Raw genomic sequence first — 57,671 nt, 5'->3', positions numbered from 1 at the left:
TGAAGGTCGATCAATATCTTGGATCTTTTCTTTGAAACCTTTTTTTGCCGTCCCAGTTCTGTTTCTTGCAGCCTGCACACCTGCAATTGAGCCCCCAACTAACCTCACAAGCTTTAAAAACCATGGCCCTTCCATGGTCGGATGGAATACGAGCTATAGTGAGCTATGTTCTCGCTTTTATACTGGTGGCAACGAGGCGTACAAAATTGAAGCCATCAAAGAATGGTATGTGAATGATCGGTTTTTCGAAAGGGGCTACGCAGACGGCAATAGATATTGGGTTCAAATTAAAGCACCCGATTTAGACAAATGCGATAAAGCCGTGGCCATAGTAGAAGCTGAATTTGAGGGAAAAGGACTACTTCAATCTGACGATGCTGCAATTAGCAATTTTGAGGTAGAGGCAAATAACGGTAACGCCATAGCTCAGAACAATCTCGGACTCATTTATTCTCGCGGACGAAAAATCCCGAGGAATTACTCTGTCGCACGCAAATGGTTCACAATAGCAGCGGAGCAAGGGTTCGCATTAGCGCAAAATAACCTAGGCGATATGTATGCAAACAACCGCTTTGTCGCGGAAAACTATGAAGAAGGGTTAAAATGGTATCGGCTCGCCGCAAGTCAAGGAAACATCGATGCTCAATTCAGTCTTGGTCGGATGTACTATTATGGGCAGGCGGTTGATAAAGATTATGAACGATCTTTGATGTGGTATTCGATAGCTTCCAAACAAGGGCATTATGAAGCAGCTACCGTCAAACAGCGTCTAGAGAAAAAAATGACGAAAGAGGCAATAGAAAAAGCCAGAAAACTAGCCAACGATTGCACCGACAACAGCTACAAAAATTGCTAAATTAAATAGCCCTCACTTTCAGTTCATAGCAAGGATTACGATATAAACTATCTAACAAAAAGTTAAATCCACGCGGACTGAAAATCCGCGTGTCGGTGGTTCGAATCCGTTCCTGGGCATCATTTTTCAAACTCGCCCAAACTGAATGGCAACATGAATGATTCGCCGCGTAGTTTGCCAGACAATGATCTGCCTATGCACGAAGAAGACTTGGCTGGATAGTTCGTTGGCCTGCCTATGACCCTAAACCGACACCAAGTTGCTCCTGGCTAGGCGTCGGAAGCCCTCGAAGGATTAATTATTCTTTGATTTGGTTCTGTGGTTTTTTGCTTGTTTCTCAGTGTGTCGTTGATTGTATTCTGGGAATGCTCAGGATAATGTAACGGCTAATCAGACGAAGCCTATTTACCAACAGGAGTTAGAATGTTTAGTCATGTAATGGTTGGAGCAGACGATGTTGAGAAAGCAAAAGTCTTTTACGATGCAATCCTTGGGGCGCTAGGCCATGAACCAGGTGTGATTGACAGTAAAGGTCGCTGTTTTTACCGCACAAAAACGGGTGTGTTCTCGATCAGCAAACCTATCGACGGGGAGCCTGCCTGTCACGGCAATGGCAGTACGATCGGATTTGCGGCATCAGATCCGGAAATGGCTGACAAATGGCATGCAGCGGGTCTGGCAAACGGCGGCGTCACATGTGAAGATCCCCCGGGTGTTCGGGAAGGTAGCAATCTTTACCTTGCCTATCTGCGTGATCCATCGGGCAATAAAATTTGCGCTCTACACCGTATGGGGTAAATCTCTAAAGTACTTCTGTCCGCTATGGGGACTTTGTAGACCCTGCGTTACTGCTACCATAATTACAACATTCGCATCGCCTGCCGATGGGCTTTCAGTCCGTCGGTAGCTCGTTACCACCACTCGGCACCATTTCTGCAAATCTACTCCTCAAAAGAAGACAAAAGTGCCATTTGAGCTCTGGAGTAATTAATACCCTGCCCAACTGTGTCACTTCGCTCCTGGGCCAGATCTAAGCAGGAGATAAAGCAGGCGCATATCTTATACGCGCCTGCTCCTTCGTGATTGCGATGGACCATTATTACCCATTAACATCGGCTACCGATACATGTTGTATTTCCGGCCAATTCTCGGCTGCCTTTACAAGGGTTCCAGCCTTATCCTTTTCATATGCCCGATACACGTCCGCATTTAGAAAAAGATAGAGCTTTCCATCAACGATATCCGCAAATCGCGGGCTGCCATCGAGCTTTTTGCCCAACGCAACACCATAGGCGCAATATCCACCATATTGAGGCATATATTTTTCAGGGTCTTCTTCGAACTTGTTCATAGCTTCTACAGAAGCGAAATAATAGGCAACGCCATCATGTACGAAAGTATACTTGGCCTGGCCTGGCACCACACCCAAGCCAGAGGCAATAGCAACAACGTCATTGCCTCGGAAAGAGATACCGTGTCCATCGACCGTCGTCCCTTTTGTGACATTATACTCATCCACGGCGAAAGCCGTTTGTACAACAGAGAATATGCCAACAAATGCTGCAGCAGCAATCAATGTGTTCGTGGTTTTCATTTTAAAATTCCTTCTTAACTTATCGCCCATCCAGGCGGGTTGAGTAATATCCGCATGGCATCCAGCTTGCGGCGCGAACCAACAGATGTTGGCGGTTTTGCGGGCGCGGCCGTCTTTGAAGACCATAGTGATCACGCTACCGCACGTGGTGATCCGACATGTGCATTGAACGGTGATAAGCCGGATCAAATTTCTATTAGGATTTACGGGGCAGCGTCCTGGCGTGTTCGTAAGGAAAAGCCGCGACCGTTATGCTGGACGGTTGAATATCGAGCAGCTGCAATACGTCCGGCGCCTGGTATACTTGCCGCCTTTCTAAAACATGCTCTTGATATCTGAAGAGAAGGTTGGAAAGGCGAATATGTCGCTTTTAAGATCGCTCGCCGGTATCCCGTAGCGAATGGCCATGGCAAAATGATGAATCAAGTCTTCGCTGTGGTGTCCCACCATATGGGCTCCTATGATGCGATCCGTATCTTCATCAACAATGACCTTGGCATAAGCGACAGTTTCCGCATATGTCTTGCCCGAAAACCAGCCCGTCATGTCGCTGGTCGTCACTTTAACATTCAGCCCCTTTTCGGTTGCCGATTTTTCAGTCAACCCGACTGCACTAAGTGCAGGCACGGTATAAACGCCGCTCGGAATAGCCTTGTATTCAGGCTTGACGGACGGTCCGGATACGATGTTTTCACCGACGATACGCCCTTCGTAAGTGGCTATTGGTGAAAGTTGGGCAGAACCCACCAGGGCATCCCCGCACACCCATACCGAAGGGTTTGATGTCGACCGCAGATAACCGTCTACCTCAATCGCCAAACGATCATGCTTGACGTTGCCGGCATCCAGATTTAGCGCGTCGACATTGGCAATCCGGCCCGCACCATTGACCACCTGATCGGCGTCGACAAACTGATCCACGCCGTCAATCGCGTACGCAACACGGAGCCTTCCGTCAATTTTAACGATTTCCTTGACTTCAACACCTGTTTTCACGGTGATGCCGAGGCGTTCGCTCTCAGCCTGCAGTGCCGCAACGGCATCTTCATCCAATTGAGGTAACAGTCGCGGTGCGACTTCAAGTATTGTCACCTTCGTCCCGGCGCGGGCGTATACATGGCTGAACTCCATGGCAATGACGCCGCCACCGATGAATACAACTTCATCCGGTTGGTTTTCGTTGGAGAGTACATCATCTGAGGTGGCCAAATATTCCGCGCCAGGAATGGGGAGCGGCCGAGGTACAGAACCCGTCGCAATAACAATATTGGATCCTGTCAAAACCAAACCGTCGACGTCTATGGTATTTGGCCCTGTAAACCTGGCTGTGCCGCGATAAACGTCACCCCGCTTCATTGCGAGATCCGCCATCGCGTCCGGAATAAAACCGACCATCGACTTTTCCCGCTTGATGAGCGCGGCCCAGTCAAGCTTCGGCGCTCCGACCTTGATTGCGTGGACTTCCGCACGCTCGATTTCATGGAGGGTCTGGGCGGCAGCTACAAGAAACTTCTTTGGTGTACAGCCTCGATTTGGGCAGGTCCCTCCGAAATCCCAATTTTCAACGAATGCAATGCTTTTTCCGGCCGCGTGGGCCACCGCAGAGACACCGAAACCGGCATTTCCGCCGCCAATGATAATGACATCATACTGTTTAGACATGCTAATTCTCCTTGGTTTAAGCGGTGCGACCATTCCACGCGGCCTGGTCGCACTAGCTGTTGTTGGGCTGATCCATGGAGTCGGATCCCTCGGTTCTACAATGCCAAGTCAGAAAGACCTGGATGATCGTCAGGTCGACGCCCCAACGGCCAATGAAACTTGCGTTCAGATTCAGCGATGGGAAGGTCATTAATGCTCGCTATGCGCACCTGCATCAGCCCGTCGGCACCAAACTCCCAGTTTTCGTTCCCGTAAGACCGAAACCAGTTGTTACTGTCATCACGCCACTCATAAGCGAAACGCACTGCAATGCGGTTGTCGTGAAACGCCCAGAGTTCCTTGATAAGCCTGTATTCATGTTCACGTTGCCATTTGCGTGTGAGGAAGCGTTCGATTTCAGCGCGGCCTTGTACAAAATCTGACCGGTTTCGCCATCTGCTGTTTACGGTATAGGCTAATGCGACCTTTGCCGGATCGCGTGAATTCCAGCCGTCCTCGGCGGCACGCACCTTTTGTTTAGCGGTTTCTTCTGTATATGGGGGAAGCGGTGGGCGAGTCATTTGCATCTCCAATTAATTTAGCAAGACTTGATTGTGATGAGCGGTTGAAACAGATTGCCGATCAAGCTGAAAAGGGTCCGCATCAGAGTACGGACCCCGACAGTGGATTAAGCGGCATTCCTCTCCTTATCTGTCCAGGCATTCGGGACAAACGCGTCGTCGAGCTTGGTTTGGGCAATGTGGTTCGTGTAATTGGACATAACCTTAAGGCTGGTCCCAAGGATTATCTCCAAGACTGTCTGTTTTGTGTAGCCAGCTGCAAGAAAGGCTTCGATATCAGCGTCGTCAACCCAGGCGCGGTTTTCATTCACTTTTGCAACAAAAGTACGCAATGCCTCGAGCTTGGAATCTGCAAGCGGCGTATTGTTGCGCAGTCCGTCAATTACGTCAGCGGGAACTTTGGCCATCTGCGAAATGGTTGTATGGGCAGCCATACAATAGGTGCATCCATTCAATCGATTGTTGGTCATCAGAATAATCTGGCGCTCGGTCTCGGACAGGTTGGTTTTATTGAAAATGCCGGCCAGAGTTACGTAGCCTTCAAGCAATGCAGGCGAGATAGACATGTTGCCGAGAAGGTTGGGGACAAAAGAATAGGCTTCCTTTGCACCTTTCAGAAATGGCCGGGAATCTTCGGGTGCAGTTTCAATTGTATGGGTGGTGAACCTGGTCATATGTTTATTCCTTTTGGTGAGAACTTGAAGGGGTGTCTCCGGCCATGCCCTGGGGGAGGGGATATGGATGGCCGGAGACTGCTTCGCCTGTTGGCGAAGCGGGGGAAGTAAAACCTGATTACTTAACGCTTGAAGCTTCGATCGCGGCGACGGTCGCTTCAGTATCTGCAATGTGGCTGGCAATCATGCGGTAGTTCGTCACAGCCGCTGCGAAGCCGTCATAGCCCGGTACCTGCGCGGCGCCAGTTGCATCGGGAACAACCATTACCTCGAAACCCTGTTCAATAAGTTCCCGCATGTGAGACTCAGTGCACAGATTAGCGGACATACCTGCCAGGATGACTTTGTCGATCCCCTGCTTGCGCAGTTGCAAAACAAGATCATTTGTTTCCGGGCCGTATACTTTGTGTGGGCTGGTGACAACCGTATGACCGTCATTGATATACTTCTTGTATTGATCAAGCCAGTCAGCGCCAGACCCTCCAAAATTCTCGGTTGAGAGCGGCCCCTTGCGGTCGAACATGCCAATTTTGTGCATTAGGGCCTCCAAGGCGCCTTCAAATTTCCAGCCGTGATCATGCGGATAATAGTAATGCGGTGAAATGAAGACAGGCATCTCCGCTTTTTTGGCTGCAGCAAAGAGCTTATCAATATTTTCAACCGTACCATTGGCTTCGACATTCTTTCCCACAACACCCCAAGTGACGCCATCTGGGCTCAGGAAGTCGTTTTGGGGATCTGTTACCAGCAGGGCTGTTCTTCCCGGGACAATCTCGAAACCGGGGTCTGGCAGGCCGCTATTCTCTGCCTGAACGGCATTTCCAAGAACAGTGATTGTGAGCATTGCCGCTGTTGCGAGTGTGAAAATACGGGCACGAATTTGTTTTCCAAAAGTGAATTTCAATAAGGTTTTCATGTTTATCTCCATCTGGTTAAACGCGATGCGCATTGACGTGGTGATCTATGCTTACCGATCGGTACACCTATAAATGTACAGATCGGTTCACTTTGTCAAGAGATGTTTATGGAAAAACTCCCATTTCTAATGCGAAAACCTAATAAACCCACGTAATATATAGGAAAAAATATTGACATCAGGACATGAAGTACGCATATAATATGTACTGATCTGTCATTAAATAGGCACAACAAAATGAGACCAACCAAACGAGATGAGCTAGTACAGAAAGCGCTGCAAGTGTTCTATCAAAACGGATTCCATGCCACTGGCATGGACATGCTTGTAAAAGAGACCGGAATTTCAAAAACTTCGATGTACAAACATTTTCGCACGAAGGATGATCTGATCCTTGCCGTATTGCGGCTGCGGGATGAGTATTTCAGAAACTGGCTATATCGCCGTATTGAAGAGTTGGCAGACATTCCAATAGAGCAGCTGATAGCAATGTTTGACGCCCTGGAAGAATGGTTCGATGAACCCGGGTACAAAGGGTGCATGTTTATCAAAGCATCATCTGAATATCAGGACTCCAGCCATCCCATTCATAATCAGGCTGCTGATCACAAGCGAATGCTTGAAATTCATTTTACCGCCATTGCCATGAAGGCGGGCCTGCCGAACCCCAAATTGCTCACGCGTCAGTTATTGCTGTTAAAAGAAGGCGCGATCGTGACAGCACATCTTGGACATACCGAAAACCCGGCACAGGATGCCAAAAAGGCTGCGATAGCATTGATAGAGGCCAGTTCTCCCTAGACCCATTTAAACTCAAGCGCTGACGCACAATCCTCGCGCCGGCGATCCTAATTAGCCCCCAGACACCATTTCGCTAAGCGTCCCTTCTGGTTATATAGTCAATGGAAGGGACATAAGGGGCATCTTTGGACCGAATGAGCATTGGGATTGCCCAAGCCTGAGGTTCTTATTGTTCAAGAATTCCCAAGTCATAAGTCGCATACTGTGCCTACTGGATTCAATCGCCAGCTTACCTGATGACGGCCGTCTAGCTTGAATATTCCTTCTCTAAAGTGAATATTTACGGGTTCATGCAAAGACGCTGCATGTGGGATGCTGCTTTTAGTGTTTTAGATGCATATCGCTCTGCTGGACCCACATGATCATCCCTCCCATAATAAAGGAATAACTAATATTGGCTTCTAAGGTTAGTTCCAAGGAATATATCATCTCGGTGTCAAGAAGGGTCTAGCAAGGTACGAGCTAAGACACGACGGTATTGAACGACCCTGCCCTATAATGTTTGAAGGATTGTCGGCTTTCAATTGACCTTTGAATAATTTAATTGAAAAGACTTATTCAGGGCAGGTCATTATCCGTCGATTTGACTCAAATCCTGATCAGAATATCGTTTTCCAACAACTTTTCTCGATGAGATCGTATTTGAGAGATTCTCAATTTCTGCGTCGTTAAGATCTATGTCGAATGCTTTGGTATTTTCTTCCAGATGCTGAATTTTTCGCGAGCCAGGAATTGTGACGATATCGTTCCCTTGGTGAAGGACCCAGGCAAGGCTGATTTGTGCGGCCGTTACGTCTTTTCTGGATGCGATTTCGTTAAGGGATTTGATCAAATTCTCATTCGCCTTCATATTTTGGGGCTGAAACCGGGGTAGTGTTAACCGCCAGTCTTCTCTTGAAAGCATGCCGGATTGATCCATCTTTCCAGTCAACAACCCGCGGCCGAGAGGACTGTAGGCGACAAAACCTATGCCAAGTTCACGACACATAGGAATGACCTCTGACTCAGGCTCCCGGCTCCATAATGAATACTCGCTCTGAACAGCGGAGATCGGGTGCACAGCGTGTGCCCGACGAATAGTGGCCGCCGATGCCTCTGACAGGCCAATCGCCCGGACCTTACCTGCCTGCACAAGATCCGCCATTGCGCCGACAGTATCTTCTATCGGAACCGCAGGATCGACACGATGCTGATAGAAAAGATCGATGACGTCAATCTTGAGACGCTTAAGTGAAGCATCAGCGGCAGCCTTCACGTTGCCCGGACGACTATCAAGACCGAGCACACGATCAAAACCCTTGCCGTGATCAGAATATTTATACCCGAACTTCGTTGCAATGGTGACTTTATCCCGGCGGCCTTGGAATGCTTTACCTAGCAGTATCTCATTTTCAAAAGGCCCATAGAGCTCAGCGGTATCAAAGTGTGTAATGCCGATCTCGATCGCCCGGTGCAACGTGGCAATCGCATCCTTTTCTTCTTGGCCGCCATAAGAAAAGCTCATACCCATGCAGCCAAGACCAACAGAACTAACATTAAGCTCATTTCCAAGTTTGCGTAATTGCATGGAGAATCCTTTTACTCGGAATTACAGACAGCCGAATATGATTTCATTTCGGAAATGTCGAAGCAGGAGATCAAACTAAGTTGCAAAGGTCAGATGTTCGCGAACGACGTCATCTTCTGCGAGATCATCAATCGTTCCCGCGGCAACAATGCCGCCCTTTTCAATCACATATCCCCGTTCGGAAATTGACCTCGCGAATTTAAGATTTTGCTCTACCAACAGTAATGCCAGTCCTCTTTCTCGTTTGATCCGTTTCAAAATTTCAGCAATTTCCGCAACGATGCTCGGCTGTATTCCTTCTGACGGCTCATCCAGCAAAAGAAGCTTTGGCTTTCCGGACAAAACGCGCGCAAGAGCCAACATCTGCTGTTCCCCGCCACTTAATGTCCCTGCGGCCTGATTCAGGCGTTGTTTAAGGACAGGAAAATAGGAGAAAACTTCATCAGGATAGGATCCCAAACTATCCCCACCGATCATCGTTCCGCTTCGCAGGTTTTCCAATACAGTCATTTTTTGGAACACAAGCCGACCTTGCGGCACATAGCCAATACCCGCTCTCGCACGGTCGTAATCGGCGGCGGTCGTTATGTCCACTCCATTAAAAGTGATATTACCATTTGTCGCAGGGAGCATCCCGATAATGCCGCGAAGCAATGTTGTCTTCCCGACACCGTTTCGACCCAGAAGACAAACGAGTTCCCCATCATCCACATTCAACGTAATTGAGCGGCAAATTTTTGTCGTCCCATACCCAACGTCGAGATCCTTAATCTCGAGAATACTCATCAGGGATTCTCCCCAAGATAAATGCGCCTGACCTGTTCGTCCTCCGCGATCTCCTCAAAAGATCCCTCACGCATGACTTTTCCACGAAAGAGCACGGTGACAGGAGCCTCTAGCCGCCGGACAAATGCAATATCATGCTCAATGACCAGCGTCGTTTTCCCTTGCAGGACCTGGCGAATAAGGTCTGCTGTGCGCGCTGTCTCTGCCAGTGTCATTCCTGCTGTCGGTTCGTCGAGCAGAATAAGGTCTGGATCGTTCAGCAGAACCATTCCAATTTCAAGCCACTGACGCTGACCGTGAGATAAATCCCCGGAACGCTGATTGCGTAACTCACCAAATTCGAGCTTTTCCAGTATTTCTTCAATTCGGCTATCGGCGCCATGCCGACGGCTGAAAATCAAATCATTGAGTCTTCGCCGACCCATTGCGGCAATAATGAGATTATCTTCTACGCTGAGGTCACCAAATATTGTTGGGGATTGAAATTTTCGACTTACCCCAAGGCGCGCAATTTCATAAATCCGGCGAGACACAACATTGCGACCCCCAATGTTAATTTCGCCAGAATCTGGTTTTATCCTACCGGTAATTAAATTGAATAGCGTCGTCTTTCCCGTACCATTCGGGCCAATGATACAACGTGTCTCCCCTTTCGCTACATTCAGGTCCAAACCATCCATGACAGTCAATCCACCGAACTTTTTATGTAGATTTTCAATCTGAAGCATAAATTCTGCCACTTATGACCGTTTAAACAAAATTAGTGATTTGAAAGGGTGCGTCCTGGCAAAGCCGACAATTCCCGATGGCCAGATTAGAATAACGAGAATAGCGAGCATCCCAATGAACAACAGCCAAAGGACAACAAACTGATCGGAAAGGAAAGTTTGCAGATAGCTGACAACCAGTGTTCCGACAAATGCGCCTACGAGAGTTCCGCGCCCGCCCACTGCGACCCAGACCAGGACAACAGCAGATCGTTCAATACTTAGCAGGTCTGGTGAAATAAATCCGAGAGGGACATAAAGCGCCCCGCTGAAACCAGCCATGCCACAGGCAATCGCAAAAATAACAACCTTCATGAAAGGCACGTTATAGCCAAGAAATTCTACCCGGTCTTCATCTTCACGGATTGCCTGGATTACCCGGCCAAAATCGCTATTCACTATATATTTTGCCAGAAGGTAACAGCCGATAGCGGATACCAATACCGTATAATAGGCGACTGTAGGTGAATAGAGGTCAAACTCGAGAATTCCGGGAATACCAAGCTTCGGCGGTGGAAAATCAAACAGTCCGTTCATTCCCCCCGTCAGGTCCGAGCTCACAATGATAATTGACTGAACCACACCCGTAAGCGCAAGTGTCACCACCCCAAAAAATACGCCGCCGACCCGACCATAAAAAAGAAAATAGCCCAGCAATATGGCAATTATCATGGGCACAAGGATTGCGAATATAACTGCCAAATAGGTCGCACCGGCGAAAGGCAGATACTTTAGGGCAATACCCATTGCGTACGCGCCGGCGCCGAAGAAAATAGCGTGCCCGAAATTTACAATACCCGAGTATCCCCATATCAAATCAAGGCTCAACGCAAAGATGCCGAAGACCAGAAATTTGGCCAGCAATGACGTCTGGTATCCGCTGAACACTTGTGGAAATAGGCATAATGCCAACAGCAGGATACCCAAGGCCCAACTTTTAGGCTGTTTGTACAGAAGGTTATTACTCATCCGCCTGTAATTCCCTTCGGACGTACCCGGATAATCACGATAGCCAGAAGTACAATGATAATCTGGGCTACAACCGGCCTAAGCAAGAAAGAGATTGCCGCTTCCCCGCCGCCAATCACCACCCCTCCTGCGATGACGCCATAAAGGCTGCCGATACCGCCAACGATGACGACAATGAAGCCCTTGGCTAGAAACGTAAGGCCCATCTCCGGGTCGATTGTAACAAGCGGGCTCATGATTGCACCCGCCAGACCTCCTAATGCAGAAGCGATGCCGAAAGCCCACATATCGGTTTTACTGGTATTAATACCAAGCGCGCGAGCCATGCTCCGATTACTGATTACCAGCCTGATCTTGAGCCCGAAATTGGTTTTGAAGTAGAGGAGGAATGTAACAAGTACAATCACGACAGTAATTCCAATCAGGAACAATCGATAAATAGGGTATTCGTAGCCGAACACTGTCGTGCTGCCAACCATCAGGGATGTGGAAGACATATGCCCCGTACCATAAATAAGGCGAACTACTTGCCGAAGAACAATTGAAACACCCCAAGTAGCGAGCAAAGTGTCCAACGGTCTGTGATAGAGCCAACGAATAATAGTCCGCTCCATCAACATTCCGATAGCCCCAACCACAATTGGCGCCACCAATAATCCCCACCAGGGAGAGAGACCAAACATATTCATCGTCGCTACAGCATATGCCCCAAGCATAAACAGCTCGCCATGGGCAAGATTAACGACACCAAGCATACCGAAGATAACAGCCAGCCCAAGGGATGTCAGGACAAGAATAGAAGCTAAACTAACGCCATTCAGTGTTTGAATAACAATTGCTTCCATAACTTAGCTTCCCCCTTGTGCCGGCAATTTTCTAACTTTTATTGATGATTAAATTTTACAGTCTGTTACCGGCTCAACCTTGCCAAAATCCTTTAACACCTCGAAGCTGCCATCAGCGCGTACTTCCGCAATAATCTGATGCAAAGCGGCATGATTAGAGCTTGCCTGAATACTGATCTCACCCTGTGGGGCGTTAAAACTTATTCCGCCAAGAGCGTCGACGGTTTCCTCAACATCGAAGCTTCCAGCCTTTTCAGTCGCCAGTTTCCATAGATGCACACTATCGTAGAGTGCCTCACCCATGTTATTCAACACAGCATCTTCACCGTAGGCTTTCTTAAAGCCTGAGACAAAGGCATTGTTCACAGGATTATCTAGGTCCATTAGGTAGGATACGGAACACTGCATACCTTTGCGTAAATCAGGTGAAAACGCCGGAACAAACAACTCATCCATCAGGGTCGACGCAATTGCAGTATCGCCAAGGCCAAAATCATAATATTGCTTAATACAGTCGACAAGACCGCCGCCAATAAAGGGGAAGAATACGTCAGGCTTGGCGTCTTTGATACGCCGGATAACAGACGACCAGTCACTTTGGTCAAATGGGACGAATTCTTTTCCGACCAATTCTCCGCCATGCTTTTTCAGCAGGGTTTCGACAATTTCGATCGACTGGCGTGGCCAAATATAATCCTGGCCAACGCAATAGATACGAGGTCCAAATTTCTCGACGAGATATGGAATGAAATAATCAAGCTGCTGGTTTGGAACCGCACCCATTGAGACATAATAACGCCCGCAAGATGTACCGCCCTCCCAATACGTCGGATAAAAATATGGCACCCGGAACCGCGTTGCCACATTTGCCGCAACGGCCGCACGAACACTCGAATAGACCACACCAAACAGGGCTTTTGCACCATCCGCCTGGATCATCTTGGTTGATTTCTGAATACCCACGTCCGGACTGGTATTATCATCTTCTGCCAACATCGCTAATTGACGACCAAGAACGCCGCCTGACGAATTGATTTCATTAATGGCGTATTCCATGCATTGCTGCATGGACGGCCCCCAAACAGATCCGGCCCCTGTCATATGAAATAGGCCACCCAGTTTAACGGTTTCCTCGCCGCGAGCAGAGATAATCCATGGCGCCTGCAACACAGTTCCACCGACCGCCGCGCCAATCGCAAGCTTGCCAAATCTGCGGCGGCTTAGCGACGCCCCAGAGAGATGGTTTGGTTTCTCAGTTTTAGACATAACGTGCTACCTCCTGCATATTGACAAAAATTCGACATCAACGCGACACGCGCCTCGTCACCCGGTGATTGATGCGCACAAAAACAGCTTTAAACTCCACTAGATCCTTGATTCTCGAGCACCAAAAATAACAACGCCACGATGTGTTTTTTATCGTGGCGTTGGGTCGTTACAACATCTTAAAGAGTTCCTCGCTCGACATAACGTCGCCAAGACCAATCGAGATGTCTCTCAGGGCGGCAACATACTGCCCGGCCCCTCCTTCCTCAAAAAGCGGGTCATTTACCGCAGATGTACAATCGGCGATAACCGCAACGCGATAATTGCGGGCAAAAGCATCATTGGCGGTGTAGCGAACACAGAAACCCGTTGTCACACCGATCATGAGGATCGTGTCAACCTCTGGACGCTCTCGTAACGAGGTATCAAGAATAGTTCCGTCAAACGAACTATAACGGCTCTTCGCCAATACCAGTTCGCCTTCAGCGGGCTCCAATTCGCGAACAATATCTGTCGCATAAGAGTAATTGCGGAAACGCCCCGAAGACTCAGCACCTTCCGGTGGCCACGCAGGGCCTTCCGGCGTCCCAGCCTTCCAGGTTGGCCACTTATCAGCCCACCGGCCAACATCCCATCCATCACCACGCAGCCCCCATTTGGAGTACATGACAGTAATACCTTTTTCACGGCACCACTCGATAACCTTGGCACTTGGTGCAATGACCTCTTCTCCCGATGGCGCGCCATCACCACCCGGTAAATAGGCAGGCTGGCCCGGTTCAAGGAAAAACCGCTGCATATCTATAACGAGAAGAACCGTTTTTTTAGGGTCAATTTTCGTAACCACTTTATAGTCACGGTTACATAAAGAATCTAAATCCAGATTGGTCATTTTTGTTCCTACGCATAATTCTATTGTTTGATAACAATATATATACTTTATTAAAGTAGATTTATTACTTAAAATCTACACTGATAACTCTTATTTTAAAATGATATCCGTAGCCAAAACGTTTTGTCAAGTGCTTTGTTTTATTTTTCTTGATGTGTTATATCACAGCAGTTCTTTGGAAGTTTTCGATGGATTTGACAAAATGGTGAAGCGAACCACTATTCGCGATGTCGCTGCGGCAGCCGGCGTTTCCGTAACGACTGTTTCTCATACCCTTAATGGAAAAGGTCGCATTGACGCCGAAACGGCCAAGCGAGTTCGGGAGTTTGCGAACAAACTCGGATACAAAGCAAGCGCCGCAGCGCGCAGCTTACAAAGCAGCCGGACGGGACACATCGCGATTCAACATTCGCGTTCATCCGCACACCAAGTATCGCTGATTGAACTCGAATATTTTATCCAGATTGTCGCAGGCGCATCAAACGTCGCCGCCGCCAGAGGTTATCATTTGTCAATGTTGCTTACGGCAAACAATCACGAGTCCGATTGGGCGGGAACCGATGGCGTTATTCTTATCGATCCCATCAGCGGCGATCCACTCATTAAAGAATTAAAGAACAAGAATATCGTCGTTGTCACGACTGGCCGAGATACAAATCAGGAGGCCGAAGATGGCCTATGGGTGGATAATGACAACGTAAAGGCAATTTTGCTTGTTTTAGAACACCTTACAGAAAATGGCGCAAAACAGATTGCCCTCCTGACTACTCCTGGGGATTACTCTTATAGCCTTGAAACATTGCAAGCTTACAAAGAATGGTGCGTGCAGCGTGGTCAAATTCCAATGGACAGGCAACTTGAAGGCGGTATCAATGAAACAATTGCTTACCACGCGACACTTGACCTTTTCTCGGGATCAATGAAGCCCGATGCCATTCATTGCGTCACGGACCGATACGCAATGGGCGCCATGATGGCGGTCGAATCCCTTGGGCTGAAAGTACCGAATGACTGTCTGATTACAGCGGGAACCGATAGTGATGCAGCTCGCCTCGTCGTTCCACCCCTGACCGCACTGGATCTCCATCCGAATGAAGTCGGTGTAAACGCCGCCACTCTTTTGATTGATGAGATCGAAGGACTCAAACATAAGAACCATCATATTGTTCCTGTTGACCTGAATTTACGAGGTTCGTCCTCAATCAGAAAGTAACTCATTACGCTTGCCACACTCCCTTCGGGTTACCGATTTGATTGATCTCTTTTGAAGGGCATCTAATAAACGCCTATCGCCGAAAAATCACCCTAGTTATCCCTTTGATCAGAATAGTGCGACCGCCCTACTCACAAACTTCTTGACAAAACGTTTTGTCAATGGAACCATTATGTATAAAGCCGCATTTATCAAATAATAAAGTCCGGATTTATGAATTAATCCGGAATTTTTCACTCTTCCAAAATAATTATCATTATTTTGGAAATACAAATAGGTGACGCAAAATTCATGGCGAAGATACTGACATTTTCAATTAACGAGGAAAGAAAGGTCGGCTTGATTAGCGAAGACGGCCAATCTGTCTCACCATTTTCGGTACCATCAGAACTTGCCTCGACTGGACTACTTTCAATTCTGCGAGAAAATGCAATTGGGTTACCAGAGACGCTGGCGCCCATCCCCCTGACTGACGTTCAGATTGAGGCGCCTATTCCAGTCCCGCTTCGAAACATATTTTGTGTCGGCAAAAACTACCACGAACATGCGCATGAGTTTGCCAAAAGCGGGTTCGATTCAAGTGCCTCGGCTGGTGCCGTACCGAAAAATCCCATCATTTTTTCAAAACTGCCTCAAACAGTCGTCGCAAATGGCGAAGAGGTTATCATTAATAATGCCGTTTCGACAGCAATCGACTATGAAGCCGAGCTCGCCGTCATAATTGGCAAGGGCGGACAGGGAATTGCACCGGAAAATGCATTTGATCACGTCTGGGGTTATTCGATTATTAACGATGTAACGGCACGAGATCTACAAGGAAAGTATAGTCAATGGTTGATTGGAAAATCGCAGGATACTTTCTGCCCAATGGGCCCTTGGGCAGTTACGAAAGATGAAATCGATGTTGAAACGGCTTGCATCCGGTGTTTCGTGAATAACGAGCTGCGCCAGAACTCGAACACCGGACTTCTAATCTTCGACATTCCAACAATTATTTCGACGATTTCCGAAGGCATTACCTTGATGCCGGGCGATATCATCGCCACCGGAACACCCGCGGGCGTCGGAATTGGATTCGACCCGCCCAAATACCTTAAAGCTGGAGATACAGTCCGAATTGAGGTTGACGGAATCGGCACATTAGAAAACACCTTTCAGGAGATCAACTGATGGCAACAATTAAAGCAGGTGCCTGCGTTTGTGACGTAGAAGGCGATGGGTTTCCGGTTGTCATGATTCATGGACTTGGCGGCACATCAAACAGTTACCAGCCTCAAATGAAGGCACTTGAAGGCTATAAAGTTATACGTATCGATTTGCCAGGCGCCGGCCGGTCAGCCGTTCCATTATCGGCTCTTTCCATTGGATACCTTGCAACAGAAATCGTAAACGCCATCAATGAACTCGGCGTTACGTGCGCCCATTTTGTTGGGCATTCAATGGGGACCATCATGTGCCAACAGATAGCCTTGGAAAATAGTGCTTTGGTCGCGTCCCTGACACTATTCGGTGCAATCATAGAACCACCGGAAGCTGCCAGAGCTGGACTGAAAGCACGAGCAGAAGCAGCACGTCATAACGGAATGTCCGACATTGCAGACCAAATCATTGCAAATACTCTCTCACCACTAACACGTGAAACGAAACCAGAGGTATTGTCCTTTGTGCGAGAAAGTGTCATGCGACAAGACGCAGAAGGCTACGCACGGACGTGCGAAGCACTATCGGCCGCTCAAGCCATCGACGCGAAGCACATACAAACTCCTACCTTGTTGGTGACAGGGGATGGCGATCCTGTAGCTCCCGTCGCAATGGCGGAACAGTTGGCAGAAAACCTTCCCAATTCTGAACTGTCAATCATCAAAAATTGCGGCCACTGGGCGACTATGGAAAACGCTGGTGAGGTAAATACGCTGCTTACAAAGTTTCTCCTGAAAAGCTGAAATTAGATAGTCATTTACGAAACCAACAATAAGTCGAAAAGATCATATTGGGAGGGCGCTATGTCAGACAGCAAAAACTTACTATTCAAGAACGCGCAGATTTTGGATGCCACAGGAGCCGCGCCCTACGCAGGCGATGTATTAGTTCAAGGTAACCGGATTAAGGAAATAATCAAAGAAAGCGCTTCCTCTGATCAGCGGGCCTTCTCAAATGAGGGAGCCGAAGTCATCGATTGCAAAGGCGCGACACTGATGCCGGGAATGATAGATTCACATCTGCATCTTTCCTGGAATAATGCCCCAGGGATTGACCCAATACAATTTATGGAAGTTGAAGAACATATGCTGGTAACCATGGAGATGGCCAAGCTGGTGCTGGATTCAGGTTTTACTGCAGGACGTGGGGCGGCGGCAGCGAAGCCGAGGCTGGATGTTGTCGCCAAACGATTCATCAACGAAGGCCGTTATCCCGGCCCGCGCTATTTGTCTGCCGGTCCAGAGATCACGACGGTTGGCGGTCTTGGCGATTCCGCACCTTCCCATATTCCTCATGAAGGCTTGAATCTTGGTCTGGTCGTTTCAGGCCCGGAAGAAGTTCGGCGAACTGTGCGGACACTCATTAAGTATGGCGTTGACACGATCAAGCTCAATCTCTCTGGAGAGACCATTGCAGGTGTTGGGGCGGAAGAAACACCGATGTCAGAGGAAGAGATAGCAATGGCTGTTCAGGAAGCCCGCTGCCGGAACAAAACCCTTGCCGCACATGCCCGTTCTTCTGGTTCAATTAAGCAATGTGTTCGTCACGGTATCGAAAATATATACCATGCATCATTCGCAGATGAGGAAGCGCTCGACATGCTCGAGGCCGCGAAAGACAAACATTTCGTTGCACCCGGTATAGCCTGGCTAATCAACACATCACGGCATGCGGAAGAATGGGGTATTAAGCCTGGCTCTCCCCTTGCAATCGAGTATGAGCGAGAGCTTGAAAATTGCATTGAAACCATGAAAAAAATGCATAAACGCGGAATTCGCATCTGCATAGGGGGTGACTATGGCTTCGCATGGACACCTCAGGGCACCAACGCCAAGGATATAAAAACCTTTGTCGACATGCTTGACTTTTCCCCAATGGAGGCAATCCAGGCGGCAACAAAATATGGCGGCCAGATCATGGAAATGGGTGACGAGCTCGGCTTGATTAAAGAGGGCTACCTTGCCGATATTTTGTTGATTGACGGCGACCCAATTAGTGATGTCGGAATACTCGAAGAGCAAAACCGAATTTTAGCGATCGTAAAGGATGGCGAGTTTCATAAAGCGTATCGGCCTTAATGGTTAATCCCTTAATGGAGTAATTTCTAATCTCCAACAAGGCCACTATTACTATCCAATAGCAGCGGCAAGGGCGCAACGTTTGCAATAGAAACTGGATGAGACAAGATTGTTTCCACGTTTGCTATCGCGCCGGCAATTATTAAAAGCGAGGAAGAATCTCGCATTGCAGCGAGAGCAGCCGTCAGAGTATTGGCTAATCCTGACCCGAGGCCCACGAGTAAAACACCGAGCTTTGCTGCCAATCTTGCTGCCGCCTCCGCCATATGACTGGCGCATCGCTCATTCCGCGCAACAACAAACGCAGGAGCGTCAAACTGCCATATCGCGTCCATTGCAGGAAATGTCGTGATTCCGGCCAAGCAAAAATAGTCCAAATACTTAGATCGCTAATATTTTCCCATAAATATTCTGCGCCAGTTGACCCGTTCAAACCGGCTCTCCTCTAACGAATGTCCATGTCATTTTGAAACGCTCCAATAGGAACAACCAATCCTGGCGTTGTCACAATCGCGCGACAACAATCACCCAAGAACAGGATCAGTAACGACCCTGCGCTTTTGACGAAGTTGCGACATGAACAACAAAACTGCAAATGCTAATCCGATCAAAAACAGGACCAGTTCAGTTTCTGAGGATAAAATGTTGCGGCATAATGCGTACGCAATACTAGCTCCCACAGCGACAATACCAAACAGCCAATCCCGTCCTCTAAAACGAACGGCTCCGGTACCGTAAAGCAGCGCCGTACCGACCGCCAGAACAACAAAAATTGCGACAATAGACATTACCGCATTTAGCATATCTGTGCTTTGTAGGGTCATTGCCGGGTTGAAGACGATAAAAAATGGAATGACAAACCCGGCGAGTGAAAGTTTAAAAGCTTTTACCGCAGTGGAAAAGTAGTTCGCCCTAGCGATAGCCGAGGCGGCCAACGCCCCCATGGCAACCGGGGGCGTTACCGCGGAAATGATCGCGAAATAAAAGCAGAAAAAATGGGCGGCCATGACCGGCACTCCCATCTTAATGATAGTGGGAATCGCGACAAGGGCAACGAGACTATATGCTGCGACGGGCGGAACGCCACACCCTAGAACCAGCGAGACGATCATCGTCAGCAACAGACCAATAACAATATTACCTGCGCTAAAAACCTCAACGAGGCCAGCAATCTTACCGCCAAGACCCGTGGTTATCAGTGTCTGGGAAATTAAACCAACAATGCAAAGGGAAACTCCAATCTGTGCCCCAACGATTGCGCCTTCTGTAAGCACCTCGAGAAACTCCGGAGCAGTTGGCCGCCCGCCTGATCGAAAAAAGCTCAACACAATAACCGTACATATAGCCCAGAATGCTGCGTAGGCCGGGCTGAAACGAAACAGGAGCAAGCCCGTCAGAATACCGACTGGAATTACAAACATTGGGATACCGCGCCGAATTACTGACCAATCAGGCATCTCTCGCGGGGCCTTAATACCGGCGGCAGTGGAGGCAAACTGGACCGACAGCATCACACCGATATAGAACAATATTGCAGGAATCAGGCCTGCGATCATGATATCCGTGTAGGGGACCCCAACAAAGAAGGCCATCAAAAATGCCGCTGCGCCCATGACCGGGGGCATTAGCTGCCCGCCTGTCGATGCGGTCGCTTCGATCGCGCCAGCAAGGGGAGCAGAATAGCCCGCCCGCTTCATATAAGGGATTGTGAAGGCGCCGGTGATTGCAACATTTGCAACTGCCGCACCGGAAACCATGCCAATTAGTGAGCTGGAGACCACGGCAGTCTGGCCTGGCCCGCCTGCGACACGCCGCCCAACAAGCTTACCAAGTTCATACAGAAAATCATTTATCCGCAAAAGTCCCATCATGCTGCCAAACACAACAAACAGGAATATTTGGTTCGCTGAGATAGATAGAAACGTACCGTAAATGCCCGAAAACCCAATCGACAAATATGAAATTACATAACCCAAGGAGAATTGCCGGTGATAGAGGGGGCCACCGAGATAGTGGCCGAACAGGAAATACGCAACAAACACGAATGCAACTACCGGCAATATCCAGCCCCAAGCCTGCCGCGTTCCCTCAAATGTAAGGACAATCATTAGGATGCCAATCGCGATATCTGTCGGGGTAGGGAAACCTACATTCTGTTCCAAGGCATCCAGGTTGACATATACATATGCCGTGACAAACAGGCCGCCAGCAAGAAAGCCTAGGTAGATAAGGCGGCGAACTGGCCCGGCAGCAGAGCGAACAACAACAAGAAAGGTGAGTCCAAAAATAAAGGCCAAATGCACAGTTTGATGTTCAATGCTTCCGAGCAGAATTCCATATGCACTAAGCATATGATACGCCACCATCGCCAAGGCGACGATATAGACCGCTATTCTGATCACACGATCAAACTCTTTATCCATAAAGGATCCCCCAAATTATAGGCTGGTAATCCCGTCGGCAATGCTACCGACGGGAGGCACACTATGATTTTTGTATTATTTCAAGCCGGCTTCTTTGTAAGCGCGGAGCGCACCCGGATGTATCTTGGAAGGATCAACGCCATAAGCGAGAGACTCGCGCGACATTAATTTCCCTAAGGCATGATACTCCTTAAACATGCCGACATTTTCAATGATCATTTTTGTAATTTCATATGCAGTTTCATCAGGCATCTCCGGATAGGCACCCCATGCAATAGGGTCAAAAAAGCCGGGCATGTCTGCATTTACACCCGCGATTGCATCCTTCGGAATGGTAAGTTTATTAATTCCGACACCGGCAGCAATGGTCTTTGCAACCGCCTCTTCTCCCCATGGAATGTGGTAGAGCGTCTTTCCGCTACCGACAACCGTCAATGTTTGTGGGCTCGGGCTGAAAGTCTTGTTAATTGGGTCAGCATATCCGCCTATGATTGCAGCATCTACAGTGCCATCCAGCAATGCCTGCGCGGCCTGTTTTGTTCCGAGATATTCAATATCAATTTGTCCGTCGAGCCCCCAACCATGCTTGATGATCAGTTCAGGTTCAATTGTCCATAAGATTTGCGGAGGGCGGCCTAACCCAACGCGCTTCCCAATCAGATCCTTTGGCTCCTTGATATTCTCGTCCAAGGTAGCCAGCCAGACGGAGCCCAACAGGTAGGTCGCCAGAAGCTTCGGCGCAGGTGTTGGCTCGCTAAACGGTTTCAGGCCGTTCTCAGCAAGATAGGCAAGACCAAAAGTATAAGGTGTTAAGGTGTCCGGCTTGGTTCCCGGATCTGCCTTGAGTTGTTTCAGGTTGAAAACCAACCCCGGGGTTTCTGCCGCAACGAGTTGAATTTTTGCACCCGTCTTTTTTGAAATTTGCTCCATCGCTCCGCTTAGGGTGTTGCTACCCGTTCCAAAGGGACCTGACGGAATATTAACAGGATGGTCTTCTGCGAATGCCGAGGGCGCTGCGAGAGTAAGCAGCAATGTTGCACCCACAAACATCTCCCTAAAATTCCTCATGTTTTCCTCCTCCAAAATGCAGGCTTTGACCATATATAGTCTTGCCTTTTGTTTCATTATATGAAATGATATATCTTATATTGAAATAGTATCGCAAAGTGGTTATTCTAGTCAAGAACCATCAATCGGCATGACTTGCGCGATCATTTGATTGCACCAAAAATTTTTGAAGCAACATGCAGGAGAATTTATTGTGAAAACGGTACAGACTTACCCGACGCAATATCTGCAAACGGTCAGCCGTGCGGTAGCAGTATTGAGAGCCTTTAAGGGCGGCAGCAAAGACATGTCCCTTAAAGAACTGACCGAAGTGCTTGGCCTCAATAAGGTCACCACATTTCGTCTCGCCAGGACTTTGGCCCATGAGGGATTGCTAGTTCAGGACCCGTCGAACGATCGCTATTCACTCTCGTTTGGCTGTCTTGCGCTTGTTGATGCAATGCTCAACCGCGACGGCCTCGCCGAAATATCCAGAAAACATTTGCGCGAGGCCCGGGAAGAAACTGGCGAAACTGCAACTATTCTTGTTCGGGAAGGCTGGGATCGCGTTGTCATTGCAACCGAGGCCAGCCTCCAGCCAGTTCGCTACGTAATGGAAGTCGGACGACGTAATCGTGTCTACTTAAGCGGATCCGGCGCTTGTCTCGTTTCAGGGATGAATGAGGAAGAGCGAAAATCACTCTTTTCTTTCATCGAAACCGACCCTATTGCCAAAGAATATGACCTGACCAAAGAGGTTCTCATGAGCAGGCTCGATTTCATAAAGAAAAACGGATGGGGCACAGCGCAAGGGGAATGGGCCGAAGAGGCGTCCGGTGTCGCCGCCCCCGTATATAACAGGAAAGGTGACGTAATTGCGGCGATTGCGATCGCAATGCCCCGCAGTCGATACAATAAATCCTACCGAGACAAATGCGCCCCGGCCGCAATGAAGGCAGCAGAATTGATCGGCAAAGAATATGACTCCATCAACAGATAGGGAAAAAATGAACGATAAGCCACAACTTCTCTCCGGTCTTAAAATACTAGATCTCGCAACAATGCTGGCGGCACCCATGGCTGCAACCCTATTAGCCGATTTCGGCGCCGAAGTTGTCAAGGTGGAGCTTCCCGATAGGGAAGACCCCTTACGGGACCTGCCCCCGCACAAGGATGGCAAGCCCCTCTGGTGGAAAGTCACGAACCGCAATAAAAGAGGAATTACTCTCGATATTCGCAAACCCCAAGGTCGGGAACTGCTGCTCGACATAATCGGCAATTTCGATGTTCTGGTAGAAAACTTCCGACCCGGCACGCTGGAGAAATATGGCCTCTCTCCTGAAGTCCTGCAGGCACGCCATCCGGGCCTTATTATACTGCGTGTATCCGGCTATGGACAAACGGGCCCCAATGCGACAAGCCCGGGCTTTGCACGTGTCGCGGAAGCCTTTTCAGGATTCACTTATCTCTGCGGATACCCCGAGAGCGGACCGATGCATATCGGCTTTCCCGTTGCGGATGCAACCACCGGGATCTTTGGCGCACTCGGAATCATTATGGCATGCTGGCACAAGGCAAAACATCCGGAGGCTCCCGGGGAAATTATTGATTTATCCCTAGTAGAGTCCATGTTTCGTCTGCTGGAATTCCTCCCGATCGAGTATGATCAATTGGGGCACGTCAGAGAAAGGTCCGGAAATCGAAGCCAATATGCTGGCCCCAGCAACATATATCGCTCAAAAGACGGTAAATGGATTTCCTTAAGCGCGTCGGCCCAGTCAATCTTTGAAAATTTTGCCCGTCAAATGGGACAGCCTGAGTTGATTGCCGACCCTCGTTTCAAGACCAACAGCGATAGGGTGGCACATTCGGAAGAACTGGATGAAATCGTCGCGGCCTGGTTCGCAGATCGGACACAGAGCGAAGCCCTTGAGGAAATGAAAGCAGGAGGTGTAGCGGGCGGCCCGGTCTTCTCGATTGAAGACATATTCAATTCCGAGCAGTTTAAGGCCCGCGACGCCATTATTAAGGTCGATGATTCGGAACTTGGTCCAGTGGCCATGCAGGCCGTCACGCCGAAATATGCCAAAATGCCCGGCTCAGTGACCAGAACCGGCCCCCGACACGGTCAGGACACCGATGAAGTTTACAAATCCCTCGGTTTAAATGAAAACAAGATTGCTGAGCTTAGAAGTAAGGGAGTTATTTAAAAGGATATACTCTCCAATATTGCCGCATAAGCGCGATGGTGGGACCCAGGTGCTGACTTATTTACTGATGCTATCTTCAACGCTATACCAGTCTCTAATTATAATAGTCGCTAATACAAGGTAAGCGATGAAGGAAGGAATCCTGATTCCCTTTAAGTGATTGGGTTAGAAACCAGGCCTCGGTACGCAAACGCGCAACCAATCTTTCAGAAACTCACTACCGCCCTTGTCATCATTTTCACAAAACCATCAATTCCACGGATTAACTCTAGGCCGGGCGTTTGCCTTATTCATCCGGGAGCCCGGCTTTGATGAGGCCTTCCATATAATGCCGGAATACCTGCTCGTCTCGAAAGGGAATGCCCGCCCTACCGCTGGAAACAGTATAGTTCGGCGATACCGCGAGAAAGTCTTTTAGGGCGGCACGGGCCTCGTCCAAACGACCCAGTTGCGCCAGCGCATTGGGGCGCCCCCTGAGTGCCAGCGGATAATGCGGCGCAATCCGGATCGCCTGTTCTGCAAACTCCAGTGCTTCCTCATATTTTTCCGAAAGATAATAGCTTGCCGAGAGTGTTCCCAACCACATCGGCATCAAACTGTCGAACGGGCTTAAACGAACGGCCTTATTAATCGCCGTAATTGCCTCAGCTTGCTGACCCATGAACATATTAACTGCCCCCAAGGCGTGATAGGCCATGGCAAAACTCGGGTTAAGTTCAATGGCCCGCTGACAGCCGTTTATTGCCGCTGCATATTTGCGCTGATAAGCATACATGAAACCGGACAACGCATTTCCCATGGGATGCATTGGATCACTGGTAATGGCCGACATGGCCTGTGCGGTACCGTCTTGCAAGGCCTTCTGCGGATTGTCAGTCCATGAAAATAGCGCCAGGCACATGTTTGCAAAGGACGCGAGCGCCTGCGCCTGGGCAAAGTCAGGACTTTCTTCAAGAACGGGTTGCAGCATTCCAAGCGTGGCCTCAATGTCCTTCTTGGTGAATTTGTTGAAGTGCCACAATGCCCGTTGTGTCTTGTCCCAAGCCCCCAGATTGTCCACTGTCAGCCGATGTGCACGGTTCGCTTCCGCCTGACCGACAATCGGTTCAAGTGCCGCGACGATTTCCTCCGTGATTTGATCCTGCAGATCAAAGATATCGCCTATCTGCCCATCATAACGATTTGCCCAGAGATGGCGGCTGGTTTCCGCATCGATAAGCTGCCCGGTAATGCGGACCTTGGTTCCTCCCTTGCGGACGCTGCCTTCCAGCACGTATCGGGCGCCAAGCTTTTTTCCAACTTCTTGAATATCGACTTTCTGCCCTTTGAAGCTAAAACTGGAATTTCGGGCGATTACGGGCATCCAGCGCCACATCGCCAGCCGGGTCAGGATATCTTCGGCGATCCCGTCGGCAAAATACTCCTGATCCGGATCGTTGGACATGTTATCAAAGGGCAAGACAGCAATTGCCGGGCGGCCATCGAACCCTGAAACCGGGCTTGATACGTCCGTGACAATCTTAATATCCGCTTTCCCCTTGGCGGGCCAATGCCAGACAGTGACTGGTCGCGCGATATTCTTTAGCGCATGTTGATCCCCGCCACCAAAATTAAGAGCCGCCTTGCCATCCAGACTCTGATGGGCGGTATCAGAAATCAACACCTGTCCAGGTTCGGCCAGGGCTTCCAGGCGGGCGGCGACATTTATCCCGTCGCCATAGACATCATCGTCCTGAAACGTTACGTCGCCAATATGAACGCCAATGCGGAGCTGAATGACCGCATGATCCAAAAGCCCTTCCTGAACCTGAATAGCGCAGGCGGTCGCATCGGAAATATTCGGAAATTCGACGATCCAACCGTCGCCCATGCGCTTGATAATATTACCACCACGCGCAACGACAACCGGTTCAAATAATTTCTGGCGCAGTTCCACCAACGCGGCAAGCGTGCGGATCTCGTCCTCACCCATAAGGCGGGAATAATCGACCACATCTGCAATTAATATGGCGGTAAGACGACGCGGCAAAGATGAAATCTCCCGTTTCAGGCATAGTATCTGATTTGGGGAGGAATGATAGATACAAAGAATATCCATTAGTGAGACCATGACTGTTGTCATCGTTGATGATATATAAGTAAATTAGATTCCACTGAAGGATCATGCCATGACGAGCGCCGCACCAATAGAGAACCTGGGAGGACGTATTTTGGCCGCGCTCCCGGCCGCTCCCGCTGATTTCCCACCGGACTATGCGCGGTTTTATGTTATCGGCCAGCTTATATATCCGATTGGTTTTCTTGCTCATATCGGATTTTTTATACTGTTTAATCACCTGGACCTGAAAGTTTTGGCGGCGTTCAACATACTGAGCGTTACTGTATTCGCTTTTGCGATGTGGCAGCACAATAAAGGAAATATGAAAAGGGCTTACCTGACTTTAATTGAAGTTCCGGTTCATGCCGCTTTGGCGACGGTATATCTCGGTTTGTTCGCCGGATACTGGCTGCATATTTTAATCGTAGTTTCGATTACCTTGCTGGTACCGTTTATCAGCAGGCCAATCAGAATTGGCGCAGGAATCGTCCTTTCCCTTTTAATGGCATCAATTGCCGCTTATGCCGTCTTCAATGAGCCGTTAATTCCGGTTTCAAACGAAATTTATGCGTTCTTTCTGACGTCAAACATTCTGGTCATGGCTACGCTTATTATCAGCATCCTGGTCTCCTTCGATATTGCCGTGATCCGCGCGGAAAAAGCGATGCAGTTGGAATTTTCACGGGCAGAGTCACTTCTGCTCAATATCCTTCCCGCGGAAATCGCCACGCGGCTCAAGGCACAGGAAGAACCTCTGGCGGATAGCCATGACAATGTCTCGGTCTTGTTCGCTGACCTCGCTGGTTTTACGGACCTGTCGCGCAAAATGTCTGCCAGCGAACTCGTCAATTTGCTTAACGATCTTTTTTCGCGTTTTGACAAGCTGACGAAGCACCACGGCGCTGAAAAAATCAAGACCATCGGCGATGCCTATATGGTGGCAACGGGATTGAGTGGCAGCGTCGCGGATCACGCTGAGAAAATTGCCGATTTGGCATTGGGAATGCAACAAGCCTTTGGTGAGTTTCGCCGGGAAAACAATGTCGATTTGAAACTCAGGATTGGGGTGCATTCTGGCGCAGTCATCGCCGGTGTGATTGGCAAACAGAAATTCTCCTATGACCTCTGGGGCAATACAGTCAATGTTGCGAGCAGAATGGAATCGGAAGGAATTCCCGACCAGATCCAGATTTCAACGGAAACCCGTGAAAAACTGCCAGAGTGCTATAAGACTGCCCCGCGCGGCGAGATTAAGATAAAAGGACATCGCGTGAGAGCAACCTATTTACTTGAAGGCCGAAGATAGTAACTGAGTCCAAGAGCTCCGTGCCTGCCCCCTCGCAGATTTAAATCAGCGGCTGGAAATATACAAATACGCTAGAGGCAAGCCGTGCCGGCATATAATCGTCCTCTCGGTATTTCAACTCCACTCAGGGACGGGAATTTCCAACATAGCAACGAGATCGTCGGGCTCATTCAGAGCCGTGCTGTCTAAGTTTGTCATGCAATGACGCGTTTATCGCGCTGGAAGTCGCAGAATTGCCTAGTGAGCTAATTGGTCTGCTTATGATCCCACGCAGACAACATCGGAAACCACATCCCTACAATTGTGGGCACCCCTGTCACTTAATCTTCATTCGTTGGCTTACTAATTGGCGAGAAACTGGGTGACGTGCTCCAAAAGCTAAGTTTTCCAAGCGCGAAGTGTTAGAGATTTTAACTATACCCAATTTTGTCGTGTTTTTGCATAGGCTCGGCTTCTAAATTCGCCCGGACAATATTCTGAATAGTACCCGCATATCGCCTCCATTGCTTTATTTGACGGATAAATCAATTTCAACATCAAGTGCACCCGCAAGAGATCTTTGCAGGTGAAACAAAGTAAGCGGGTCGTCCGACATCTTGCCGACCAGGACTGCGAAAGCCTGACGCGCGCCCACATCACCAGCAGCCAACAGTTCATGCGCTTCGCAGTACGCCTGTAAATCCAAGGCCGATATTTGCGTGTCACTTAGAGGCTCATAAGCTGTAACGCTCCCCGACTTGCCGGCAAGCCTTAACTTACCGACGGGCCTGCCGCCGAAGTTATCAATCTGCTTTACCGTACTTTCGCTCACACAAATGCGGGTACCGAGAACCTTGTTCGCCGACTCAAGTCGCGCCGCAACATTTACCGCGTCCCCATAAGCCGTGTAGTCAAAGAATGAATCGCCTCCAAAATTGCCGATAATTGCTTCACCGGTATTAACCCCGATGCGCGTCGATCCCAGGTTGACGCCTTTTGATTTCCATTTGGCGCAATACTCTTCCGTGAACTGGTCAATCTCCAGGGCGCATGCCACCGCATCGGCAGCATGGGAAGGCTGATCGATCGGTGCGCCGAATGTTGCCTGCATTGCGTCGCCAATCACCTTCATGACCGTACCGTCATGGGCAAAGATGATCCGGGCCACGCCGTCAATATATGAATTGAGAAGCTCGACTATCACGTCCGGTTCAGTGTTTTCCACAAGATGCGTAAATCCGGTAAGGTCCGTGAAAAGGAATGTCGCCTCCCGTCTTTCTCCACCCGGCTTCAAACCCTCAGAAGTATCCGACAAAGCCTTCACGACATTTGGTGAAAAGTAACGCGACAATGCCGCGCGTGCCATTTCCGCTTCATTTCTTTGCCGTTGCAGCTCCTTGAACTCCTTTAGATATGCCAACGTCTTCTGGATTGTTGTCTCAAGATCGGAAAACTCAATTGGCTTAGTCACGAAATCGAAAGCCCCGCGGTTCATAGCCGTTCGAATATTGCCCAGATCACCATACGCAGAGACGACGACAGTCTTTAAATCCTGATGCAGCTCGTTGAGATGAGCAAGCAGTGACAAACCGTCCATCCTTGGCATATTAATGTCCGACAGCACCATTGCCACGCTGGCATCCTGGTCAAGCAGTTCCAGGGCCTCAACACCATCACAGGCGAAAACAAACTCCATTTCGCCCTTTCTGATGGAACGCCGGAACCTTTGAGTGATGAGGCCCTCAACGTCGGGCTCATCATCCACAACGAGTATTCGTATTGTTTCGCTCACACTGCGCCCATTCCGTAAGAAACCAGTGACGATTTAAGACGTTCAAAATTCACAGGCTTTGAAATTAACTGATCGGCCCCCTTGGACTTTGCTTCGATCTCCGTTTTCTCGTCACCGTAAGCCGTTATCATGATCACCGGCAGGGTCGGGCGTTGCAGTTTAACTTTGGTCAACAGCTCCATTCCACTCATGCCGGGCATATTAATGTCAGACAAGACCAGTAGCACTGATGGGGCGTTTTCGCCTAGCAACAGGTCAAGTGCTTCTTGGCCGGAATGTGCAAAATGAAATTCGATTTCCGACCGCCGTATTTCCCGCCTGAATTTTTGACGGAATAACGGTTCTGCATCGGGTTCATCGTCCACCATGAGTACAGAGATCGTCAATGCGCTTCTCCCGTCGATACGCCGACCGGCATACTGACCCGGAAGGTTGTTCCTTTTCCGGTTTCACTTTCAAGACTTAACTGTCCGCCATGTTGCTGAACGATGTCATAACTCATGGAAAGCCCCAAGCCCGTCCCCTCACCTGTTGGTTTCGTCGTGAAGAACGGTTGGAATATCTTGTCCCGTATTTCCTCGGGCACACCGCCTCCATTGTCACTGATTTCAATAACGATATTATCACCGTCTACTTTGCTGGCTACTCTCAGCATCGGTGTCTCGCCCTTCTCATTAGAGTGCTTCACGGCTTCATACATCCCGTTCGAGCAGAGATTGAGAAAGACCCGCTGCAGATCCTGTGGATGGCATTCCACCGATGGAAGATCTGCTGCCATCTCTGTTTTCATGTCAACATTGAAACTCGAATCCGACGCCCGCGCCCCATGATAGGCGAGGTTGAGCGCTTCCACTGCTAATGCCCCCAAATCCACATGCTGCTTCTCTCCCGGCCCTTCTCGTGAATGTAGCAGCATGTTTTTCACAATACTGTCCGCGCGCTTCCCATGTTCGTCGATCTTGAGAAGATTGCCGCGAACAGTTGACAGCAGGTCTTCCGCATCCTCTCTGTCATCTTCTTCCATAGCCGCAATCGGCGCTTCCAGAAGCTCCTTAAGCTCATCCAGCATTTCTGCGGAGAGTTTGGCAAAGTTATTCACAAAATTGAGCGGATTCTTGATCTCATGCGCTATCCCCGCCGTAAGCTGACCCAGGCTCGCCATCTTCTCGGCATGGATGAGGGAATTTTGGGTCGTTTTCAGTTCCGAAAGCATCGCCTCGGCCTCGTCCTTGGCAATTGCCAGATCCTGTTCCATACGCTTGCGGGCATCGATGACATAGATCGAATTCAGCCAGCAGTCCTTGCCGTCATATTTCAAGGGCCGCATGGATGCGACCGTCCAGAACTGATTGCCTTCCGCGTCACGCATCAGGACCTCATAATTATCCAGCCGGCCCTTCTCTTGAAGCAGTTCAATCATACGGTTTTGATCTTGCGGATTTACAAAAAAATCAGATAAGTGGACATCCTCCAAGGGGCCGTCTGATACGCGAAACTGCTCTCGTCCTGCGGGAGTTACCTCCAATGCATCATTGCCATGAGACAGTACCATGGGAAAGGCAATCGCGTTGATCATATTGCGCTGCATTTCACTGGCTTCTGCCTGTCGTTTCTGTTCCGCATGTGCGGCTTTCGATTCCGCCAGTCGGAGTTTCTCTTCAGCCTCAAGCCGTTCATTCAGCACCTGCGTATTCTCAAGTGTCAGCTTGATGTTGGTGATAGTTGTTCTTCTGGCCGCCAAGACAAACTGAATGATCGAGGTAGTCCCCAGACCAAACAAAAGCGACCCGACAACCCAGCTCATTACGTTAAACCACAGAACAGCGCCCCATGTGATTAACATAACCGGCATGCTGAAGCCTAAGGCAACGCGGACGGAATTAATGCCAATGGACGCAAATCCGGCGAGACAGGCAAAGATGATCACGATCGTTTGGTCGACGAAACTCCCTTGTGACAACAAAATAACGTTGAGCACGCCCCAACTCGCACCCAGAATTAGGGCCGATATAAGAAGGACGCGCATTCGTCTTTTCGAAACTTCCTTGGGGCGGGTTTTGTGGCGTAACTTAAAATAACTCTGCAAACCGAGACTACAAAGAACCACCATCAGCCCCAATGGGAATAAAGCTATTCCAAATAGCGGCTGAATTCCCATTTGAACGAAAATAGTTAGCAGCGCGGATAACATCGAGAGCACAACGAGCGGCGTCATAGCGCCCTCGACTGCATCATTGACGCGAAGTTCTTTTTTTACTTCCGATGTGAGAATTTCTGCAGCCATTTTAGACCGTCATTATTAGAATTGACAAAAACCTAAGCGCAAAATCTCTGCTAAACCCCCTTAATGCCAGCAAAGATTGTAATTTCTTCTACTAAATCCCTCAAACAAGCATTCCGCTATACTTATTTAAAACACTTCTTATTTAGAACTATACCATAAAATTGCTGTTGTCACGTTAACTAGTAGTTTGAATAGCTTCGCATTTCATAATAAGCAGAGTGAATTAGGAGAAAATATACTTCTGATCAGCATCCACTGAAGGCTCGGGCTGAATATTGGTTTGATGTCATAACTCGAAGTAATTTTAAGTCATTATCCGCAATTCAGGCATTTCCGCTATCTATTAATCGTCTGAATTATTGAATTACCGAGGAGGCTCCTGCCTATTGCAATAGTCATCGCATCAGTTAATCTGAACTATATTCTCTGATGAGGGTAATTTAGGCTACAGAATTGGGTACAGGATTTAATAGGATAGAAGCCACCAATGAAAACAACGAATTTATTTACGCCAATTTCTATTGGTGAGTTGCATTTATCGAACCGTGTTGTAATGGCGCCGCTTACACGCATGCGCGCGACAGTTCCCGGAAATACGCCAAACGAAATGATGGCACAGTATTATGCCCAACGTGCTGCTCGCGGAGGTTTGATCATTGCAGAGGCCTCTCAGGTTTCTGAGGATGGTCAGGGCGCCCCCTGTACGCCGGGCATTTATTCCCCAGCCCAAATAGCGGGCTGGAAATTGGTAACAGAGGCGGTTCATGCCAAGGGCGGCAAGATTTTTCTGCAGCTCTGGCACATGGGTAGGCTGTCACACCCCTCCTATCAACCTGACGGAGGGTTGCCGATCGCACCGTCGGCGGTCCCTGCGAATGTTGATGTCACCACGGCTGATTTTAAACGCGTTCCGTGCCCTACGCCACGGGCGTTGAATACCGAGGAGATTCCGGGTTTGGTCGATCGCTATGCCCACGCCGCCCGCTGCGCCATGGAGGCTGGTTTCGACGGTGTTGAAATCCATTCGGCCAATGGATACCTGTTAGAGCAATTCCTACAAACGCGCACCAACCTGCGCACCGATGTCTATGGTGGCTCGATAGAAAATCGCTGTCGGTTGGTGTTGGAAATTACCCAAGCTATTACAGCAATATGGGGATCAAACCGTGTTGGCATTCGCTTGTCCCCTTATGGTATTGCAAACGATAGTGGCGAGGATGAGCCGCTACCTCTCTATTCCCATCTCATAAGTGAACTCGATAAATTCAATTTGGCGTATTTGCACCTGATCGAACCGCGAGCAAGCGGGACAGGGCAACGCGATGTAGATCACAAGAATGTGCCCTCAGCTGCTCAGCTGTTCCGCCCAATGTGGCATGGACATCTGATTGCTGCCGGAAACTTCAATAAGGAAAGTGCCGAAATCATGTTGGCGAATGGCACGGCCGATGCGATTGCATTTGGCCGTTTCTTTATCTCTAACCCCGACCTACCAGAGCGGTTAAGGCTTGACGCTCCATTGACTCCCTATAACCGTGCAACCTTTTACAGTCGTGGGCCGGAAGGTTATGTCGACTATCCAACTTTGGCCGACGCTGCGACCGATTGACCGCAGAAAGCGGGTAACAAACTAAAGGTGCGCTTCGGTGATGTTTCCCTTCTTCCGAAGCCCCCTTCATCCTGCCTTAGGCCAAATGCTCGATCAATGCCTAAAAAAGTTTTCCTATGGCGCTTAACAGGAGCCCCTGCCCTATCCACTCTGAAATTTGCCTGTGGTAACGACAAGACTATACATTATGTATAATATAGCTACGGAGGTGAGATGCGCGACAAACAGCATATTGTCAGCAGCACGTTTGGCGGACTGACCGCAGTGGCTATGATATTGATGCTGGGGTTCTATTTTGGAGCCCTTCACAATGTAGCGTTGGCATATGAGGCCGGGAGCGACCTTGAACCCGCTGCAATTGATGAAATTTACGCGGATGTCGGGGAAGATTCTATTTGGTGGGAGCCCGCAATTGGCCTAACCCCGAGAGGAAAAATTCTTCTCAACTTCCTGAGCCAAGCAGACCGGGAGGGCCTCAGGCCGTCAGACTACCTCCCTTCAACTAATGTTATGACCGAACTTCCCGCATCCGAAGCGGCCCAGCCGGATTACGACCGCAGGCTTACGCTGGGTCTACTGCGCTACATTGCAGAGGTACGTGATGGACGCCTGGCCGCGCGATATGTAGATCCAGAGCTTTCTGACATTCCTACTCCGACGAATGCTGCCGATTTATTGAAGGCCGGCCTGCGAACAAGTGATTTTGGCGCCTGGCTGGAAGCGTTACCCCCTCAAACCCGAAATTATCAAAGCCTCAGGGAATATTTGCAACGATACCGCACCCTCGCAGGAATTGAATGGCCACGGTTGAACACTAATGAAAACCTGGAACTCGGATCTACCAACCCGGCTATTCCTAATATCCGGACGCGCTTGATGATATTGGGAGATTATCCAGCCGATGACGATGAGACAACGGATACCTTCGACGATGCGCTTCTCGCCGCTGTCCAGCGGTTTCAGGCCCGCAATGGCCTAACACCGGATGGTGTAATCGGACCTGAAACATATGCCGCGCTGAATGTATCACCAGCCGACATCGCCACAAAAATAGCAATCAATCTTGAACGTCTGCGGCAATTGCCCAAGAATCTCGGCTCCCGTTACGTTATTGTCAATATTCCGGGGTTTGACTTAAGAGCAATTTCCGACGGTACGGAAAGGCTGCGCATGCGGGTCATTGTTGGACAGAAAAAGCGCCGTACACCGATCCTAAATGATAAGATTACTGGCATTATATTTCGTCCAACCTGGACGGTACCGGTAAGGGTTGCTCGAGAGGACTTATTACCGAAAATAAAAGCGGACGTGAATTATCTCGCCACGCTGGATTTTCGTGTGCTCTCGTCCTGGAAGCAAGGAGCGCCCGAACTCGATCCTCACGCTGTCGATTGGCAGTCGATATTGCCAGAACGGCTGCCTTATAAATTTACCCAGAAATCAGGACCCAACAATGCTCTTGGCCTAGTCCGGTTTACATTAACCAACCCCTATGACATTTACCTCCACGATACGCCAAATAAAAATCTATTTGCGAAGACGGACCGGGCGTTTTCGTCAGGGTGCGTTCGCGTGGCAGATGTAGTGGCGCTGGCCAGCTTCGTCATGGAGTCCTCGCCCAAATGGACGGAAACATCAATACAGGAGGCGATGAACGCAAGCGAAAGGCAGGTAGCAAAATTGCCGGTCCCAGTTCCTGTTTATATCACTTACTTCACAGCAACAGTGAATGAGGTCGGCGATTTAAACCTCTCGAAGGACATCTATGGCCGAGATGCTGAATTGATGCGTGTTTTGGGACTTGGTCCAGGCGATTAATTTTCCACCGCCGTGACAAAAAATTAACACAATTAGATTAGCATATTAGAGCAGCTTAATCAGAACATGTTGGATTGTTGCCAATGAAGAATGCGGCGGAGAATAATTCAAAACAACAGGCACGACGTCTGTTTTTACGTAATGGAATTGCTACGTTATCAACCGGAATATTTCTTCCGTCAATTGCGCGGGCAACAGCACATCATAGGAAGCATGAAAAGAAACTGGTGTTGCGCAACCTACATACAGGTGAGCGTCTTCAATCCGTTTTTTGGGTAGAGGGCAAATTCATTCCCGAGAGCTTGCGGGAGATCAACTACCTTCTTCGAGATTTTCGCACTGACGAGGTTGCCGAAATCGACCCGAAACTGCTAGTGCTGATCCACCGGCTTCATCATAAAGTTGATGCCACCAGATCCGCGCAAATTATTTCCGGTTACAGGTCGCCGAAAACAAATGCCTCTCTTCGTCAAAACAGCAGTAAAGTAGCTAAAAAAAGTTACCATATGAAGGGAATGGCGATTGATCTTCGCATTGGCGGCATCGATCTCAAAACTCTCCAAAAAGCAGCGAAAAGTCTCAAAGGCGGCGGTGTGGGATACTATCCTAAATCCCAGTTTCTCCATCTTGATACTGGCCCTGTCCGCTATTGGACGTAATAACCTTTGGCCCTGGAAATGCAAGTCCTACTGCATAGAAAATAGTTGGTGCTCTCTGTCTCTAGAGGAAGAAAAGGTGACAATGCCTGGTGACCTTTAACCACACTTTCCACCGCCAAGTAAACGAGATACCATTCCTTCGAAAGTGCGAATCCGTCCCCGGCGCTCCAATTTTTCCATATTGGACCAAGATTCTCGGGCCCTTTCGAAACCGCACTATCCAAGTTAGCCATGCATGATAGATTGATTGTATTGTAAGCGGCAGACCTGCTGGCTTGCTAATTTGGCAAGGAACATGCCGATATGCCGCGCAAGTTATGGAACCTGAATTTGTCGTGTTAATAGTTTCGCCTATACCCACTTTTGTTGTGTTCTTGCATAGGGTCAGCTTCCAAATTCGCCCGGACAGCATCGGGAATAGCGACCGATTTACGTTCTATCGTTGAAAAGAACACATTCACGCTTTCAGAGGTTGCGACGCATTCATCACCGACGAAACACCCATATCCGGTTGTTATCGATTTGGTGCCTAGTTTGCTGACCCTTGTACCAACATGAACTGTATTCGGGTAATGTGTTTCTTTCAGGTAATCAATCACAACACGGGCAAGAATAAAATCAATTCCCACGTTCTCTTCAGCGTTCAGCAATCCGCCCAAAAACATGGTTCTAGCTGCCTCGAAATAGGCCGCATACGCGACGTTATTTACGTGCTGCAAAGGGTCCTGGTCTGAGAAACGGACTGTTACGGGGGTCCAATGCCTAAAACTATCTTTCTTCGTTAAATCAACTACTTCGCTCATTATACAACCTACTGAAATTAAAATGGTTTATGGAAGGGCCAAAATAGAACGGGTCCTATGGGCCGGAGGAATTTGTCGACGACAGTATATATGGCCTCTCCCGGTTTATACAGGATCAAAATACGAATTTCCCCTATTAACGGAAGCCATGGGTTCTGGCTTGAATGACCCTTAATCTCGGCGAAATTTCAAGAGACCTCTAATATCTGGCCAGTTCGCTTTGCCCTTGCGGAACCTTCTTTCACTTGGCAAGTTGTCCCGCCGCCAGTCTACCGACAACTCGAATCCGCCCCGGGCGCAATTCTCGCTCAAAATAAAGAGAATGATCGGTCAAATGAAGAGCAGCCATCTTCAAGCGGTCCTTAGAGGACGATTTGGGTTCCAATAAGTACCCAAGACCTACCGTAAAATTGCATCATGAAATTCTCACGTTAGCACTCCTTTCGAAGCGCGAGCTGATGCTAAATATTTGATATTGATAATTTAATGATTTGATTGGCGAATTATTTTCGTTTTTTATTATATATCGTTTATTGACTTTCACTTATTTTCGTATTTTATTGAATATGCTTAAAAATTAAAAGCAACTGCGGGTCAAAGTCCGCAGAAAATGTATGGGAGAAATATCAATGAATAAGTTGTTATTGGCTTCAGCAGCCGCATTGGCGCTGAGCCTTACAACCGTTAGTCCTGCTTTAGCAGGAGAGGCGGAGGCAATGAAATGGGTAAATGACGAATTCCAACCGTCATCCCTGTCAAAAGACGATCAAATGAAGGAAATGCAGTGGTTTATCAACGCTGCAAAACCTTATGCCGGAATGGAGATAAACGTCTTATCCGAGACCATTCCCACTCACGAATATGAGTCAAAAACGCTTGCGAAAGCCTTTGAAGAGATTACGGGCATCAAGGTCAACCACCAGTTACTCGGTGAAGGTGAAGTTGTTCAAGCTGTACAAACGCAAATGCAAACAAACCGTAACCTATATGATGCCTATATCAACGATTCAGATTTGATCGGAACACATTCAAGACTTCAGTTGGCTGTCAATTTGTCCGACTGGATGGCTGGGGAAGGGAAATCCGTTACAAACCCTGGTCTGGACCTTGACGATTTTATTGGGCGTAGCTTTACCACCGGACCGGATGGAAAGCTTTACCAGCTACCCGATCAACAGTTCGCAAACCTTTATTGGTTCCGTAAGGACTGGTTCGATCGTGAGGACCTTAAAGAAAAATTTAAAGCCAAGTACGGCTATGAATTAGGTGTACCTATAAACTGGTCCGCTTATGAAGACATCGCCGAGTTCTTTTCTAATGATGTTAAGGAAATCGACGGTGTTCGAATTTACGGACATATGGACTACGGCAAACGCGCACCTGATCTTGGCTGGCGCATGACGGACGCATGGCTTTCAATGGCAGGTGCCGGATCGAAGGGCCTTCCCAATGGCCGCCCAATAGACGAATGGGGCATTCGCATGGAAGAAGGATCCTGTAATCCCCAAGGAGCATCTGTTGTTCGGGGTGGCGGGACAAATGGTCCGGCAGCCGTTTATGCGATCCGTAAATGGGACGAATGGCTCCGCAAATATGCACCGCCCGGTGCGGCCGACTATGACTTCTATCAGTCCCTACCTGCCTTGAGCCAAGGTAACGTCGCTCAGCAGGTCTTCTGGTATACGGCGTTTACGGCCTCAATGGTTGCGCCAAAAAGTGCCGGCAACAACACCGTCGACGATGCCGGCAAACCGCTGTGGCGGATGGCCCCCTCACCCCACGGACCTTATTGGGAAAAAGGGCAGAAACTTGGTTATCAAGACGTTGGCTCCTGGACTTTATTCAAGTCCACACCAGTTGATCGGCGCCAGGCAGCATGGCTCTATGCACAGTTCGTTACATCAAAAACTGTCGATGTAAAGAAAAGCCAGGTTGGATTGACATTCATTCGGGATTCCACTGTCAATCATGAAAGCTTTACCGAGCGCGCGCCAAATCTCGGCGGATTGGTTGAGTTTTATCGCTCACCTGATCGGGTACAGTGGACGCCAACCGGCGTAAACGTGCCAGATTATCCGAAACTGGCACAGTTGTGGTGGCAGAATATCGGGGACGTAAACTCCGGAGCCTTTACACCACAGGAAGCCATGGACCGCCTCGCTGGTGAAATGGATCAGGTTATGGGTCGCATGCAACGAGCTGACGAAGCCAACAATACTTATGGCGGCTGCGGTCCTCGTTTGAATGAGCCCAAGGATCCGGCGGACTGGATTGGCAAAGGCGGCGCAAAAGCCAAACTTGCCAATGAGAAACCTCAGGGCGAAACCATCAATTATGATGAACTTGTCAAAAGTTGGTCGCAATAATTCCAGGCGAAATTACACGCCAGAATATGGTCCGAGGCGAATTTCGCCTCGGATTCTTTATTAGCATTATATGATAAATAACCTATACCCTTTGTAATCAGGTAGCCGATGTCCCTTGAACTCAGACAGGTCAGCAAAAACGTTGACGGTGAAACATATATTTATCCGACGGATTTGCGTTTGGAAGCAGGTGTTTTCAATATTCTACTCGGGACGACCTTGTCCGGAAAAACGACTTTGATGCAATTGATGGCGGGGCTTGAAAAACCCACGTCCGGGGAAATTTGGTTTAATGGTGAAAACGTAACAAGTATGCCGGTCCAAACGCGAAATGTTTCGATGGTATATCAACAATTCATCAACTATCCCAATATGACTGTGTTTGAGAATATTGCGTCTCCATTACGGGTCGCAAAAATGCAAAACAGCGATATTAAGAATCGCGTTGGTAAGATTGCCGAAATTCTTCAAATTTCCCAAATGCTGGACCGCCGCCCATCTGAGCTTTCTGGAGGCCAGCAACAACGCGTTGCGATGGCACGCGCACTTGTTAAAGACTCTCACCTTATTTTATTTGATGAGCCGCTGGCCAATCTGGATTTTAAATTGCGGGAGGAACTGCGCGATGAACTGCCCCGTATATTTTCAGAACGAAATAGTGTAGTCGTATACGCAACAACGGAACCGTCTGAAGCGTTACTATTTGGCGGCAAAACAGCCACCATGTTTGAAGGCAAGGTCACACAGTTTGGCGATACGGGTGAGGTTTATCGGCAGCCTAATAGCTTGAAAACCGCCCAGGTATTTTCTGAACCGCCACTGAATACCGCGATTGTTCATAAAATAGGCGATGTTTTTAAGATCAGTGACGATGTGAGTTGGCCAGTCGGACAAAAGTACGCACAAATACCAGATGGTGAATATACGGTCGGCATTCGCCCTCATCATGTTTATCCACATCGGATGAGCGACAGCAATATCGCAATTGAAGGTGTCGTGCAGGTCGCAGAACTGAGCGGATCTGAAAGCATGATACATTTTAGAACCATGGGAAATTCCTGGGTTTCTCTTTCTCATGGCGTTCATGTTTATGCAGCTCAAGAGAAAACTACTCTTTTTGCGGATGTTGCCAATTGCTTTTATTTTGATGCGAACCGCAAGCTCATCACAGCGTAATGGTAGAAGGAACTATTTGAATGGCCAAGATTACGCTCTCAAACCTACGTCATAGCTATATGGCAGATCCAAAAGATGATGCTGATTGGGCGTTGAAAAAACTCGACTTGGAGTGGGAAGATGGCGGAGCCTACGCTCTCCTGGGACCATCCGGTTGCGGCAAAACAACACTACTGAATATTATTTCCGGTTTGCTAACGGCAAGTCACGGACAAATTTTGTTTGATGATGAAGATGTTAGCCTGTTACCGCCGGACAAACGGCATATTGCCCAGGTATTCCAGTTCCCAGTTGTTTACGACACCATGACCGTTTACGACAACCTCGCGTTTCCGCTACGCAATCGGGGAATTGATGAAGCAACGGTTGACAGCCGTGTTCGCGAGGTAGCGGAAATGACGGATCTAACGTCAATGCTTGGCCGCCGGGCATCCAAACTAACTGCTGACGGCAAGCAAAAAATCTCGCTCGGGCGTGGAATGGTAAGAACTGATGTAAATGCCATTCTGTTTGATGAGCCCCTTACTGTTATCGATCCCCATCTGAAATTTCAGCTTAGGTCGAAGCTGAAAGAACTGCATGATCGGGTAAAGCGAACAATGATTTATGTCACGCATGACCAAACGGAAGCCTTGACCTTCGCAGACAAGGTCGTGGTCATGAATATGGGCGAAGTTGTCCAGATCGGCACGCCTGTCGAGTTATTTGAAAGTCCACAACATACCTTTGTCGGGCATTTTATCGGCTCACCCGGCATGAATGTCATTCCGTGTGAAGTCCACGATGGCCAGGCTCATTTATCCGGCCAGCGGTTAGAAACGTCAAACAAGGCGGATGCTGGTACGACTCATGCTGAAATCGGGATACGCCCGGAATTTGTTACCTTTTCAGACCAAGGGCTTCCTGCACAAGTCCTAAAAGTAAGTGATACCGGCCGCTTCAATATAGTCGAGACAAATTGCGCCGGTAATAAAATCAAGCTTTTGCTCGACGAAGGCTCTCCCATACCTTCCGAGAACGCGAAAATAAAGTTTGATGCGGCAAGTACCCGAATTTATGTGGATGGATGGCTTTCAGGATCGGAGCACCGTCATGAATAAAACAGTAAATCAAAAAGCCTGGTTCCTGGTGCTGCCCGTTCTTTTGCTCGTCGCATTCAATGCGATTATTCCCTTGATGACCGTTGTCAATTATTCGGTTCAAGAAACATTTGGGGACAATAATTTCTTTTGGGCCGGAGTGTTGTGGTTTGAAGAAATACTGAGATCGGAGCGCTTTCACGCTTCTCTTGGTCGACAGCTCTTTTTTACCTTCAGCATACTGGCCATCGAAATACCTCTAGGCGTCATTATTGCCTTGGCAATGCCCCGCAAGGGAGTATGGGTTTCCGTATGCCTTGTCTTGATGGCGATGCCGTTGCTAATTCCCTGGAACGTCGTTGGCGCCATGTGGAATATTTTTGCCCTGCCGGATATTGGTCTACTGGGAAACATGCTTAACGGCATGGGTATTGACTATAATTTCACCAGACAACCCGTCGCTGCCTGGGCTACTTTATTAGCCATGGACGTCTGGCACTGGACGTCACTCGTAGTCCTGCTGGCCTATGCTGGCCTTGTCTCAATCCCTGACGCTTATTATCAAGCCGCTAAAATTGATGGCGCGAGTTCTTGGGCAATTTTCCGCTACATACAGCTACCCAAGATGAAACGTGTCCTGACAATTGCCATACTGCTGAGATTTATGGATAGTTTCAATATCTATACCGAGCCTTTCGTCTTAACAGGTGGCGGCCCCGGCAACTCAACCACCCTATTATCTATCGATCTTGTCAAAATCGCGCTTGGCCAATTTGATCTCGGCCCGGCGGCGGCTATGTCCCTGATTTATTTCCTGGTTATTTTACTCTTAAGCTGGGTTTTCTATACGCTAATGATGCGGAACGAGGAATAGTGATGAAACGCTTAGGCTGGTTGATACCCACACTCTATATTCTGTTTCTTATGCTCCCGATCTACTGGCTTGTGAGCATGTCATTCAAGACGACCAATGAGATCTTGGGTTCATTTACGCTGTTCCCTCAAGAATTTACGCTGGATAATTATAAAACCATATTCACGGACTCGACCTGGTATATGGGCTACGTGAATTCATTGGCTTATGTAACCTTGAATACCGTTATCTCTGTTTGCGTGGCGTTGCCCGCTGCCTATGCGTTCTCCCGCTACCGCTTTCTGGGTGATAAGCACCTGTTCTTCTGGCTACTTACCAACCGGATGGCCCCCGCAGCTGTCTTTGCCCTACCCTTTTTCCAGCTATACTCAGCATTTGGACTGTTCGATACGCATTTAGCGGTCGCGCTCGCCCATACCTTGTTCAACATTCCTCTTGCTGTATGGATTTTGGAAGGATTCATGTCAGGTGTTCCAAAGCAGCTAGATGAAACAGCATATGTTGATGGCTATTCATTTCCAAAATTCTTTATCAAGATTTTTATACCGACGATTGCCGCCGGCGTGGGTGTTGCGGCGTTTTTCTGTTTCATGTTTTCCTGGGTAGAGTTATTGCTGGCCAAAACCCTGACAGCTGTTGCCGCCAAACCGATCGCCGCGACGATGACCAAGACAGCTTCCTCTTCAGGGTATGAGCTTGGCTTGCTCGCCGCCGCAGGTGCGCTGACAATTATCCCCGGGGCGATCGTGATTTATTTCGTACGCAATTATATCGCCAAGGGTTTTGCCCTTGGGCGTGTTTAGGAGAGCTCGCTATGGATCTTTCATGGATGGCCTGGACCTGGCCAACAGCCGCCTTTTTCGCCTTTATTGCGCTCTCCATCATGACACTCGGAATTTGGGAGTATTTCAGTCCCGGCGGAAACCCAAGGGATGGCATTTTTCTAATTAATACCACGCGCGGCGATCGATTGTTTATTTCCCTCTTAGGGTCGGCTTTTATTTTCCTTGGGTGGCTCGGCCTCATGAATGCAGAGCTTTACTGGCCGTTAATTATCGCTATTTTTTGGAGCGTATTTGTTTTTCGGTATGTCTGACGCGTCGTGAAAGGATGCCCTCTGAATTCAACATCCGGTGCGCTGCATTTTGAGATTTCTTTCAAACAGAGCAAGCATGCGTTCCCAATGACGCTCTGCAGCCGGTTTGTTGTAAACAGGGCGCAGCGGAAACGCGAAGCCGTGTTCAGTATTGGGGTAAATTTCCATACGGTAGTTTACGCCAGCTTTATTCATTGATTGCGGAATCCTTTCCAACAAGGACTCAGGCACATATGGATCATGTGACGCGAAAGCCAGATAAAGTTCCCCTTTTATCTTGTGTGCAGATAGGTGCGGAGAGTCTGCCTCTTCGGTCTGTATGTCAACGCCGTAAAAGGAAGCAATCGCCGCAAAATTATCGGGATATTCTGTTCCCAGCTGAACTACATACTTGCCGCTCATGCAGTACCCGACACATCCTATTTGGTCGTCGCTGGCTACTTGTTCCCCTACGATGAAATCAAGCAACGATCCGGTATCCCTGACGACCTTAACCGTTGTTGTTTCATTCATGAGTTCGAACATTTTAGTGCGCTCACTGTCATCCTCACGAATGCGTTCACGGTCAAACCCGTAATTTCCCTCACGACCTCGGCGGTAGTACAAGTTAGGCAATATGACGAAGTAACCACTCGTACCAATACGGCGCGCCATGTCCCGCAATTCTTCACGAATACTGGGGGCGTCCATATAGAGGATAATGGCCGGGAATGGTCCACCTTCTTCAGGATGACAGACAAACATGTCCATCATTCCATCAGCCGTTTGGATTTCCGCGTCAAATTCTTTCATTTTGTTTGCTCCCGTAACCATGGCGGCAGGAGGCCCGCAATTTGAGATGAAACTCTTGCCTAAATCCTAAAATCTTCTTCTAGAAATGACTGTGTTGCCCGGAAGAGCTGATCTCGCCGCCGTTCTAGCAGAGCTGAATGCGTTGATTTCCCAATAATAGTATAACGGCGATGAGGTGCATTGACCAATTTATGATAAACCACCAATGCGCCTTCTGGCGTGGTCTCAATATCCTTTTCGCCCACAATAACCAGTGTCGGAACCTTGATTTCTGCCGGATCATATTGAAATTGGCCGCGTGACCAGCGCCTCACTTTATCATCCACCACACCTGTTGGCGCGCGCAGCTTCGGTGGGTCGAAGTCACCTGACTTGGGATCGCTTGCAATAACTTGGGATAACCATTGCTGTTGCCAATAAGGGTCAATGATGTCGGATATTTCGGTCGGCTCCAGACCATATTCCCAGCGATCCTTGATTGATTGCGCATCCACTAGTCTGTAGGCCGTCGTTGGCGGGTCGCTTCCGATCAAGGACGCGCCGGAGTTCAGCATGCTGGTCCCATATAACGCCAGCCGCTCAACCTTGGAATTATTTTTCGCCGTAAAGGCACCCGTGATTAACGTGCCCCAGGAATACCCGAGCAGCTGGAGTTTTTCCAAACCTCGCTCAGCTAATATATACTCGACCATCAAGCTTAGATCCGCTACGGCCACGTCCGTATGCACAATCGGGGCATTGGCGGCTGCCGCCTGATCCATTTCTGCGGGACGGTCGGAACGGCCATACCCCCGGATATCCATGAGCCAGCAGTCAAATCCCGCCTGCGCCAGAGTATCCATCCAGGAATACCCGCCGGCGCCAAAATCGAAGGTCTCAGACGACGGGTAAGTTGCGCCATGCACGAACAGCAAGGTACGCTCCGGCTTGCCCAGTAAGGTGTCAGCGCGCCGCTTGTTGCGCATGAAGACGCGAAGGTCATGATCCCCTGTGGGGACCATGACCTCCTCGACAACCAAGTCTTCCATGCGTTACCAAGCTCCGTGCTTTTGAGCCTCCGCACGTCCGACAACCATATGATGCACTTCATCCGGTCCGTCAGCGAACCGAAGGTGACGTTGATGCGTATACATGCTGGAAAGCGGTGACCATTGAGATACTCCGGTTGCGCCATGCATCTGCATCGCCTGATCGATAATCAAGCAGACTTTTTCGGGCACCATGGCCTTCACCGCACTTACATAGACGCGTGCCTCTCTATTACCGAGAACATCCATGGCTTTTGCCGCCTGAAGTACCATCAGACGCATGGCATCAATTTCAATGCGGGCACGGGAAATAACTTCAAGATTCTTGCCAAGCTTTAAGATTGTTTTGCCAAATGCCTTGCGGCTACCGGCTCTCTTAACCATCAATTCCAGCGCTTTCTCTGCCTGGCCAATGGATCGCATGCAATGATGAATGCGACCGGGTCCCAACCTGACCTGGGAGATTTCAAAACCACGGCCCTCTCCCAACAGCATATTCTCTTCCGGGACACGCACATTGTTGAACTTGATATGCATGTGACCGCGCGGTGCATGATCTTCACCGAAAACCTGCATACCTTCGACAATCTCCACACCGGGAGTATCGATCGGCACCAGTATCTGAGACTGCTGCTTCGACGGCGCGGCGTCAGGGCTGGTCTTGACCATCGTGATCATGATTTTGCAACGAGGGTCTCCCGCGCCAGAAATATAGTATTTTTCTCCGTTAATGACCCATTCGCCATTTTCCAGACGCGCCGTGGTACTGATATTCTTGGCGTCTGACGAGGCTTCACCCGGTTCCGTCATGGCATATGCAGATCGAATTTCGCCGTTCAGCAACGGCTTCAACCATTTTTCCTTTTGCTCCGGCGTGCCGACCCGCTCCAGCACTTCCATATTGCCGGTATCAGGCGCACTGCAATTCAAGGTTTCAGCAGCCAAGGTGTATTTTCCGAGTTCTGCCGCGATATAGGCGTAATCGAGATTGCTCAGCCCTTCGCCGGTTTCGGCATCAGGTAAAAAGAAATTCCACAACCCTGATTCCTTCGCCTTTGCTTTTGCTCCCTCGAGCAATTCAAGCTGACGTGGATGCCAGCTCCAGCGGTCTTCCTTCTTCTCATTAAGGGCGAAAAATTCGTCAGTGATTGGCGCCACGTTTTCCTTAATATGCTTCTGCACGGCATAAAGCAGAGGGCGCGCCTCTTCTGACATAGCTAGATTAAACAACTCCTGGTCGGTTCCCGACATATTTTTATTCCTGTTCTTATAATTTGGATGCAGGTGATGCTGCGATTGTTGATCCCATCTGTCAACCATCATCATCGAAAACTGAAACCAAGTGCCCTCCAATCAACCTTTAAATACGGACGGAAAGTCCCGCATGGAGCATTCGTCGCAGCGCGTTGCCGAGGCGTCATTGCTTGTACAACAGGCCTCTTTTTTCACGAAAATTCAGGCAGCTGTTTTTTTGGCATCAATCAGCTCATACCCCGTATTCTCGATAAGCGCCTGGTGGAGAATCTCGACCGCTTCCGTGTAGCTGCCATCCGGGAAGGCAAACTGGATATCGACGCCGCGGCCAGACACATGCGTGGCAAGCAAGTCGAGATTTGATTTCTCAATTGCGGAAATTGCTTCGCCAAGGATGTTCTTTGCACGCAAGTTGGCCCCGATTGCCGATACGATATCGATCTTTCGGGTCTGGATGTCCGCGCCGGGCTGATGTTTTTGGATGTTTTCAATCACGCGGCGCACCTGTTTCATCGGTGCGGAAACATAGAATGACATTGTATTTGCATTCATGCTCCAGCTGACAAGCGGAACCTTGAACCGACGGAAGGCTGTTAGCGCAACCTCACCGGACCCCGGTATACCGACCATGTCCTGGTCAAACACCTCAATTTCAAACGCATTTTCAAGACCGGTTACAATTTCAATGCGGGCCTCCTCCGGCGTCCAGCTTTCGTCAATCACAGTGCCCGGGTGGTTTGGCTCAAAGGTATTGACGATCCGAAGGGGGATACCCTGCTGCCGAAGGCCTTTTGCCGCGCGAGGATGAATCGCTTCCATCCCCATGTTGGAGAGCTGGTCTGCAACGTCATAGTTTGTCCGTCCGATAGGTTGCACCTTGTCAGCACCGACAATCCGTGGATCCGCACTGGAAAGGTGAAATTCCTTGTGGATAACGGCTTCGTTCGCGCTGGTAACGCAGGCAATCGCGGAAAATGTTACTTCAGAATAACCGCGACCGTATATTCCCATCAGGCCATCTGCAGCCTGGGTATAGCCGGTGACGATGGGCATCACGGTCTGGACATCTATATCGACGAAGGCATCGCGGATGCGATCTTCAAGGCTCATGCTCTCGCTTTCACGCCAGCCTGAAAGATCAACAAACTCGGCGTTCACGCCACGACGGCGCAGCAACAGCATCGTATTATGAGCGCTGTGCGCCTCCCCGATGCCGCTAATCATTTCCCGCACTGTCATCAGATGTTCTTTAAGCTTGAAATGTCCATAGCCGCAGATTCGCTGCAGGTCGATCAGGCAGCTTCGCACACCTTCAACCCGTTCCTGCACGAACCGGTCAGCAAGCTTGCGATCCGCCTCATCGTCAAAAGCATCGGTATTGATTTCCAGCATACGACTTTGAACTCGTGACAGGGCGTCACCCCATGCCCAATCATTCTCCGAGCCGGCATAAAGCGCGAACACGCCCGGCTCACCCGTTTTTTTGTTTTCAAGCAACAGATCAGTGATGCCGCCATAAGCGGAGACGACGAATATCCGATTATAGAGCTCTTCATTTTTTCTACCGCCAATGAGAATGTTATCGAACACTGCCTCGATATTCGACATTGAGGTTCCGCCTATCTTGTGGACGGAATGCGACCTGCGATCCTTGGTTGCTTCCCCGTTATGTGCGGGTGGCATTGTCTTACTGGTCATAGATTATCCCGTTTCCGTGCATTTATGCGTTTTGAAGCGCTTCTTCATTCAATTTGTAGGCGCCATCTTCATCATGGACTTCGCGGCCGTTAAGTGGAGGGTTGAAGGCACAGGCAAGCTGCATATCTTCGGTACCACCACGCAACAGGTGCTGATCATTCTTGTTCAGAATATAAACAGTACCAGGTTCGATCTTGTAGATCTTGCCATCGCTGACCGTTTCCACTTCGCCATTGCCGGAAATGCAGTAAACGGTCTCAAAATGGTTTTTGTACCAGATTGGCGTTTCCGTTCCGGCGTAGATGGTCGTGATATGGAAGGAATATCCCATTCCATCATCGGCCAGGGAAAGGCGAACGCTTCTCCATGTGTCGGTTTTTACGGTGCGGTTAGAGTTTTCACACTCTTCAAGCGTGCGAACAATCATAATAGTCTCCTGAAATAGTATCTAGCTGTCTGGTGCCTTTACTCGGCAGCGATCAGGTTTGAATTTCCTGCGTTAATAGCCGCGTCAAACGCCTGATTGAGAATATCAAGACCACGGGCCAGCTCCTTATCCGTAATGGTGAGGGAGGCGAGACATTTCACCACTTCGCCATGCGCGCCCGAAGTCTCGATGACAAGGCCGCGCTTGAAGGATTCCTCGACGATACGGCTCGCAAGATCGCCGGATTCGACGACAATCCCGCGCATCATGCCTCGGCCGCGCAATTCAACAACTTGGTCGGCATAGTTTTCCTGAATTGCTTTAAAGCCGCTCAGCAGTTTTTCGCCCTTGTCCTTTACGCCATTCGCAAAGCTGTCATCTTGCCAGAATTTTTCGAGGGCGACCGTCGCCGTGACGAAAGCATGGTTATTTCCGCGAAACGTGCCGTTATGTTCGCCGGGCTCCCAGATATCGAGGTCGCGATTGATGAGCGTGACAGCGAAGGGCAGCCCATAGCCGGAAAGCGACTTGGAGAGCGTAACCATATCCGGCTTGATGCCGGCCGGCTCGAAACTGAAGAACGTTCCCGTTCGGCCGCAGCCTGCCTGAATATCATCTACGATCAGCAGGACGTCATGGCGACGGCATACCTGTTCCAGATTTTGCAGCCAGTCAATACGGGCGGCAGTTAATCCACCCTCACCTTGTACGCACTCAACTATGACAGCCGCCGGAAGATCAACACCGCTGGACGGATCGCCCAAGGCGCGATCGAGATATTCCGTGCTGTCCAAGTCCTTACCGAGATAGCCGTCATACGGCATTGTACTGCTGCCAGGCATATCTACGCCTGCGGCGCCGCGGTGATGCTCGTTTCCAGTGGTCGCGAGGGCACCGAGTGTTACCCCGTGGAAACCGTTAGTAAAGCTGATGACATTGCTGCGGCCGGTGACTTTGCGGGCGAGCTTCAACGCGGCCTCAACGGCGTTTGCGCCTGTAGGGCCGGTAAATTGCAGCACATAATCCAGTTTTCTTGGCTCAAGGATGTATTGTTCAAATGCGTTCAAGAAGGCGGCTTTTGCCTTTGTGTGCATATCAAGGCCGTGGGTAATCCCACCGGAACCCAAATACTCGATCAATGCTTCCCGCATGTCCGGATCGTTATGACCATAATTCAGACTACCCGCACCAGCAAGAAAATCGATGAATTTATTGTCTTTCTCATCCGTTAGGGTAGCGCCTTGCGCCTTGTCAAAAACGACAGGGAAAGACTTTGCATAACTTTGAACTTGTGACTCACGTCTTTCAAAAATAGAGATAGCAACCTCACTTTTGTTGTTGAGTTAAATAGTAATCGTTTCATGAGCCAGGGCATTGCGACCCGATTGTCGGATAGCTCCACCTGGCAACAATAGATGATGAAATTGTATTCCAGCCTTACGCTGCGCTGGAGAGAGCCGACATTATGTCCGCTCGCTTGAACGGCCCGATATTCCAGAGCATTTCCGTTTCCTGCTGACCATCGAAATGCTCTTCCTCGTCGAACAAGACGTCTTGGTCGACATCTGCGCCCATTTCACGGGCTATCGATTTAAAGACTCCGTGAGAGGCCTTATTGTCCGGCGTAATCGTCGTCTTGATATATTTTACCTTCTTCGCAGAGGAGCGATGCAGGATATCGAAAATCATGCGCTTACCAAGGGAAAGTCCCCTTGCTTCGGGCGCCACCGCGACCTGCCAGATAAACAGGCTTTCCTCGTCTTCCGGAATCATATAGCCGGATACAAATCCAACCACCTCACCATTGATTTCCGTAAGCGCGCTGGTTTCACTAAAGTGAGAACATTGCAGCAGATTACAATAGACCGAGTTTTCATCGAGAGGCTTGCACCTCTCCACCAGTTCATTAATCGCAACTCCATCTTCGGGAGACGGTCGCCTGAGTATAATTTCCGGATCACGATCTTTCATTGCACTCATTGTACTGAATTTCCCTTTTATTAATATATCAATTAACGATATAATTTTCTTGCGTATGACATAGACAGTCGCGCCCCAAATGTCAACCAAGCCATTAAAAATTAATATTTTATTTTCCCGCAGCGCCCTAAAATCTAATTATTTCGCCGATTGCATTGTCAGGTAAAAACAAAATTACATTGATATTTGATTGAAATTTCGCTACAGCATAATTTGTGGAAGATGTTTCAGCGTTTTTGAGCTATGTATCTTTCCCTTTTAGTGCCAGAACGTTGCACAGGATATCGGGCATGGATCAACTCAACGAAGCACTTGTCTCTATTCGCAAGATATTGCGGGCGACGGAATTGCACGGAAAAGCGCTGCGTATTGCGACAGGCCTTAAGACATCGCAATTGATTGTCCTCCAGGCGCTCGAAGAATCACCCGAACTCACAGTTGGCGAGATTACGGCTCAGGTGCATATGGCTCAGGCAACGGTGACCATGATTGTCAGCCGGCTTGAAACCATGGGTTTTGTTCGCCGGAAAAAAGGGGTTACCGACAAACGAAAGGTCTTTGTAAGCCTCACGGAACGCGGGCTGGAGGTTCTAGCCCAGGCGCCCGAGGCGTTGCATCAGCGTTTCGCGGAAGAGTTTGAGCCCTTGGAGGTTTGGGAAAAATCGATGATGATTGCCTCCCTTCAGCGAGTAGCCGCTATGCTGGATGCGTCGGACATTGACGCGGCGCCACTCCTGCAATTGGGGGAAGTTCACGCTCATGAAACAGGTACCAAGTAAGACAGTTGCGACCGCCTAATCCCTTTTACTTCCAAAAAATCCGCATACGAACACTCAATCCTGCCGGAAAATTTCTGACGTGCATGTCTTTAACCGGGAAATAACAAAATTTCCCAACTGATCCCTCTCAACTGGACACGCCTGAACTTAATCATCGTTTGTTGCTGCGGAATATTAAACCATGTTAAGCTAATGTTTTATGGCTTAAAACCATACGCGCGCGAGAAAGCAGGAAAATCACCAGCGCGGTTGTTCTGAACAGGGAGAAAATGAGTCGCTTCTAGCGCCTTTTCGGGAGGCAAGGCGCCTGATTATTTTAAAGGCCAAACATTGACGTAACAAAACCTTCACGGGATTTTCGTTAATGCAAACCCTACAGTCCTCTCGCAATGTAATTGGGGGAACCTAAGAACAGTAATTTGCAATTACATTCTTAAATACATGGAGGAAATAGATGGCTCTAAAATTACTCGGCAAGGTTTTTGCTGTTGCTGCACTGACAATTGCGGCGTCTACCGGCGCACAGGCCGCATTCACGCTCGATTCCCGTTTTACCGATACGGACGGTGATTTAACTGCGGATACACCAACTGATCCCGCGATGCAGATTGACCCTGATACCCTTATTTTTGCTTATACACCGGTAGAAGATCCTGCCGTCTATGCCAAGGTTTGGGACGGCTTTCTGAAACATATGGAAGAAGTCACGGGCAAGAAAGTACAGTTCTTTCCTGTTCAGTCAAATGCGGCACAGCTTGAAGCCATGCGGGCAGGCCGACTGCATATAGCTGGTTTCAACACCGGTTCCAACCCGATTGCTGTTGCCTGCGCGGGCTTCAAATCATTCGCCATGATGGCGCGGGAAGATGATAGCTTTGGCTACGAAATGGAGATCATTACTTACCCCGGATCTGGAATTGAAAAAGTCGAAGATATCAAGGGAAAGAAACTGGCCTTTACGTCGGAAACCTCTAATTCCGGCTTCAAGGCACCTTCGGCACTGCTGGCCAGTGAATTTGGCATGAAAGCGGGCCAAGATTTCGAAGCGGTTTTTTCAGGCAAGCATGACAACTCAATTTTAGGCGTTGCCAATAAGGATTATCCTGCTGCTGCAATTGCAAACTCCGTCTTGAACCGGATGATATTGCGCGACGTAATCAAGAGCGATCAGGTCAGCACTATCTATAAATCCCAAACCTTTCCAACTACCGGTTACGGCGTTGTTTATAACCTGAAGCCCGAGTTGCAGGAGAAAATCAAGTCCGCATTCTTCAGTTACGACTGGGAAGGATCTGCTCTGCAGGAAGAATTTTCCAAGTCCGGCGAGGCGAAATTCATTCCAATTACATTCAAGAAGCATTGGGAAGTAATTCGCAAGATTGACGCTGCCAACGACGTTTCCTATGACTGCCAATAATGGCATTTTAATACTTAAGACTGTGAGGTAGCGTATGCTCCGCGTTGAAAATCTGCGGAAACGTTATCGGACCGGGGACGAGGCGTTGAAAGGCGTCTCGTTTTCTGTGCCTGCTGGCGAAGTTGTCGGGTTAATAGGCCCGTCTGGCGCAGGAAAATCAACCCTGATCCGTTGCGTAAACCGCCTGGTTGAACCAACCGACGGTAATGTTTTCTTGAACGACCTGAACATCACACAACTCGGCCGAGGAGATTTGAAGCGGGCTCGTCGTCGCATCGGTATGATTTTTCAGGAATTTGCACTGGTTGAACGCCTGAGCGTAATGGAAAATGTGCTCTCGGGACGGCTGGGCTATGTCTCTTTCTGGCAAAGCTTTACCCGCCGATTTCCCCAGGCGGATGTTGATAAGGCCTTTGCCCTGCTGGAGCGTGTTGGACTGTCCGATCATGCGGACAAGCGCGCAGATGCTCTGTCGGGCGGACAGCGCCAACGCGTTGGCATCGCGCGCGCGCTCGAACAGGATCCGGAATTGTTACTGATTGATGAACCTACGGCGAGCCTCGATCCGAAAACATCGCGCCAGATAATGCGCCTGATCACGGAAATCTGTCGTGAGCGTAATTTGCCGACCATCATTAACATTCATGATGTGCCGCTGGCGCAAGCCTTTGTCGATCGCATTCTCGGGTTGCAGGATGGTGAATTGGTCTTTGATGGCCCGCCGTCTGAACTGACAGAAAGTGTTCTGACCCGCATCTATGGTGAAGAAGACTGGACGACCATGCGCGGCGACCAAGACGATGGCGAGGATGGTCGTTCAGCGCGCCTGATAAAAGAAGCACCGGCGGAGTTGGTATGACTGTGGAAAACGCGTCGGCAGCACCGCGCATCTGGCGAAAACAACCCTTTATCAAGAACCCTTTGACTCGTTGGGGCCTTTATACAGCTGCGTTGATTTATCTTGCTCTCGCCGTTTCTACTGTGCCCGTAAATTGGGCGCGCGTTTGGGAAGGGCTCGATCGGGGCTGGCGATTTGTCCAAGGGTTCCTTGTCCCCGATTTTACGTCGCGCTGGGGCGACATCTTGATCGGCATGCAGGAAAGCCTGACCATGACGGTGACCTCAACCGTGGTGGGTATTCTAATCTCAGTACCGATCGGCATCGGGGCAGCCCGCAATATAGCACCGGCCCCGGTTTACGCTATTTGCCGGGGAATTATCACAATTTCACGCAGTTTCCAGGAAATTATCATCGCAATACTGTTCGTTGCAATGTTTGGCTTCGGCCCATTTGCGGGCTTTCTAACGCTTAGCTTTGCAACCATCGGGTTCTTATCCAAGTTGCTGGCGGAGGATATAGAGGACATTGACGAATCCCAAACCGAGGCTATCGGGGCGACCGGCGGCGGATGGTGGCAGGTCGTCAATTATGCGATCCAGCCGCAGGTAATGCCGCGACTGATTGGCCTGTCTCTCTATCGTCTTGATATCAATTTCCGGGAGTCCGCCGTGATTGGAATTGTCGGGGCCGGCGGCATAGGGGCGACCCTCAACACCGCCATTGACCGGTATGAGTATGATACTGCCGGTGCGATCCTCATAGTCATCATCCTGATTGTAATGGTGGCAGAATATAGTTCGGGTTATGTACGAAAATGGGTGCAATAACATGCCGATAAAAAAATCAGAAGCCGGCGCCCCCGTCTGGATGCATCGGACACCTAAAACCAGACTCTTGATGTGGGTCGGCTGGCTGGCGCTTGTTGCATTGTTCGTTTTCTGCTGGCAAGTGATGACAAAAGACACTATCTGGTATTTTGTTGCAGATGCCCCCCGGCAGGCGGCCGACATCGGGTCGCGCATGTTTCCCCCGAAACTAGACTATATGAATGAACTATGGGGCCCATTGTGGGATACCATCAATATCGCGACGCTGGGAACATTGCTGGCGATAGTCATGGCCGTGCCGGTCGCATTTCTCGCGGCACGCAACACGACGCCCAGTATCCGTTTTGTCCGCCCAGTAGCATTATTTATAATCGTTTCCTCGCGGTCGATTAATGCGTTGATCTGGGGGCTTTTATTGGTGGCAGTAATCGGCCCAGGGGTATTTGCTGGTATCATCGCTATTGCGCTCCGCTCCATCGGGTTTATTGCCAAACTGTTATATGAGGCGATCGAAGAAATTGACGAAACCCAGATTGAGGCAATCAACGCGACGGGAGCGTCGGCAATGCAACGCCTTGATTATGGTATCACGCCACAGATTATGCCTGCTTTTGCCGGGATTACGGTTTTTCGCTGGGATATCAATATACGTGAGTCCACCGTGCTGGGTTTGGTTGGTGCCGGCGGCCTCGGCCTAAAACTTCAAGCATCTATCAATGTACTTGCCTGGGGACAGGTAACGACAATCTTCATCGTGATCCTTGTGACCGTGATGATCAGCGAGTGGGTATCCGCTAAAGTCCGCCATAGCCTGATTTAGTACACCAGCCGGAATAGCCTTATTAATTGACGGACCAGCGAAACCCGGACACGTGGAAGCCCAGCAACTTGTCACGATAGATGTTTTTACCTTCAAGGTTCGCTCCGGACGCGGCGCCGAAGCAAACATGCAGCGGGAGTAAATGTTCTTCTCGAGGATGACAAAATCTGGCGCCTGGTCCCTTGCTCCAGTTGACAAGATTGGTGGTCCGTTCGGCGTTGGAAAAGCCGGGCCCAACCAATGTGTCATTGAGCCAGGCATCAAATAGTTCGTCTTCAGATCGGTTAGGCATTTGCCCGCCAAGCATGGCCCCCAGATTGTGAAAACTCAGGCCGGACCCGATAATTGTAACACCTTGTTTCACCAATGGGCTGAGAGCCAGCCCTATCTTGATATGTGCATTAGGGTGGAGGGATGCCAACAGGGACATCTGCAGGATCGGTATATCCGCCGACGGCCGAATGAGCATCATGGGCACAAATGTTCCGTGATCAAAACCCCGTTCAGTATCAATCTGATTATCGATGCTCGCAGCGCTCAGTAGTGCGCTCGCTTCCTGGGCAAGGGCGGGGGCACCGGATGCGGGATAGTTATACCTGTATGTCTCCGGCGGAAAGTTATAATAGTCAAACAGTAACGGCGGCTTAGCGGCTCCGGAAAGAAGAACAACCTGCCCTTCCCAATGCGCCGTCACCAATATGATTGCGCGGCTACCTTCAACCTCATCCTCCATGCCTCGCATCAAGTCAATGATACCTTTGTGGCTATCGTCACCCATTATTGGCAATGGGCCACCACCATGGGGAATGTAATAAACCTGTTCTGCCATCTTTCACTCCGGATTGCCGCGATTGGTAAGTCCTGATGTAGGCGTCATTGTAGGGGGATCGCGTCTGTCGGTCTTTAAAAAATGAAGCCAGGCGCTTCTGGTCCTCATCACACAATGGGCGGTTATTTTCATGTTTACACGCCAACTTAACATCTTGAAATAGCAGTAAGGATTTGGACTTTTAACACAAAATAGAATGGAAATGCCCGCATAGGTATTTTTAAAACATCATATTTTTCTTGTATTCAATAAAATATACTATATTGTCGACAATTGCGCGAGAGTTTGTCTCTAGTTGTCGTACAGGGGGGGGGGCGGCAACGAAGATGGAAAATTTCTATATAGTGTACTGTTGAAATTTTTCTGTTCTGCGTTCGGTTGAAATATCGACATACAGTGAAGCACTCCCAGCCTTTCAAGGTTGCCAAAATGGAGGCACTTATGAGCACAGAAACTTTTGACAAGCCAAAGCTGTGGACCCCAGGTGACTGGAACGCATTCTTTGGGCTTTTCACAAATATTTTGCTGAACGTACTGGTACTGACGGGACTTTCCCTTTACGTCGTTCAAATGCCGGAAACGACTGTATACGGTCGAATTCTCCCGGCACTAGGTATCGCACTACCGCTTGGCAATTTATTTTATGCCTATCTGGCCTATAAATTATCGCAGAAAGAAGGTCGCTCAGATGTAGCGGCTTTGCCGTATGGTCCAAGTGTACCCCACATGTTTATTGTGGTGTTTCTGGTCATGCTTCCCACCTATTTGAAAACGAATGATCCAATACTAGCCTGGCAGATGGGTTTGATCTGGGCATTGATAATTGGTGTAATCGTGCTGATCGGTGCTTTTGTCGGACCGACCATTCGCAAGTATACGCCGCGCGCGGCAATGCTTGGAACGCTGGCGGGTATTTCCATTGCCTTCATTTCGATGCGGCCCGCCTTCCAGATGTATGAAGTCCCATGGATTGCTATCGTCTGCTTCGGTATCATTCTTCTGAGCTGGCTTGGCAAAGTGCGTATGCCATTTGGTATCCCAGGCGGACTTGCCGCTGTCATCGTTGGAACGGCAATGGCGTGGGGAGCAGTGTTCCTCGGCTATAGCGACCTAATGGTCCCTTCCGCCGTTGGCTCAGCCATGGATACGTTCAGTTTTTATATGCCGACTTTGTCTGGCGATGTGTTTGCCGTTTCCCTTGGTGAAGTCTGGCCCTTGTTGGTTACTGCTATTCCGCTGGGTATCTATAACTTCACCGAAGCCATAAACAATATTGAATCCGCTGCCGCTGCTGGCGATGATTTCAATTTACGCCCTGTACTTCTGGCGGATGGCGGTGGCGCTGTCGTCGGATCGTTGCTTGGTTCTCCGTTCCCACCCGCAGTCTATATTGGCCATCCAGGCTGGAAAGCAGTTGGTGGACGAATTGGCTATTCCCTGGCGACGGGCTTTTCGGTAGCCGTGATTTGTTTCTTCGGTCTTACGGCGCTGCTATTGTCTGTTATTCCGTTGGTTGCCATACTACCAATCTTGCTGTTCATTGGACTGGTCATCGGTGCCCAGGCTTTTCAATGCACACCAAAAGCACATGCACCGGCCATTATTTTGGCAACAATACCGAGTATCGCCGAATGGGCCAAGACGCAGATTGACGGTACGATACAGGTCGCCGGAACAAGCGTAGCCGAAATTGGTATTGCAAACCTGAATTCAG

At 49.3% G+C, this 57,671-nt stretch carries 53 protein-coding genes (1 of these 53 running past the window's edge); 25 read left to right on the top strand and 28 right to left on the bottom strand.

Annotated features, from left to right (window positions below):
- Window positions 1-31: 31 nt before the first annotated feature.
- Together J0X12_RS10375 and J0X12_RS10370 are read left to right on the top strand one after the other, a co-directional pair.
- Complete coding sequence (locus tag J0X12_RS10375; protein WP_207045321.1) at window positions 32-856, top strand: tetratricopeptide repeat protein; 825 nt, start codon at window positions 32-34, stop codon at window positions 854-856.
- 423 nt (window positions 857-1,279) lie between these two features.
- Window positions 1,280-1,654, top strand: coding sequence for a VOC family protein (locus J0X12_RS10370; protein WP_207045319.1), 375 nt, complete (start codon window positions 1,280-1,282; stop codon window positions 1,652-1,654).
- Between the two features lie 301 nt (window positions 1,655-1,955).
- Here J0X12_RS10370 and J0X12_RS10365 read toward each other — a convergent pair whose 3' ends face one another.
- The 5 genes from J0X12_RS10365 to J0X12_RS10345 all read right to left on the bottom strand — a co-directional run bounded on the left by J0X12_RS10365 (window position 1,956) and on the right by J0X12_RS10345 (window position 6,190).
- A complete protein-coding gene (locus tag J0X12_RS10365) occupies window positions 1,956-2,576 on the bottom strand; it encodes a YHS domain-containing (seleno)protein (protein ID WP_207045317.1) in 621 nt (206 codons plus the stop codon).
- A 189-nt stretch (window positions 2,577-2,765) separates the two neighbouring features.
- Window positions 2,766-4,112: a dihydrolipoyl dehydrogenase family protein gene (locus J0X12_RS10360; protein WP_207045314.1), complete on the bottom strand. Its 1,347-nt coding sequence runs from the start codon at window positions 4,110-4,112 to the stop codon at window positions 2,766-2,768.
- A gap of 95 nt (window positions 4,113-4,207) precedes the next feature.
- The gene (locus tag J0X12_RS10355) at window positions 4,208-4,678 is read right to left on the bottom strand and encodes a nuclear transport factor 2 family protein (protein WP_420497069.1); all 471 of its coding nucleotides are present in this window, start codon (window positions 4,676-4,678) and stop codon (window positions 4,208-4,210) included.
- Between the two features lie 101 nt (window positions 4,679-4,779).
- Complete coding sequence (locus tag J0X12_RS10350) at window positions 4,780-5,346, bottom strand: carboxymuconolactone decarboxylase family protein (RefSeq protein WP_207045310.1); 567 nt, start codon at window positions 5,344-5,346, stop codon at window positions 4,780-4,782.
- Between the two features lie 118 nt (window positions 5,347-5,464).
- Window positions 5,465-6,190 (bottom strand): cysteine hydrolase family protein, encoded by a 726-nt coding sequence (locus J0X12_RS10345; RefSeq protein WP_207045885.1) that lies wholly within the window; start codon window positions 6,188-6,190, stop codon window positions 5,465-5,467.
- 309 nt (window positions 6,191-6,499) lie between these two features.
- On the opposite strand from J0X12_RS10345, the gene J0X12_RS10340 reads away from it, so the two are divergent.
- The gene (locus J0X12_RS10340) at window positions 6,500-7,063 is read left to right on the top strand and encodes a TetR/AcrR family transcriptional regulator (RefSeq protein WP_207045308.1); all 564 of its coding nucleotides are present in this window, start codon (window positions 6,500-6,502) and stop codon (window positions 7,061-7,063) included.
- A 571-nt stretch (window positions 7,064-7,634) separates the two neighbouring features.
- Here the strand turns inward: J0X12_RS10340 and J0X12_RS10335 are convergent.
- The 7 genes from J0X12_RS10335 to J0X12_RS10305 form a co-directional block, all read right to left on the bottom strand.
- Window positions 7,635-8,630, bottom strand: coding sequence for an aldo/keto reductase (locus tag J0X12_RS10335; RefSeq protein ID WP_207045306.1), 996 nt, complete (start codon window positions 8,628-8,630; stop codon window positions 7,635-7,637).
- A 75-nt stretch (window positions 8,631-8,705) separates the two neighbouring features.
- Window positions 8,706-9,416: an ABC transporter ATP-binding protein gene (locus tag J0X12_RS10330; protein WP_237688099.1), complete on the bottom strand. Its 711-nt coding sequence runs from the start codon at window positions 9,414-9,416 to the stop codon at window positions 8,706-8,708.
- Window positions 9,416-10,096, bottom strand: a complete 681-nt coding sequence (locus J0X12_RS10325) for an ATP-binding cassette domain-containing protein (protein WP_237688121.1) — start codon at window positions 10,094-10,096, stop codon at window positions 9,416-9,418. The genes J0X12_RS10330 and J0X12_RS10325 overlap by 1 nt, the downstream gene beginning before the upstream one ends.
- 60 nt (window positions 10,097-10,156) lie before the next feature.
- Entirely contained in the window at window positions 10,157-11,152 is a 996-nt protein-coding gene (locus tag J0X12_RS10320) for a branched-chain amino acid ABC transporter permease (protein ID WP_207045291.1), read from the bottom strand.
- Window positions 11,149-11,997 carry an urea ABC transporter permease subunit UrtB gene (gene urtB / locus J0X12_RS10315; RefSeq protein WP_207045287.1) on the bottom strand — a complete coding sequence of 283 codons (849 nt, stop codon included), beginning with the start codon at window positions 11,995-11,997 and terminating at the stop codon, window positions 11,149-11,151. Before urtB ends, J0X12_RS10320 begins: the two co-directional genes overlap by 4 nt.
- Before the next feature lie 48 nt (window positions 11,998-12,045).
- Entirely contained in the window at window positions 12,046-13,167 is a 1,122-nt protein-coding gene (locus J0X12_RS10310) for an ABC transporter substrate-binding protein (protein ID WP_207045283.1), read from the bottom strand.
- A gap of 265 nt (window positions 13,168-13,432) precedes the next feature.
- Entirely contained in the window at window positions 13,433-14,155 is a 723-nt protein-coding gene (locus J0X12_RS10305; protein ID WP_207045280.1) for a cysteine hydrolase family protein, read from the bottom strand.
- A gap of 202 nt (window positions 14,156-14,357) precedes the next feature.
- Here J0X12_RS10305 and J0X12_RS10300 point away from each other — a divergent pair, with 202 nt between their 5' ends.
- The 4 genes from J0X12_RS10300 (at window position 14,358) to J0X12_RS10285 (ending at window position 18,646) form a co-directional block, all read left to right on the top strand.
- Entirely contained in the window at window positions 14,358-15,368 is a 1,011-nt protein-coding gene (locus J0X12_RS10300) for a LacI family DNA-binding transcriptional regulator (protein WP_207045277.1), read from the top strand.
- 291 nt (window positions 15,369-15,659) lie between these two features.
- Window positions 15,660-16,538 carry a fumarylacetoacetate hydrolase family protein gene (locus tag J0X12_RS10295; RefSeq protein ID WP_207045273.1) on the top strand — a complete coding sequence of 293 codons (879 nt, stop codon included), beginning with the start codon at window positions 15,660-15,662 and terminating at the stop codon, window positions 16,536-16,538.
- Complete coding sequence (locus tag J0X12_RS10290; RefSeq protein WP_207045270.1) at window positions 16,538-17,311, top strand: alpha/beta fold hydrolase; 774 nt, start codon at window positions 16,538-16,540, stop codon at window positions 17,309-17,311. The genes J0X12_RS10295 and J0X12_RS10290 overlap by 1 nt, the downstream gene beginning before the upstream one ends.
- Window positions 17,312-17,371: 60 nt before the next feature.
- Window positions 17,372-18,646: a metal-dependent hydrolase family protein gene (locus J0X12_RS10285; protein WP_207045267.1), complete on the top strand. Its 1,275-nt coding sequence runs from the start codon at window positions 17,372-17,374 to the stop codon at window positions 18,644-18,646.
- A gap of 26 nt (window positions 18,647-18,672) precedes the next feature.
- On the opposite strand, the gene J0X12_RS17680 is transcribed toward J0X12_RS10285, so the two are convergent.
- From J0X12_RS17680 to J0X12_RS10270, 3 genes are all read right to left on the bottom strand, one after another.
- On the bottom strand, window positions 18,673-19,008 hold the full coding sequence (locus J0X12_RS17680) for a thiamine pyrophosphate-binding protein (protein WP_207045252.1): 336 nt from the start codon (window positions 19,006-19,008) through the stop codon (window positions 18,673-18,675).
- 162 nt (window positions 19,009-19,170) lie between these two features.
- Complete coding sequence (locus tag J0X12_RS10275; RefSeq protein WP_207045249.1) at window positions 19,171-21,069, bottom strand: TRAP transporter permease; 1,899 nt, start codon at window positions 21,067-21,069, stop codon at window positions 19,171-19,173.
- A 75-nt stretch (window positions 21,070-21,144) separates the two neighbouring features.
- The gene (locus J0X12_RS10270; protein WP_207045246.1) at window positions 21,145-22,113 is read right to left on the bottom strand and encodes a TAXI family TRAP transporter solute-binding subunit; all 969 of its coding nucleotides are present in this window, start codon (window positions 22,111-22,113) and stop codon (window positions 21,145-21,147) included.
- Between the two features lie 217 nt (window positions 22,114-22,330).
- Here J0X12_RS10270 and J0X12_RS10265 point away from each other — a divergent pair, with 217 nt between their 5' ends.
- Both J0X12_RS10265 and J0X12_RS10260 read left to right on the top strand, forming a co-directional pair.
- The gene (locus tag J0X12_RS10265; RefSeq protein WP_207045243.1) at window positions 22,331-23,116 is read left to right on the top strand and encodes an IclR family transcriptional regulator domain-containing protein; all 786 of its coding nucleotides are present in this window, start codon (window positions 22,331-22,333) and stop codon (window positions 23,114-23,116) included.
- A gap of 7 nt (window positions 23,117-23,123) precedes the next feature.
- Window positions 23,124-24,326, top strand: coding sequence for a CaiB/BaiF CoA transferase family protein (locus J0X12_RS10260; RefSeq protein WP_207045239.1), 1,203 nt, complete (start codon window positions 23,124-23,126; stop codon window positions 24,324-24,326).
- Window positions 24,327-24,612: 286 nt separating this feature from the next.
- Here J0X12_RS10260 and J0X12_RS10255 read toward each other — a convergent pair whose 3' ends face one another.
- A complete protein-coding gene (locus J0X12_RS10255; RefSeq protein ID WP_207045236.1) occupies window positions 24,613-26,355 on the bottom strand; it encodes an adenylate/guanylate cyclase domain-containing protein in 1,743 nt (580 codons plus the stop codon).
- A 139-nt stretch (window positions 26,356-26,494) separates the two neighbouring features.
- On the opposite strand from J0X12_RS10255, the gene J0X12_RS10250 reads away from it, so the two are divergent.
- Window positions 26,495-27,730: an adenylate/guanylate cyclase domain-containing protein gene (locus J0X12_RS10250; protein ID WP_207045233.1), complete on the top strand. Its 1,236-nt coding sequence runs from the start codon at window positions 26,495-26,497 to the stop codon at window positions 27,728-27,730.
- Between the two features lie 508 nt (window positions 27,731-28,238).
- On the opposite strand, the gene J0X12_RS10245 is transcribed toward J0X12_RS10250, so the two are convergent.
- The 3 genes from J0X12_RS10245 to J0X12_RS10235 are packed head-to-tail and all read right to left on the bottom strand — an operon-like array spanning window position 28,239 to window position 31,785.
- The gene (locus J0X12_RS10245) at window positions 28,239-29,501 is read right to left on the bottom strand and encodes an adenylate/guanylate cyclase domain-containing protein (RefSeq protein ID WP_207045230.1); all 1,263 of its coding nucleotides are present in this window, start codon (window positions 29,499-29,501) and stop codon (window positions 28,239-28,241) included.
- Window positions 29,498-29,887, bottom strand: coding sequence for a response regulator (locus J0X12_RS10240; RefSeq protein ID WP_207045227.1), 390 nt, complete (start codon window positions 29,885-29,887; stop codon window positions 29,498-29,500). The genes J0X12_RS10245 and J0X12_RS10240 overlap by 4 nt, the downstream gene beginning before the upstream one ends.
- Window positions 29,884-31,785 carry an ATP-binding protein gene (locus tag J0X12_RS10235; protein ID WP_207045225.1) on the bottom strand — a complete coding sequence of 634 codons (1,902 nt, stop codon included), beginning with the start codon at window positions 31,783-31,785 and terminating at the stop codon, window positions 29,884-29,886. Before J0X12_RS10235 ends, J0X12_RS10240 begins: the two co-directional genes overlap by 4 nt.
- A gap of 487 nt (window positions 31,786-32,272) precedes the next feature.
- On the opposite strand from J0X12_RS10235, the gene J0X12_RS10230 reads away from it, so the two are divergent.
- The 3 genes from J0X12_RS10230 to mepK all read left to right on the top strand — a co-directional run bounded on the left by J0X12_RS10230 (window position 32,273) and on the right by mepK (window position 35,871).
- Complete coding sequence (locus J0X12_RS10230) at window positions 32,273-33,394, top strand: alkene reductase (protein WP_207045223.1); 1,122 nt, start codon at window positions 32,273-32,275, stop codon at window positions 33,392-33,394.
- 213 nt (window positions 33,395-33,607) lie between these two features.
- Window positions 33,608-35,212, top strand: a complete 1,605-nt coding sequence (locus J0X12_RS10225; protein ID WP_207045221.1) for a L,D-transpeptidase family protein — start codon at window positions 33,608-33,610, stop codon at window positions 35,210-35,212.
- 83 nt (window positions 35,213-35,295) lie between these two features.
- Window positions 35,296-35,871 (top strand): peptidoglycan L,D-endopeptidase MepK, encoded by a 576-nt coding sequence (gene mepK / locus J0X12_RS10220; RefSeq protein WP_207045219.1) that lies wholly within the window; start codon window positions 35,296-35,298, stop codon window positions 35,869-35,871.
- A gap of 338 nt (window positions 35,872-36,209) precedes the next feature.
- Here mepK and J0X12_RS10215 read toward each other — a convergent pair whose 3' ends face one another.
- Complete coding sequence (locus J0X12_RS10215; RefSeq protein WP_207045217.1) at window positions 36,210-36,674, bottom strand: acyl-CoA thioesterase; 465 nt, start codon at window positions 36,672-36,674, stop codon at window positions 36,210-36,212.
- A gap of 629 nt (window positions 36,675-37,303) precedes the next feature.
- Between J0X12_RS10215 and J0X12_RS10210 the strand changes: the two genes are divergently transcribed.
- The 6 genes from J0X12_RS10210 to J0X12_RS10185 all read left to right on the top strand — a co-directional run bounded on the left by J0X12_RS10210 (window position 37,304) and on the right by J0X12_RS10185 (window position 43,265).
- Window positions 37,304-39,040, top strand: coding sequence for an ABC transporter substrate-binding protein (locus J0X12_RS10210; RefSeq protein ID WP_207045214.1), 1,737 nt, complete (start codon window positions 37,304-37,306; stop codon window positions 39,038-39,040).
- A gap of 108 nt (window positions 39,041-39,148) precedes the next feature.
- Window positions 39,149-40,216, top strand: coding sequence for an ABC transporter ATP-binding protein (locus J0X12_RS10205; protein WP_207045212.1), 1,068 nt, complete (start codon window positions 39,149-39,151; stop codon window positions 40,214-40,216).
- Between the two features lie 20 nt (window positions 40,217-40,236).
- Entirely contained in the window at window positions 40,237-41,316 is a 1,080-nt protein-coding gene (locus tag J0X12_RS10200) for an ABC transporter ATP-binding protein (protein ID WP_207045210.1), read from the top strand.
- Entirely contained in the window at window positions 41,309-42,169 is an 861-nt protein-coding gene (locus J0X12_RS10195; RefSeq protein ID WP_207045207.1) for a carbohydrate ABC transporter permease, read from the top strand. The genes J0X12_RS10200 and J0X12_RS10195 overlap by 8 nt, the downstream gene beginning before the upstream one ends.
- A gap of 2 nt (window positions 42,170-42,171) precedes the next feature.
- Entirely contained in the window at window positions 42,172-42,972 is an 801-nt protein-coding gene (locus J0X12_RS10190; RefSeq protein WP_207045204.1) for a carbohydrate ABC transporter permease, read from the top strand.
- An 11-nt stretch (window positions 42,973-42,983) separates the two neighbouring features.
- Window positions 42,984-43,265, top strand: coding sequence for a DUF2160 domain-containing protein (locus J0X12_RS10185; protein ID WP_207045200.1), 282 nt, complete (start codon window positions 42,984-42,986; stop codon window positions 43,263-43,265).
- Between the two features lie 27 nt (window positions 43,266-43,292).
- Here the strand turns inward: J0X12_RS10185 and J0X12_RS10180 are convergent, their stop codons facing one another.
- The 7 genes from J0X12_RS10180 to ectA form a co-directional block, all read right to left on the bottom strand.
- Window positions 43,293-44,057 carry a dienelactone hydrolase family protein gene (locus J0X12_RS10180; protein WP_207045198.1) on the bottom strand — a complete coding sequence of 255 codons (765 nt, stop codon included), beginning with the start codon at window positions 44,055-44,057 and terminating at the stop codon, window positions 43,293-43,295.
- A 59-nt stretch (window positions 44,058-44,116) separates the two neighbouring features.
- Window positions 44,117-45,085 carry an alpha/beta hydrolase gene (locus J0X12_RS10175; protein WP_207045195.1) on the bottom strand — a complete coding sequence of 323 codons (969 nt, stop codon included), beginning with the start codon at window positions 45,083-45,085 and terminating at the stop codon, window positions 44,117-44,119.
- A gap of 3 nt (window positions 45,086-45,088) precedes the next feature.
- Window positions 45,089-46,336 (bottom strand): acyl-CoA dehydrogenase family protein, encoded by a 1,248-nt coding sequence (locus J0X12_RS10170; RefSeq protein WP_207045193.1) that lies wholly within the window; start codon window positions 46,334-46,336, stop codon window positions 45,089-45,091.
- Window positions 46,337-46,540: 204 nt separating this feature from the next.
- A complete protein-coding gene (locus J0X12_RS10165) occupies window positions 46,541-48,037 on the bottom strand; it encodes an aspartate kinase (protein ID WP_207045191.1) in 1,497 nt (498 codons plus the stop codon).
- A 22-nt stretch (window positions 48,038-48,059) separates the two neighbouring features.
- On the bottom strand, window positions 48,060-48,464 hold the full coding sequence (locus J0X12_RS10160; protein WP_207045189.1) for an ectoine synthase: 405 nt from the start codon (window positions 48,462-48,464) through the stop codon (window positions 48,060-48,062).
- 38 nt (window positions 48,465-48,502) lie between these two features.
- Window positions 48,503-49,783, bottom strand: a complete 1,281-nt coding sequence (gene ectB / locus J0X12_RS10155) for a diaminobutyrate--2-oxoglutarate transaminase (RefSeq protein ID WP_207045881.1) — start codon at window positions 49,781-49,783, stop codon at window positions 48,503-48,505.
- A 118-nt stretch (window positions 49,784-49,901) separates the two neighbouring features.
- The gene (gene ectA, locus J0X12_RS10150) at window positions 49,902-50,444 is read right to left on the bottom strand and encodes a diaminobutyrate acetyltransferase (protein ID WP_207045187.1); all 543 of its coding nucleotides are present in this window, start codon (window positions 50,442-50,444) and stop codon (window positions 49,902-49,904) included.
- Between the two features lie 290 nt (window positions 50,445-50,734).
- Between ectA and J0X12_RS10145 the strand changes: the two genes are divergently transcribed.
- The 5 genes from J0X12_RS10145 to phnE (J0X12_RS10125) all read left to right on the top strand — a co-directional run bounded on the left by J0X12_RS10145 (window position 50,735) and on the right by phnE (J0X12_RS10125) (window position 55,128).
- Window positions 50,735-51,223: a MarR family winged helix-turn-helix transcriptional regulator gene (locus tag J0X12_RS10145; RefSeq protein WP_207045185.1), complete on the top strand. Its 489-nt coding sequence runs from the start codon at window positions 50,735-50,737 to the stop codon at window positions 51,221-51,223.
- 454 nt (window positions 51,224-51,677) lie between these two features.
- Window positions 51,678-52,640: a phosphate/phosphite/phosphonate ABC transporter substrate-binding protein gene (gene phnD, locus J0X12_RS10140; RefSeq protein ID WP_207045183.1), complete on the top strand. Its 963-nt coding sequence runs from the start codon at window positions 51,678-51,680 to the stop codon at window positions 52,638-52,640.
- Between the two features lie 34 nt (window positions 52,641-52,674).
- A complete protein-coding gene (gene phnC / locus J0X12_RS10135; RefSeq protein ID WP_207045166.1) occupies window positions 52,675-53,499 on the top strand; it encodes a phosphonate ABC transporter ATP-binding protein in 825 nt (274 codons plus the stop codon).
- Window positions 53,496-54,308: a phosphonate ABC transporter, permease protein PhnE gene (gene phnE, locus J0X12_RS10130; RefSeq protein ID WP_207045164.1), complete on the top strand. Its 813-nt coding sequence runs from the start codon at window positions 53,496-53,498 to the stop codon at window positions 54,306-54,308. The genes phnC and phnE (J0X12_RS10130) overlap by 4 nt, the downstream gene beginning before the upstream one ends.
- Window position 54,309: 1 nt before the next feature.
- Window positions 54,310-55,128, top strand: a complete 819-nt coding sequence (gene phnE, locus J0X12_RS10125) for a phosphonate ABC transporter, permease protein PhnE (RefSeq protein ID WP_207045161.1) — start codon at window positions 54,310-54,312, stop codon at window positions 55,126-55,128.
- Window positions 55,129-55,150: 22 nt separating this feature from the next.
- On the opposite strand, the gene J0X12_RS10120 is transcribed toward phnE (J0X12_RS10125), so the two are convergent.
- A complete protein-coding gene (locus tag J0X12_RS10120; protein WP_207045158.1) occupies window positions 55,151-55,957 on the bottom strand; it encodes a DODA-type extradiol aromatic ring-opening family dioxygenase in 807 nt (268 codons plus the stop codon).
- A 441-nt stretch (window positions 55,958-56,398) separates the two neighbouring features.
- Between J0X12_RS10120 and J0X12_RS10115 the strand changes: the two genes are divergently transcribed.
- A protein-coding gene (locus J0X12_RS10115; RefSeq protein ID WP_207045157.1) for a hypothetical protein crosses the window boundary here: on the top strand, window positions 56,399-57,671 show its 5' portion. Its footprint extends 296 nt past the window's final position; 1,273 of the gene's 1,569 nt are visible here — the first part of the coding sequence; its start codon is at window positions 56,399-56,401; the stop codon falls past the right edge of the window.

Source organism: Sneathiella sedimenti (assembly GCF_017313765.1).
GTDB lineage: Bacteria > Pseudomonadota > Alphaproteobacteria > Sneathiellales > Sneathiellaceae > Sneathiella > Sneathiella sedimenti.
Note: the sequence above shows the minus strand (reverse complement) of the source record. Positions and strands in the feature narration are given on the sequence as shown.

Excerpts from the sequence above, each read along its gene's own strand:
- J0X12_RS10370 (WP_207045319.1), top strand. The coding sequence starts at position 1,280 with ATGTTTAGTCATGTAATGGTTGGAGCAGACGATGTTGAGAAAGCAAAA.
- J0X12_RS10365 (WP_207045317.1), bottom strand. The coding sequence starts at position 2,576 with ATGGTCTTCAAAGACGGCCGCGCCCGCAAAACCGCCAACATCTGTTGG.
- J0X12_RS10360 (WP_207045314.1), bottom strand. The coding sequence starts at position 4,112 with ATGTCTAAACAGTATGATGTCATTATCATTGGCGGCGGAAATGCCGGT.
- J0X12_RS10355 (WP_420497069.1), bottom strand. The coding sequence starts at position 4,678 with ATGCAAATGACTCGCCCACCGCTTCCCCCATATACAGAAGAAACCGCT.
- J0X12_RS10350 (WP_207045310.1), bottom strand. The coding sequence starts at position 5,346 with ATGACCAGGTTCACCACCCATACAATTGAAACTGCACCCGAAGATTCC.
- J0X12_RS10345 (WP_207045885.1), bottom strand. The coding sequence starts at position 6,190 with ATGCTCACAATCACTGTTCTTGGAAATGCCGTTCAGGCAGAGAATAGC.
- J0X12_RS10340 (WP_207045308.1), top strand. The coding sequence starts at position 6,500 with ATGAGACCAACCAAACGAGATGAGCTAGTACAGAAAGCGCTGCAAGTG.
- J0X12_RS10335 (WP_207045306.1), bottom strand. The coding sequence starts at position 8,630 with ATGCAATTACGCAAACTTGGAAATGAGCTTAATGTTAGTTCTGTTGGT.
- J0X12_RS10330 (WP_237688099.1), bottom strand. The coding sequence starts at position 9,416 with ATGAGTATTCTCGAGATTAAGGATCTCGACGTTGGGTATGGGACGACA.
- J0X12_RS10325 (WP_237688121.1), bottom strand. The coding sequence starts at position 10,096 with ATGGATGGTTTGGACCTGAATGTAGCGAAAGGGGAGACACGTTGTATC.
- J0X12_RS10320 (WP_207045291.1), bottom strand. The coding sequence starts at position 11,152 with ATGAGTAATAACCTTCTGTACAAACAGCCTAAAAGTTGGGCCTTGGGT.
- urtB (WP_207045287.1), bottom strand. The coding sequence starts at position 11,997 with ATGGAAGCAATTGTTATTCAAACACTGAATGGCGTTAGTTTAGCTTCT.
- J0X12_RS10305 (WP_207045280.1), bottom strand. The coding sequence starts at position 14,155 with ATGACCAATCTGGATTTAGATTCTTTATGTAACCGTGACTATAAAGTG.
- J0X12_RS10300 (WP_207045277.1), top strand. The coding sequence starts at position 14,358 with ATGGTGAAGCGAACCACTATTCGCGATGTCGCTGCGGCAGCCGGCGTT.
- J0X12_RS10295 (WP_207045273.1), top strand. The coding sequence starts at position 15,660 with ATGGCGAAGATACTGACATTTTCAATTAACGAGGAAAGAAAGGTCGGC.
- J0X12_RS10290 (WP_207045270.1), top strand. The coding sequence starts at position 16,538 with ATGGCAACAATTAAAGCAGGTGCCTGCGTTTGTGACGTAGAAGGCGAT.
- J0X12_RS10285 (WP_207045267.1), top strand. The coding sequence starts at position 17,372 with ATGTCAGACAGCAAAAACTTACTATTCAAGAACGCGCAGATTTTGGAT.
- J0X12_RS10275 (WP_207045249.1), bottom strand. The coding sequence starts at position 21,069 with ATGGATAAAGAGTTTGATCGTGTGATCAGAATAGCGGTCTATATCGTC.
- J0X12_RS10260 (WP_207045239.1), top strand. The coding sequence starts at position 23,124 with ATGAACGATAAGCCACAACTTCTCTCCGGTCTTAAAATACTAGATCTC.
- J0X12_RS10250 (WP_207045233.1), top strand. The coding sequence starts at position 26,495 with ATGACGAGCGCCGCACCAATAGAGAACCTGGGAGGACGTATTTTGGCC.
- J0X12_RS10235 (WP_207045225.1), bottom strand. The coding sequence starts at position 31,785 with ATGGCTGCAGAAATTCTCACATCGGAAGTAAAAAAAGAACTTCGCGTC.
- J0X12_RS10230 (WP_207045223.1), top strand. The coding sequence starts at position 32,273 with ATGAAAACAACGAATTTATTTACGCCAATTTCTATTGGTGAGTTGCAT.
- J0X12_RS10225 (WP_207045221.1), top strand. The coding sequence starts at position 33,608 with ATGCGCGACAAACAGCATATTGTCAGCAGCACGTTTGGCGGACTGACC.
- mepK (WP_207045219.1), top strand. The coding sequence starts at position 35,296 with ATGAAGAATGCGGCGGAGAATAATTCAAAACAACAGGCACGACGTCTG.
- J0X12_RS10215 (WP_207045217.1), bottom strand. The coding sequence starts at position 36,674 with ATGAGCGAAGTAGTTGATTTAACGAAGAAAGATAGTTTTAGGCATTGG.
- J0X12_RS10210 (WP_207045214.1), top strand. The coding sequence starts at position 37,304 with ATGAATAAGTTGTTATTGGCTTCAGCAGCCGCATTGGCGCTGAGCCTT.
- J0X12_RS10205 (WP_207045212.1), top strand. The coding sequence starts at position 39,149 with ATGTCCCTTGAACTCAGACAGGTCAGCAAAAACGTTGACGGTGAAACA.
- J0X12_RS10200 (WP_207045210.1), top strand. The coding sequence starts at position 40,237 with ATGGCCAAGATTACGCTCTCAAACCTACGTCATAGCTATATGGCAGAT.
- J0X12_RS10195 (WP_207045207.1), top strand. The coding sequence starts at position 41,309 with ATGAATAAAACAGTAAATCAAAAAGCCTGGTTCCTGGTGCTGCCCGTT.
- J0X12_RS10190 (WP_207045204.1), top strand. The coding sequence starts at position 42,172 with ATGAAACGCTTAGGCTGGTTGATACCCACACTCTATATTCTGTTTCTT.
- J0X12_RS10185 (WP_207045200.1), top strand. The coding sequence starts at position 42,984 with ATGGATCTTTCATGGATGGCCTGGACCTGGCCAACAGCCGCCTTTTTC.
- J0X12_RS10180 (WP_207045198.1), bottom strand. The coding sequence starts at position 44,057 with ATGAAAGAATTTGACGCGGAAATCCAAACGGCTGATGGAATGATGGAC.
- J0X12_RS10175 (WP_207045195.1), bottom strand. The coding sequence starts at position 45,085 with ATGGAAGACTTGGTTGTCGAGGAGGTCATGGTCCCCACAGGGGATCAT.
- J0X12_RS10170 (WP_207045193.1), bottom strand. The coding sequence starts at position 46,336 with ATGTCGGGAACCGACCAGGAGTTGTTTAATCTAGCTATGTCAGAAGAG.
- J0X12_RS10165 (WP_207045191.1), bottom strand. The coding sequence starts at position 48,037 with ATGACCAGTAAGACAATGCCACCCGCACATAACGGGGAAGCAACCAAG.
- J0X12_RS10160 (WP_207045189.1), bottom strand. The coding sequence starts at position 48,464 with ATGATTGTTCGCACGCTTGAAGAGTGTGAAAACTCTAACCGCACCGTA.
- ectA (WP_207045187.1), bottom strand. The coding sequence starts at position 50,444 with ATGAGTGCAATGAAAGATCGTGATCCGGAAATTATACTCAGGCGACCG.
- J0X12_RS10145 (WP_207045185.1), top strand. The coding sequence starts at position 50,735 with ATGGATCAACTCAACGAAGCACTTGTCTCTATTCGCAAGATATTGCGG.
- phnD (WP_207045183.1), top strand. The coding sequence starts at position 51,678 with ATGGCTCTAAAATTACTCGGCAAGGTTTTTGCTGTTGCTGCACTGACA.
- phnC (WP_207045166.1), top strand. The coding sequence starts at position 52,675 with ATGCTCCGCGTTGAAAATCTGCGGAAACGTTATCGGACCGGGGACGAG.
- phnE (WP_207045164.1), top strand. The coding sequence starts at position 53,496 with ATGACTGTGGAAAACGCGTCGGCAGCACCGCGCATCTGGCGAAAACAA.
- phnE (WP_207045161.1), top strand. The coding sequence starts at position 54,310 with ATGCCGATAAAAAAATCAGAAGCCGGCGCCCCCGTCTGGATGCATCGG.
- J0X12_RS10120 (WP_207045158.1), bottom strand. The coding sequence starts at position 55,957 with ATGGCAGAACAGGTTTATTACATTCCCCATGGTGGTGGCCCATTGCCA.